55 protein-coding genes and 2 tRNA genes (2 of these 57 cut by a window edge) are annotated in these 57,671 nt (G+C 33.1%); 26 read left to right on the top strand and 31 right to left on the bottom strand.

Features of this window, described 5'->3' with window-relative positions:
• Positions 1 to 248, bottom strand: the start of a protein-coding gene (rsmG, locus tag AC4FQ3_RS12845; protein ID WP_463462212.1) for a 16S rRNA (guanine(527)-N(7))-methyltransferase RsmG. It extends 382 nt beyond the left edge of the window; only the first 248 of its 630 coding nucleotides appear in the window; the start codon lies at positions 246 to 248; its stop codon lies off the left edge, out of view.
• 107 nt (positions 249 to 355) lie between these two features.
• Between rsmG and AC4FQ3_RS12840 the strand changes: the two genes are divergently transcribed.
• Positions 356 to 1,450, top strand: coding sequence for a fatty acid desaturase family protein (locus AC4FQ3_RS12840; RefSeq protein ID WP_491182096.1), 1,095 nt, complete (start codon positions 356 to 358; stop codon positions 1,448 to 1,450).
• 70 nt (positions 1,451 to 1,520) lie between these two features.
• The gene (locus tag AC4FQ3_RS12835) at positions 1,521 to 2,711 is read left to right on the top strand and encodes a pyridoxal phosphate-dependent aminotransferase (protein ID WP_491182095.1); all 1,191 of its coding nucleotides are present in this window, start codon (positions 1,521 to 1,523) and stop codon (positions 2,709 to 2,711) included.
• Positions 2,712 to 2,720: 9 nt separating this feature from the next.
• Here the strand turns inward: AC4FQ3_RS12835 and AC4FQ3_RS12830 are convergent, their stop codons facing one another.
• Positions 2,721 to 3,827 carry a serine hydrolase domain-containing protein gene (locus AC4FQ3_RS12830; RefSeq protein ID WP_491182094.1) on the bottom strand — a complete coding sequence of 369 codons (1,107 nt, stop codon included), beginning with the start codon at positions 3,825 to 3,827 and terminating at the stop codon, positions 2,721 to 2,723.
• A 371-nt stretch (positions 3,828 to 4,198) separates the two neighbouring features.
• On the opposite strand from AC4FQ3_RS12830, the gene AC4FQ3_RS12825 reads away from it, so the two are divergent.
• The 7 genes from AC4FQ3_RS12825 (at position 4,199) to AC4FQ3_RS12795 (ending at position 10,295) form a co-directional block, all read left to right on the top strand.
• Positions 4,199 to 4,654: a ferritin-like domain-containing protein gene (locus AC4FQ3_RS12825; protein WP_491182093.1), complete on the top strand. Its 456-nt coding sequence runs from the start codon at positions 4,199 to 4,201 to the stop codon at positions 4,652 to 4,654.
• A gap of 127 nt (positions 4,655 to 4,781) precedes the next feature.
• On the top strand, positions 4,782 to 5,294 hold the full coding sequence (locus tag AC4FQ3_RS12820) for a hypothetical protein (RefSeq protein WP_491182092.1): 513 nt from the start codon (positions 4,782 to 4,784) through the stop codon (positions 5,292 to 5,294).
• On the top strand, positions 5,294 to 6,004 hold the full coding sequence (locus AC4FQ3_RS12815; protein WP_491182091.1) for a nucleotidyl transferase AbiEii/AbiGii toxin family protein: 711 nt from the start codon (positions 5,294 to 5,296) through the stop codon (positions 6,002 to 6,004). Before AC4FQ3_RS12820 ends, AC4FQ3_RS12815 begins: the two co-directional genes overlap by 1 nt.
• A gap of 152 nt (positions 6,005 to 6,156) precedes the next feature.
• Positions 6,157 to 8,031 (top strand): peptidase U32 family protein, encoded by a 1,875-nt coding sequence (locus AC4FQ3_RS12810; protein WP_491182090.1) that lies wholly within the window; start codon positions 6,157 to 6,159, stop codon positions 8,029 to 8,031.
• A gap of 210 nt (positions 8,032 to 8,241) precedes the next feature.
• Positions 8,242 to 9,402, top strand: a complete 1,161-nt coding sequence (purT, locus tag AC4FQ3_RS12805; protein ID WP_491182089.1) for a formate-dependent phosphoribosylglycinamide formyltransferase — start codon at positions 8,242 to 8,244, stop codon at positions 9,400 to 9,402.
• A gap of 3 nt (positions 9,403 to 9,405) precedes the next feature.
• Positions 9,406 to 9,720, top strand: coding sequence for a DUF6370 family protein (locus tag AC4FQ3_RS12800; protein WP_491182088.1), 315 nt, complete (start codon positions 9,406 to 9,408; stop codon positions 9,718 to 9,720).
• A complete protein-coding gene (locus AC4FQ3_RS12795) occupies positions 9,720 to 10,295 on the top strand; it encodes a Crp/Fnr family transcriptional regulator (protein WP_042565721.1) in 576 nt (191 codons plus the stop codon). The genes AC4FQ3_RS12800 and AC4FQ3_RS12795 overlap by 1 nt, the downstream gene beginning before the upstream one ends.
• 142 nt (positions 10,296 to 10,437) lie before the next feature.
• Here AC4FQ3_RS12795 and aceA read toward each other — a convergent pair whose 3' ends face one another.
• The gene (gene aceA, locus AC4FQ3_RS12790) at positions 10,438 to 11,718 is read right to left on the bottom strand and encodes an isocitrate lyase (RefSeq protein WP_491182087.1); all 1,281 of its coding nucleotides are present in this window, start codon (positions 11,716 to 11,718) and stop codon (positions 10,438 to 10,440) included.
• Between the two features lie 130 nt (positions 11,719 to 11,848).
• Positions 11,849 to 13,450 (bottom strand): malate synthase A, encoded by a 1,602-nt coding sequence (gene aceB, locus AC4FQ3_RS12785; RefSeq protein ID WP_491182086.1) that lies wholly within the window; start codon positions 13,448 to 13,450, stop codon positions 11,849 to 11,851.
• 206 nt (positions 13,451 to 13,656) lie between these two features.
• On the opposite strand from aceB, the gene AC4FQ3_RS12780 reads away from it, so the two are divergent.
• From AC4FQ3_RS12780 to AC4FQ3_RS12770, 3 genes are all read left to right on the top strand, one after another.
• Complete coding sequence (locus AC4FQ3_RS12780) at positions 13,657 to 15,138, top strand: helix-turn-helix domain-containing protein (protein ID WP_491182085.1); 1,482 nt, start codon at positions 13,657 to 13,659, stop codon at positions 15,136 to 15,138.
• Positions 15,139 to 15,501: 363 nt separating this feature from the next.
• Positions 15,502 to 16,218, top strand: a complete 717-nt coding sequence (locus tag AC4FQ3_RS12775; protein ID WP_073396961.1) for a pirin family protein — start codon at positions 15,502 to 15,504, stop codon at positions 16,216 to 16,218.
• Positions 16,219 to 16,369: 151 nt separating this feature from the next.
• Positions 16,370 to 16,903, top strand: coding sequence for a YceI family protein (locus tag AC4FQ3_RS12770; protein ID WP_073397347.1), 534 nt, complete (start codon positions 16,370 to 16,372; stop codon positions 16,901 to 16,903).
• A 164-nt stretch (positions 16,904 to 17,067) separates the two neighbouring features.
• Here AC4FQ3_RS12770 and AC4FQ3_RS12765 read toward each other — a convergent pair whose 3' ends face one another.
• A complete protein-coding gene (locus tag AC4FQ3_RS12765) occupies positions 17,068 to 17,955 on the bottom strand; it encodes an AraC family transcriptional regulator (protein WP_491182084.1) in 888 nt (295 codons plus the stop codon).
• 151 nt (positions 17,956 to 18,106) lie between these two features.
• On the opposite strand from AC4FQ3_RS12765, the gene AC4FQ3_RS12760 reads away from it, so the two are divergent.
• Together AC4FQ3_RS12760 and fabD are read left to right on the top strand one after the other, a co-directional pair.
• On the top strand, positions 18,107 to 18,469 hold the full coding sequence (locus AC4FQ3_RS12760; protein ID WP_042565714.1) for a DUF983 domain-containing protein: 363 nt from the start codon (positions 18,107 to 18,109) through the stop codon (positions 18,467 to 18,469).
• A 73-nt stretch (positions 18,470 to 18,542) separates the two neighbouring features.
• On the top strand, positions 18,543 to 19,418 hold the full coding sequence (fabD, locus tag AC4FQ3_RS12755; RefSeq protein ID WP_035651657.1) for an ACP S-malonyltransferase: 876 nt from the start codon (positions 18,543 to 18,545) through the stop codon (positions 19,416 to 19,418).
• A gap of 74 nt (positions 19,419 to 19,492) precedes the next feature.
• Here fabD and AC4FQ3_RS12750 read toward each other — a convergent pair whose 3' ends face one another.
• The 4 genes from AC4FQ3_RS12750 to AC4FQ3_RS12735 all read right to left on the bottom strand — a co-directional run bounded on the left by AC4FQ3_RS12750 (position 19,493) and on the right by AC4FQ3_RS12735 (position 22,428).
• Entirely contained in the window at positions 19,493 to 19,819 is a 327-nt protein-coding gene (locus AC4FQ3_RS12750; RefSeq protein ID WP_491182083.1) for a hypothetical protein, read from the bottom strand.
• Entirely contained in the window at positions 19,804 to 19,998 is a 195-nt protein-coding gene (locus AC4FQ3_RS12745) for a hypothetical protein (protein WP_491182082.1), read from the bottom strand. The genes AC4FQ3_RS12750 and AC4FQ3_RS12745 overlap by 16 nt, the downstream gene beginning before the upstream one ends.
• A 169-nt stretch (positions 19,999 to 20,167) precedes the next feature.
• The gene (galE, locus tag AC4FQ3_RS12740; RefSeq protein WP_491182081.1) at positions 20,168 to 21,181 is read right to left on the bottom strand and encodes a UDP-glucose 4-epimerase GalE; all 1,014 of its coding nucleotides are present in this window, start codon (positions 21,179 to 21,181) and stop codon (positions 20,168 to 20,170) included.
• Positions 21,182 to 21,297: 116 nt separating this feature from the next.
• On the bottom strand, positions 21,298 to 22,428 hold the full coding sequence (locus AC4FQ3_RS12735) for a DegT/DnrJ/EryC1/StrS family aminotransferase (RefSeq protein ID WP_471733014.1): 1,131 nt from the start codon (positions 22,426 to 22,428) through the stop codon (positions 21,298 to 21,300).
• A 137-nt stretch (positions 22,429 to 22,565) separates the two neighbouring features.
• On the opposite strand from AC4FQ3_RS12735, the gene AC4FQ3_RS12730 reads away from it, so the two are divergent.
• Together AC4FQ3_RS12730 and AC4FQ3_RS12725 are read left to right on the top strand one after the other, a co-directional pair.
• Positions 22,566 to 23,795, top strand: a complete 1,230-nt coding sequence (locus tag AC4FQ3_RS12730) for a 3-deoxy-D-manno-octulosonic acid transferase (protein ID WP_491182080.1) — start codon at positions 22,566 to 22,568, stop codon at positions 23,793 to 23,795.
• A 348-nt stretch (positions 23,796 to 24,143) separates the two neighbouring features.
• The gene (locus AC4FQ3_RS12725) at positions 24,144 to 24,368 is read left to right on the top strand and encodes a PG1828 family lipoprotein (RefSeq protein ID WP_042565709.1); all 225 of its coding nucleotides are present in this window, start codon (positions 24,144 to 24,146) and stop codon (positions 24,366 to 24,368) included.
• Between the two features lie 211 nt (positions 24,369 to 24,579).
• Here AC4FQ3_RS12725 and AC4FQ3_RS12720 read toward each other — a convergent pair whose 3' ends face one another.
• From AC4FQ3_RS12720 to mutS, 4 genes are all read right to left on the bottom strand, one after another.
• Entirely contained in the window at positions 24,580 to 24,957 is a 378-nt protein-coding gene (locus AC4FQ3_RS12720) for a DUF1508 domain-containing protein (RefSeq protein WP_491182079.1), read from the bottom strand.
• 151 nt (positions 24,958 to 25,108) lie between these two features.
• Positions 25,109 to 25,194 (bottom strand) — tRNA-Leu (locus tag AC4FQ3_RS12715).
• A gap of 14 nt (positions 25,195 to 25,208) precedes the next feature.
• Positions 25,209 to 25,281, bottom strand: a tRNA-Gly gene (locus AC4FQ3_RS12710).
• 148 nt (positions 25,282 to 25,429) lie between these two features.
• A complete protein-coding gene (gene mutS, locus AC4FQ3_RS12705) occupies positions 25,430 to 28,036 on the bottom strand; it encodes a DNA mismatch repair protein MutS (protein WP_471733012.1) in 2,607 nt (868 codons plus the stop codon).
• A gap of 155 nt (positions 28,037 to 28,191) precedes the next feature.
• Between mutS and AC4FQ3_RS12700 the strand changes: the two genes are divergently transcribed.
• Together AC4FQ3_RS12700 and AC4FQ3_RS12695 are read left to right on the top strand one after the other, a co-directional pair.
• Entirely contained in the window at positions 28,192 to 28,623 is a 432-nt protein-coding gene (locus tag AC4FQ3_RS12700; RefSeq protein ID WP_042565706.1) for a DUF1573 domain-containing protein, read from the top strand.
• Positions 28,624 to 28,699: 76 nt separating this feature from the next.
• Complete coding sequence (locus AC4FQ3_RS12695; RefSeq protein WP_042565705.1) at positions 28,700 to 29,230, top strand: RNA methyltransferase; 531 nt, start codon at positions 28,700 to 28,702, stop codon at positions 29,228 to 29,230.
• A gap of 83 nt (positions 29,231 to 29,313) precedes the next feature.
• On the opposite strand, the gene folK is transcribed toward AC4FQ3_RS12695, so the two are convergent.
• Positions 29,314 to 30,447: a 2-amino-4-hydroxy-6-hydroxymethyldihydropteridine diphosphokinase gene (gene folK, locus AC4FQ3_RS12690; RefSeq protein ID WP_491182078.1), complete on the bottom strand. Its 1,134-nt coding sequence runs from the start codon at positions 30,445 to 30,447 to the stop codon at positions 29,314 to 29,316.
• Between the two features lie 136 nt (positions 30,448 to 30,583).
• On the opposite strand from folK, the gene sppA reads away from it, so the two are divergent.
• The 3 genes from sppA (at position 30,584) to AC4FQ3_RS12675 (ending at position 36,312) form a co-directional block, all read left to right on the top strand.
• Entirely contained in the window at positions 30,584 to 32,341 is a 1,758-nt protein-coding gene (gene sppA / locus AC4FQ3_RS12685; RefSeq protein WP_491182077.1) for a signal peptide peptidase SppA, read from the top strand.
• Between the two features lie 7 nt (positions 32,342 to 32,348).
• On the top strand, positions 32,349 to 33,296 hold the full coding sequence (locus tag AC4FQ3_RS12680; RefSeq protein WP_491182076.1) for an alpha/beta hydrolase: 948 nt from the start codon (positions 32,349 to 32,351) through the stop codon (positions 33,294 to 33,296).
• Between the two features lie 385 nt (positions 33,297 to 33,681).
• A complete protein-coding gene (locus AC4FQ3_RS12675; protein ID WP_491182075.1) occupies positions 33,682 to 36,312 on the top strand; it encodes an AsmA family protein in 2,631 nt (876 codons plus the stop codon).
• A 74-nt stretch (positions 36,313 to 36,386) separates the two neighbouring features.
• On the opposite strand, the gene AC4FQ3_RS12670 is transcribed toward AC4FQ3_RS12675, so the two are convergent.
• Together AC4FQ3_RS12670 and AC4FQ3_RS12665 are read right to left on the bottom strand one after the other, a co-directional pair.
• Complete coding sequence (locus tag AC4FQ3_RS12670; protein WP_491182074.1) at positions 36,387 to 37,469, bottom strand: glycosyltransferase family 9 protein; 1,083 nt, start codon at positions 37,467 to 37,469, stop codon at positions 36,387 to 36,389.
• Positions 37,470 to 37,712: 243 nt separating this feature from the next.
• Complete coding sequence (locus AC4FQ3_RS12665) at positions 37,713 to 38,507, bottom strand: DUF2797 domain-containing protein (protein WP_073396920.1); 795 nt, start codon at positions 38,505 to 38,507, stop codon at positions 37,713 to 37,715.
• Between the two features lie 229 nt (positions 38,508 to 38,736).
• Between AC4FQ3_RS12665 and AC4FQ3_RS12660 the strand changes: the two genes are divergently transcribed.
• Positions 38,737 to 40,260 (top strand): GH3 auxin-responsive promoter family protein, encoded by a 1,524-nt coding sequence (locus AC4FQ3_RS12660; RefSeq protein ID WP_463462231.1) that lies wholly within the window; start codon positions 38,737 to 38,739, stop codon positions 40,258 to 40,260.
• A gap of 270 nt (positions 40,261 to 40,530) precedes the next feature.
• Here AC4FQ3_RS12660 and serB read toward each other — a convergent pair whose 3' ends face one another.
• The 7 genes from serB to AC4FQ3_RS12625 form a co-directional block, all read right to left on the bottom strand.
• Positions 40,531 to 41,760 carry a phosphoserine phosphatase SerB gene (gene serB, locus AC4FQ3_RS12655; RefSeq protein ID WP_491182073.1) on the bottom strand — a complete coding sequence of 410 codons (1,230 nt, stop codon included), beginning with the start codon at positions 41,758 to 41,760 and terminating at the stop codon, positions 40,531 to 40,533.
• A 227-nt stretch (positions 41,761 to 41,987) separates the two neighbouring features.
• On the bottom strand, positions 41,988 to 42,434 hold the full coding sequence (locus AC4FQ3_RS12650) for a VOC family protein (RefSeq protein ID WP_042565696.1): 447 nt from the start codon (positions 42,432 to 42,434) through the stop codon (positions 41,988 to 41,990).
• 63 nt (positions 42,435 to 42,497) lie between these two features.
• Positions 42,498 to 42,935 carry an SRPBCC domain-containing protein gene (locus AC4FQ3_RS12645; protein WP_073396908.1) on the bottom strand — a complete coding sequence of 146 codons (438 nt, stop codon included), beginning with the start codon at positions 42,933 to 42,935 and terminating at the stop codon, positions 42,498 to 42,500.
• A 7-nt stretch (positions 42,936 to 42,942) separates the two neighbouring features.
• A complete protein-coding gene (locus AC4FQ3_RS12640; protein WP_073396904.1) occupies positions 42,943 to 43,353 on the bottom strand; it encodes a VOC family protein in 411 nt (136 codons plus the stop codon).
• Between the two features lie 73 nt (positions 43,354 to 43,426).
• On the bottom strand, positions 43,427 to 43,849 hold the full coding sequence (locus tag AC4FQ3_RS12635; protein ID WP_491182072.1) for an SRPBCC family protein: 423 nt from the start codon (positions 43,847 to 43,849) through the stop codon (positions 43,427 to 43,429).
• A gap of 26 nt (positions 43,850 to 43,875) precedes the next feature.
• Positions 43,876 to 44,286, bottom strand: a complete 411-nt coding sequence (locus tag AC4FQ3_RS12630) for an SRPBCC domain-containing protein (protein WP_491182071.1) — start codon at positions 44,284 to 44,286, stop codon at positions 43,876 to 43,878.
• A gap of 16 nt (positions 44,287 to 44,302) precedes the next feature.
• Positions 44,303 to 44,713 carry a VOC family protein gene (locus AC4FQ3_RS12625; RefSeq protein WP_491182070.1) on the bottom strand — a complete coding sequence of 137 codons (411 nt, stop codon included), beginning with the start codon at positions 44,711 to 44,713 and terminating at the stop codon, positions 44,303 to 44,305.
• 130 nt (positions 44,714 to 44,843) lie between these two features.
• Here AC4FQ3_RS12625 and AC4FQ3_RS12620 point away from each other — a divergent pair, with 130 nt between their 5' ends.
• Entirely contained in the window at positions 44,844 to 45,809 is a 966-nt protein-coding gene (locus AC4FQ3_RS12620) for a GlxA family transcriptional regulator (protein ID WP_491182069.1), read from the top strand.
• Between the two features lie 222 nt (positions 45,810 to 46,031).
• Here the strand turns inward: AC4FQ3_RS12620 and clpX are convergent, their stop codons facing one another.
• The 5 genes from clpX to AC4FQ3_RS12595 all read right to left on the bottom strand — a co-directional run bounded on the left by clpX (position 46,032) and on the right by AC4FQ3_RS12595 (position 51,046).
• Complete coding sequence (gene clpX / locus AC4FQ3_RS12615) at positions 46,032 to 47,264, bottom strand: ATP-dependent Clp protease ATP-binding subunit ClpX (RefSeq protein WP_073396894.1); 1,233 nt, start codon at positions 47,262 to 47,264, stop codon at positions 46,032 to 46,034.
• 182 nt (positions 47,265 to 47,446) lie between these two features.
• Positions 47,447 to 48,121, bottom strand: coding sequence for an ATP-dependent Clp endopeptidase proteolytic subunit ClpP (gene clpP / locus AC4FQ3_RS12610; RefSeq protein ID WP_073396892.1), 675 nt, complete (start codon positions 48,119 to 48,121; stop codon positions 47,447 to 47,449).
• Positions 48,122 to 48,444: 323 nt separating this feature from the next.
• On the bottom strand, positions 48,445 to 49,767 hold the full coding sequence (locus AC4FQ3_RS12605) for a trigger factor (RefSeq protein WP_491182068.1): 1,323 nt from the start codon (positions 49,765 to 49,767) through the stop codon (positions 48,445 to 48,447).
• Between the two features lie 113 nt (positions 49,768 to 49,880).
• Entirely contained in the window at positions 49,881 to 50,228 is a 348-nt protein-coding gene (locus AC4FQ3_RS12600; RefSeq protein ID WP_042565688.1) for a phage holin family protein, read from the bottom strand.
• A 53-nt stretch (positions 50,229 to 50,281) separates the two neighbouring features.
• On the bottom strand, positions 50,282 to 51,046 hold the full coding sequence (locus tag AC4FQ3_RS12595; protein ID WP_073396888.1) for an alpha/beta fold hydrolase: 765 nt from the start codon (positions 51,044 to 51,046) through the stop codon (positions 50,282 to 50,284).
• A gap of 202 nt (positions 51,047 to 51,248) precedes the next feature.
• On the opposite strand from AC4FQ3_RS12595, the gene AC4FQ3_RS12590 reads away from it, so the two are divergent.
• Complete coding sequence (locus AC4FQ3_RS12590; protein ID WP_491182067.1) at positions 51,249 to 52,595, top strand: hypothetical protein; 1,347 nt, start codon at positions 51,249 to 51,251, stop codon at positions 52,593 to 52,595.
• 53 nt (positions 52,596 to 52,648) lie between these two features.
• Here AC4FQ3_RS12590 and AC4FQ3_RS12585 read toward each other — a convergent pair whose 3' ends face one another.
• The 3 genes from AC4FQ3_RS12585 to AC4FQ3_RS12575 form a co-directional block, all read right to left on the bottom strand.
• On the bottom strand, positions 52,649 to 53,500 hold the full coding sequence (locus AC4FQ3_RS12585; RefSeq protein WP_491182066.1) for a DUF4249 domain-containing protein: 852 nt from the start codon (positions 53,498 to 53,500) through the stop codon (positions 52,649 to 52,651).
• 3 nt (positions 53,501 to 53,503) lie between these two features.
• Positions 53,504 to 55,783, bottom strand: coding sequence for a TonB-dependent receptor plug domain-containing protein (locus AC4FQ3_RS12580; RefSeq protein WP_491182065.1), 2,280 nt, complete (start codon positions 55,781 to 55,783; stop codon positions 53,504 to 53,506).
• A gap of 77 nt (positions 55,784 to 55,860) precedes the next feature.
• Entirely contained in the window at positions 55,861 to 56,574 is a 714-nt protein-coding gene (locus AC4FQ3_RS12575) for a pyridoxine 5'-phosphate synthase (protein ID WP_073396876.1), read from the bottom strand.
• A gap of 117 nt (positions 56,575 to 56,691) precedes the next feature.
• Between AC4FQ3_RS12575 and AC4FQ3_RS12570 the strand changes: the two genes are divergently transcribed.
• Together AC4FQ3_RS12570 and AC4FQ3_RS12565 are read left to right on the top strand one after the other, a co-directional pair.
• Entirely contained in the window at positions 56,692 to 57,351 is a 660-nt protein-coding gene (locus AC4FQ3_RS12570) for a CBS domain-containing protein (protein ID WP_491182064.1), read from the top strand.
• Positions 57,352 to 57,445: 94 nt separating this feature from the next.
• Positions 57,446 to 57,671 carry the beginning of an NAD kinase gene (locus AC4FQ3_RS12565; RefSeq protein ID WP_042565681.1) on the top strand. It continues 662 nt past the right edge of the window, so only the first 226 of its 888 coding nucleotides appear in the window; it begins with the start codon at positions 57,446 to 57,448; the stop codon falls past the right edge of the window.

The raw sequence follows: 57,671 nt of genomic DNA, 5'->3' as shown, positions 1-57,671 counted from the left end.
ATCGCTAACGGAATCCCGGGAAATCCTCCTCCGGTTCCAACATCAAGAACAGTTGCTCCAGGTTCAAACTTCATTATTTTTGCAATTCCAAGTGAGTGCAAAATGTGTTTTGTATATAAGGCATCAATGTCTTTTCGCGAAATAACATTGATTTTTTCATTCCAATCGTGGTATAAAAAGTCTAATTTTTGAAATTGTTCGATTTGAATGTCGGTCAAATCAGGAAAATATTTCAATATCTCATCCATTGCTCTAATTTTTTAACAAAAGTACTACTTTACGATTGAAATATTTAACTCAATTTTGCAAATTGAAAATTTATAATAATTACCTTTGAAAACTATTTAAATTAATTATGAATAACACTGCGCCTACATTTGCTAAGCAAGACAATCTGAAGTTCTTCAGAACACTTAACTCACGAGTAAACAATTACTTCAAAGAGAACAACATTCAGAAAACCGGAAACTGGAAGCTGCACTTAAAAGCCATTATTCTGTTTGCCGTTTTTTTAACGCCATACTTTTTGATATTAACTCTTGACATGCCTTTTTGGGCACAATTGTTATTAAACATTCTTATGGGAGTTGGAATGGCTGGAATAGGTATGAACGTAATGCACGATGGAAACCATGGGTCTTACTCTTCTAAATCCTGGATCAATAAAATTATGGGTGGAAGCATTTATGTTTTGGCCGGAAATGTACACAATTGGCAAGTACAACACAATGTACTTCATCATACGTATACTAATATTCACGGTCATGATGAAGATCTTGATGCCGGAAGAATTATTCGTTTTACAAAAAATGCTGAATGGCACAAATTTCATAAATTTCAACATTATTATTCTTTTTTCTTATACGGACTTTTGACTTTTAATTGGGCTTTAACGACTGATTTTAAACAAATGAAAAACTATCTGAAGAGAAAATTATCATACGGAACACCACAAAGTCCGGCTAAATTATGGACCGTTTTAGTAATAACAAAAATAATTTATGTTTTAATCTGGATGGTTTTACCAATGGTTTTAGGTGTACCATGGTGGAAAGTTGTTATTGGCTTTTTCGTAATGCATTATGTTGCGGGATTAATTTTAAGTGTCGTTTTTCAATTAGCACACGTAATTGAGGAAACTTCAAATCCGGTTCCAAATGAAAACGGCGAAATGGAAAATACATGGGCCATTCACCAATTATATACAACGGCTAATTTTGCTCCAAAAAACAAAATAATCAACTGGTTTACCGGTGGTTTAAATCACCAGATAGAGCATCATATTTTTCCAAATATCAGTCACATTCACTACGGAAAAATTGCTGAAATTGTAAAACAAACTGCAAAAGAATGCAACTTGCCTTATCATGAATTCAGAACCATGAGAGGAGCTGTTATAGCACATTACAAGCACTTAAAAGATCTTGGAATGAAACCGGAACTAGCATAAAAATCAAAAATCTATTAATAATTAACCTTCCTTAATTAAGTTGAAATTAAGGACATTCAAAATTTTTATAATGAATCATATTCTTTCAGACAGAATTAACAACTTAGCGACATCACAAACCTTAGCAATGGCTGCTTTAGCACGTGAATTAAAATCGCAGGGAAAAGACATTATCAGTTTAAGTTTAGGTGAGCCAGACTTTAATACACCAGATTTTATTAAAGAAGCCGTTAAAAAAGCAGTTGACGAAAATTACAGCACCTATTCTCCGGTAGAAGGTTATTTAGAATTGAGAGAAGCTATTTGCAGAAAATTCAAAAGAGATAATAATTTAGAGTACAAACCAACTCAAATTGTAGTTTCTACAGGAGCAAAACAATCTTTATATAATATTGCACAAGTAATGTTAAATGATGGTGACGAGGTTATCTTACCAGCACCTTACTGGGTTTCTTATTTCGAAATTGTAAAATTGTCTGGCGGAGTTCCTGTTGAGGTTCCAACGTCTGTAGATACTGATTTTAAAATTACACCAGCACAATTAGAAGCTGCCATTACACCAAAAACAAAAATGATGTGGTTCAGTTCTCCTTGTAACCCATCTGGATCTGTGTACAGCAGAGAAGAATTAACAGCTCTTGCAAAAGTTTTAGAAAAACACCCAAATATATATGTAGTTGCCGATGAAATTTATGAGCACATTAATTTCTCAGGAACTTTCTGCAGTATCGGTTCAATTCCTGGAATGTTTGAAAGAACAATTACGGTAAACGGAGTGGCAAAAGCATTTGCTATGACAGGATACAGAATTGGTTATATTGGTGCGCCGGAATTCATTGCAAAAGCATGTACAAAAATTCAGGGGCAAGTAACTTCAGGAGCAAACTCTGTGGCGCAACGTGCTACAATTACTGCTGTTGATGCAGATCCTAGCGTATTAAACCACATGGTTAAGGCTTTCCACGAACGCAGAGATTTGGTTGTTGATTTATTAAAAGAAATTCCGGGAGTAAAAATCAACGTTCCAGAAGGAGCATTTTATGTTTTCCCAGACGTTTCTTCTTTCTTCGGAAAAACATTAAAAGGAACAGAAATTAAAGATGCAAATGATTTATCAATGTATCTTTTAGGTGAAGCAAACGTTGCAACTGTAACAGGAGACGCTTTTGGAAATCCAAACTGTATCCGTTTCTCTTACGCAACAAGTAACGATATATTAAAAGAAGCTTTACGCAGAATCAAAGAAGCTTTGGCTGTGTAATCTTTATAATTAATTATACAAAAAGGGTGTTTCACAGCACCCTTTTTTATTACCCGTTATTGCAAATACTAAAGCAGCAATATCTCTCGTAAGCGCGGTTGGCGAATTACAATCGCAATTGCTCAATCCTATTACATAAACCTGTTCACTAGGTTCATAAACTCCCATTGATTTAAAACCGAAAATACTGCCTCCATGCTCACGTACCAATTTCCCGTTTAAATCTTTTATATGCCAGCCATATCCATAATCAATTTTACTGCCATCCTTTAAAGTATAATTCGTAAACGCTTTTTCGGCAATTTTTGAGCTAATTAATTGATTAGAATCAATTGCATTTTGCCATTTTAGCATATCATCTACATTAGACATAATTGAACCAGAAGCATATGGTATTGAAAAACTAATATAATTTGCATTCACAACTCCGTCTCTGTTACGATAACCAGAAACCCTGTTTTTTATTATTTTATCATGACTTGCATAATAACTGTTGTTCATCCCGATTTTTTCGAAAATATGATTCCGTATAAAATCTTCATAAGTTTGACCAGACACAATTTCAAGAATATATCCTAAAACAACATATCCTGAATTACAATACTTAAACTGTTCTCCCGGTTTAAAATCTATTGGTTCATTTTTAAAAAAATCAACTAATTCTTTTGGAGACAAATCCTCTCTGGCAATATTTTTTATAGCTTTCATACTCGTAAAATCTTTAATTCCAGAAGTGTGTGTCAATAAATGATGTATCGTAATAACATTTCCGTTGGTTGGATAATTAGGAATAAATTTCGTGATATCATCATCCAGTTTAATCTTGCCTTGTTCTACCAGCATTAGGATTGAAACAGCCGTGAATTGTTTGGTCATAGATCCAATTTCAAAAACAAACTCAGACTGCATTTTAATATTCATTTCCAAATTCGCCATTCCAAACGCTTTTCTGTAAACCACTTTTCCTTTCTTAGCAACTAAAAAAACTGCTCCCGGACCATCGGGTTTAAATTTCTCGTTTACCAGCTTATCTATTTTTGATTCTAAATTTTGACTAAAAGCAGCCGAATAGAATATTAGAAAAAACACCATGTACACTTTAAAAATTGATTTCATTTTTACTATTAATTAATGATTTGATCTACTTTTGACGACATCATGATCAGCTTGGTTACAAAAACAAATAGCACTTAAATATTTTGGGCGTGTTTCGCCGCGGCGGGTCGGGCTATTCGCTACAAGTCCTCGCACTTCCTTCGTCAGGCTGTGGACTTTCCGCTGCTATCCCTCACGCAAACGGTAACAACCAATTTTCGTTTTAAAAAATCAAATTAAATCTGTCTAATCTGCTAAATCTGCGTGAGAAATAAATTTTCCTTTCAAAATTCCCATTCCACAATCTTATAAACACACATTGTAATTCTATAAGAATTAAGGCGTTATAAAATCCCAACTTTGTATTATACATTAATTTAAAAATTAAAGTCATGACACATACAGATGAAACAACAACAGAAGCAGTAAGTACATTAAACGGATTAATTTCTATTTTAGAAGATGGAAAACTGGGTTATACAAACGCCGCAGAACATGTAGAAAATCACGCAATCAAAGCTGAATTTTTGGATTATGCCCGTGAAAGAGCCTTATTTATTGTTGAATTACAAGATGAAATCAACAAACTAGGAAAATCAACAGATACTTCCGGAGGCGGACCATTAGGAGCTTTACACCGCGCATGGATTGATATTAAATCATCCTTTACAAGCGGAGATACAGAAGCGATTGTAAATGCCTGCGTAACAGGAGAAGAAGCTGCTGTTGAAAAATATAAAATGGCTTTAGAGAAAAACGAATTAGATGGAAATCAAATCGCAATTGTTTCTAAACAATTAAACAGTATTCAAAGCACATTGGATAGAATTAAAATGAAATCGAATTAATATCTAAGATATTTGTTCTTTCAAAGAAAACCTTCTCAGTTTAATATAATCGAGAAGGTTTTTTTGTTTTCAATAGATATTTTTAATTAAATTTGCGAATCGCGAATCGCGAATTAAAAATATGGTTATGAAAAAACATAATGGAATGCGACCTCATGATATAGTTATATTATTAAAAATAATTAGCTATGGTCACGAAAATTGGCTGATGAAAGATTTAGGTTATGATCTGTATATTAGCTTAAGTGAAATTAGCGAATCACTAAATAGAAGTGTGCTTAGTGGCTTAATTTCTAGCAATAAAAAGAGAATTATGAAATCTTCCTTATTGGATTTTCTTATTTTTGGATTAAAATATGTTTTTCCTCAAAAGCCAGGTCCCTTGGTCAGAGGCATTAAAACCTCGCATAGTTCATTACCATTATCAAATATAATTTTAAGCGAAGAAATTTATGTTTGGCCTTATTCGGAAGGAAACAGCAGAGGGTTTTCTATAGAACCTCTACATCCTAATGTTCCTAAAGCCTGCATTAAAGATCCTAATCTACACGAATTATTATCATTGGTTGATGCAATAAGGTTAGGCAATAAAAGAGAATTTAATATTGCGGTGGAAGAATTAAAACAAAGAATTTCGTAATGAAAAATACAATTATAAATAAACAAATTATCAATAAGATTTCTAACGCTTTAGGTGAATTAAACAATGAAGTCATTTTTGTAGGAGGAGCAACTGTAAGTTTATACATTAATGATGAAGCTGCCGAAGATGTAAGACCAACTAAAGATATAGACATCAGTGTAAGTGTAGCAACCATTAATGAGCTTGAAGATATAAGAGAAAGATTGGCTTCTAAAGGATTTTTACAATCCGCAGAATTAGATGTAATTTGCAGATTTAAATTTGAAGACATATTAGTCGATGTTATGAATACAAACCCAATTTCATGGGCACCAGCAAATAAATGGTTCAAAAAAGGATTTGAAAATATGGAGGGAATTAAAATTGAACAAAACACAATTCAAATTATGCCCTTCAATTATTTTTTAGCAAGTAAATTTACTGCATACGAAGATCGAGGTGGTAATGATCCCCGATTTAGTCACGATATAGAAGACATTACTTATATTTTGGACAATAGAAAAGATTGGGAAAATTTATTAATAAACGAAAAGGACGAAGAAGTTAAAATCTATATTATTAAAAATCTAAAATTGATAAAAGAAAACTCAAAATTTCAAGAAGCCTTTTTAGGTAATTTATTCTATGAATCAGCAGAAGAACGTTTCAAATTAATTTTAAATAAAATTGATTCTGTATTAAATTATTTTTCTACTACTTTAAAATAATCTATTACCTTTTTTGCTAAATCAAAATACAATCATTCCATATAACCTAACTATTTCAAAAAAAGTCCTTTCAGCATTAGTTAACTTGGAATATTTATAAGAACTTTGCAAACTTTTTTCCGTGAATACCACAAAAGCCTAAAGTTCTAAAAATGAAGAAGAAAATTGAAATATTAGCTCCTGCTAAAGATTTAATTGGAGGAATGTCCGCCATCAATAGTGGCGCCGATGCAGTTTATATTGGTGCACCGCAATTTGGCGCGCGCTCAAATGCCAACAATTCTATTGAAGATGTTGCCGCATTAGTACAATATGCACACTTATTTAACGCTCAGGTTTTTGTGGTAATGAATACCATTTTGTACGACAACGAACTAGAAACGTGTCGCCAAATGATTTGGGAATTATACGAAATTGGTGTTGATGCACTGATTATTCAGGATATGGCGATTATGGAAATGGAGCTTCCTCCTATCGTACTTCACGCCAGCACACAAGCCAACAATCGTGATGCCGATAAAATTAAATTCCTTAAAGATGCGGGAATCAAACGTGTGGTTTTAGCACGTGAATTAAACCTGCATCAAATTAAAACAATATACGACGAGGCAGATGTTGAACTAGAATTTTTCGTAACCGGAGCATTATGTGTTTCGTTTAGTGGAAACTGCTATATGAGTGTGGCCAACGGAGAACGCAGCGCCAACCGTGGTTCTTGCGCTCAAAACTGTCGTTTGCCTTATAACTTAATAGATGGAAATGGAGAAACTTTAATCAAAAACAGTCACTTACTTTCTATTAAAGATTTAGATATTTCAGATCAGATTCCAAATTTAATTGAAGCCGGAATTGTTTCTTTTAAAATTGAAGGAAGATTAAAAGATGTTGTTTATGTAAAAAACAACGTGTCGTTTTTACGTCAAAAATTAGACAGTTTCTTAGAAGGCGAAGGAAGCGATAAATACATGAAAGCTTCATCAGGAACTTGTACCTATACTTTCGATTCTTCTCTGAGCAGAACTTTCAACCGCGGTTATACTGACTATTTTGTAAATGATAGAAATCATAGTATCGGATCTTGGGAAAGCCCGAAATCAAAAGGACAATATATTGGTAAATTAATCCGAACTATTGGAAACGCTTACGAAATCGAAAACGGTGAATTTTTAAACAACGGTGACGGACTTTGTTTCATCAACGAAAATAACGAAGCTGACGGAATTTATGTAAACAAAGCCGAAAACGGAAAAATATATCCAAACGTTTTAAAAGAAATAAAAGACGGAACTTTTATTTACCGAAATAACGACGCTGCTTTCATTAAAATTGTAGAAAGAGAAGATAGTGCTGTTCGAAAAATCAGTACAACTTTATTGCTTACAGAAAATGAAAACGGTTTTGAATTAATCGCAACCGATGAAGATGGAAACGTAAGTATCGTAAATTTAGATCATTCAAAAGAGCAGACTAAAACGGGCGAATCAATCGAAGAAAACATCAAAACGCAATTGGCAAAAACAGGTTTTACACCTTATACAGCTAATGAAATTAATGTAATGTTTTCTCAAAACTGGTTCCTTCCTATTTCAAAAATCAACGAAATGAGAAGAACTGTTTACGATCAGTTAACCGAAATTCGTTTGAAAAATTACAAACGCGAAGAACATCAATTGGTAAAAACGTCACATCCATATCCTGAAACCAAACTAGATTTCATGTACAACGTTTCGAACAAAACGGCTCGTAAATTCTACGAACGTCACGGCGTAACAGAAATCGAAAAAGCATTCGAATTGCAATGGGATCCTGGAAAATCTCGTGTAATGACAACAAAATATTGCATTAAATACGAATTAAAAAAATGCCCAATACATCAAAAAGACATAATGGGTGTTAAAGTAAAAGAACCATTGGTTTTAAAACAAGGCGAGCTTGAATACAAACTAAAATTCAACTGTAAACCTTGTGAAATGGAAATCTGGGAAAAAGATGCCGAATTCGAAATTGAAGAAGATCATTTTCATTAAGAATATTTAACCGCAAGGTTCGCAAGGAATTACGCAAGGTTCACAAAGGTTTATTTTAAATCTTTGCGAGCCTTTTATTATTTAGTTACACACAAAATAAGGACTTTGCGCTCTTCGCGTAGGCCTTAGCGAACTTTGCGGTTAAAATTAATTAGAACAAAAAAACATTTTTCCCTACTTTTACTATTCCAAAATTCAAACTTTCCCCCTATGAAAATACTACTCCTCGGTTCAGGTGAGTTAGGCAAAGAATTTGTCATTGCCGCGCAACGAATCGGTCAAACCATAATTGCAGTTGATAGTTACGAAAATGCTCCCGCAATGCAGGTTGCACACGGTTTTGAAGTCATCAACATGCTCGATGGCGAAGCTTTAGACAAAATAGTAGCCAAACACAAACCCGATTTTATAGTTCCGGAAATAGAAGCTATTCGTACCGAACGTTTTTACGATTACGAGAAACAAGGAATTACAGTTATTCCTTCAGCGAAAGCAGCCAACTTTACAATGAATCGTAAAGCTATTCGTGATTTAGCAGCCAAAGAATTAGGTTTAAAAACAGCCAAATATCAATACGCTACTTCGGCAGAAGAACTGCAAAAAGCCGTTCAGGAAGTTGGAATCCCGTGTGTTGTAAAACCATTAATGTCTTCATCAGGAAAAGGACAATCGACTATAAAAACCGAAAGTGATATCGAAAAAGCATGGCAATATGCCGTTGCGGGTTCACGTGGAGATGTTATCGAAGTTATTGTTGAAGCTTTTGTTGATTTTCATTCTGAAATTACGCTTTTGACTATTACTCAAAATAATAACCCAACCTTATTTTGTGCGCCAATTGGTCACCGACAAGAACGCGGCGATTATCAGGAAAGCTGGCAACCTGCTTTAGTTTCAGAAAAAGACTTGTACGAAGCGCAGGATATGGCTGAAAAAATTACCGAAGCACTTGGTGGAGCAGGGCTTTTTGGCGTTGAATTTTTCCTGACCAATGAAGGCGTTTATTTCTCAGAACTTTCTCCTCGCCCACACGATACAGGAATGGTAACTTTGGCCGGAACACAAAATTTCAATGAATTCGAATTGCACTTGCGTGCGATTTTAAGTTTACCTATTTCCGAAATTACACTAGAAAAAGCCGGAGCAAGCGCTGTAATTTTAGCTTCAGAAGATTCTGCAAATCCAACCTTTACCGGAATTGAAAAAGTAGCGGCTTTACCAAAAACTGATTTTAGGATTTTTGGCAAACCAACATCAAGACCATACCGCAGAATGGGAGTTGTTTTAAGCAACGATTCATTAGCAACACCAATTGAAGAAATCATAGAAAGAGCAAAAAAAACAGCAACACTTATAACTGTAAATTCTTAAAAAATGAAAAAAATACTATTTATGATTTTCCTGTTTATCGGAATTTCAATTCAGGCACAAACTAAAGTAATTGATAAACCTCAAATTGTTGAAGCATCTTGCGGAGAATGCCAGTTTGGAATGAAAGGCAAGAGCTGCGATTTAGCTGTTAGAATTGACGGAAAAACATATTTCGTTGACGGAACAACTATTCACGATCACGGCGACGCACATGCTGAAGACGGATTTTGTAATGCTATTAGAAAAGCTTCTGTAACGGGAACAATCGAAAAAAACCGTTTTAAAGCAACTTCATTCACTTTGATAAAAGAAAAATAATGGAGTTGATTCTTGAAAACATTGCTAAGCATGTTTCTTTAACAGCAGAGGAACAAGCGCTTTTTTTATCCAAATTAGAAACAAACATTTACAAACCTAAAACTATCTTATTGAATGCCGGCGAAATCTGCAAACATTCGTATTTTGTAAATTCCGGAATTTTAAGAAGTTTCAATATTAATGACAATATTGTTGAACATGTTTTATCGTTTGCCTGCGAAGGCTGGTGGATGAGCGATATGTACAGCTTTTTTTCTCAAAAACCGGGGCAGCTTTTTATTGAAGTTTTAGAAGAAGCTGAAGTGGTTTCTTTATCCAAGGAAAATCAGGAACAATTGTATCTGGAGATTCCAAAACTGGAACGTTTTTTCAGGATTTTAATTGAAAACTCATTAGTTGCCAATCAGCAAAGATTAATGGATAACTTAAGTTTACCAGCCGAAGAAAGGTTTGAAAAGTTTTGTACCAAATACGGAACATTGGTTCACAAAGTTCCGCAAAAACAAATTGCTTCTTTCATTGGTGTAACGCCCGAATTTTTCAGCAAAATGAAAGCCAGGCTTTTGAAAAAATAAAAATAATTTCACCATTAAGATATATTAAGTTTCATTAAGAGAAAAGCTTAATATTCTTAATTAAACCTAAAACTTAATTTTCTTAATATCTTAATGGTAAAAAAAATAAAAACCAGTTCAAATGAACTGGTTTTTTATTGAATTAAAATTGCTCAACCTCTGTAGAATGCTTCATTGCTGTTGTTGTTGATTTTCCAATTGTTACAGTGTTTTGAACCGCATCAAAATAAGAAGTTCCCACAAAAGCCTGATGTTTTACAGCTCTAAATCCGTTTTTCTGCAAAGCAAATTCGCGTTCCTGTAATTCAGAATAACCAGCCATTCCGCGTTCTTTGTAGGCTTTAGACAATTCAAACATACTTGTATTCAAAGCATGGAAGCCCGCCAAAGTAATGAACTGGAATTTATATCCCATTGCCGCCAAGTCTTCTCTAAAAGTTTCCATTTCGGCAACAGATAATTTTGCAGCCCAATTAAATGAAGGCGAACAATTATATGCCAACATTTTATCTGGAAATTCTTTTCGCATTGCATCGGCAAATTTCTTCGCATAAACCAAATCTGGGTTACTCGTTTCCATCCAAATTAAATCGGCGTAAGGAGCGTAACTTAATCCTCTTGCAATTCCCTGATCGATTCCGTTTTTTACATAAAAGAAACCTTCGTTTGTTTTTTCTCCTGTAATAAATTTAGCATCTCTTGGGTCGGCATCGCTGGTTAATAAATTAGCTGCGTCAGCATCTGTTCTGGCAACTATTAAAGTCGAAACTCCCATAACATCCGAAGCTAAACGTGCCGCAATCAGTTTATTAATAGCTTCTTGTGTTGGTACCAAAACTTTTCCGCCTAAATGACCGCATTTTTTAGCAGAACTTAATTGGTCTTCAAAATGAACTCCAGATGCTCCGGCTTCAATCATTGATTTCATCAATTCAAAAGCATTCAGATTTCCGCCAAAACCAGCTTCGGCGTCGGCCACAATCGGAACCAGATAATCTTTTTTATCTTGAACCTCATTTACAACCTGAATCTGATCAGCGCGCAATAAGGCGTTATTAATTTTTTTAACTACAATCGGCACACTATTTACCGGATAAAGCGATTGATCCGGGTACATTTCTCCTGCCAAATTTGCATCTGCCGCAACCTGCCAGCCACTTAAATAAATGGCCTCTAAACCAGCATCGACTTCCTGAATCGCCTGATTTCCTGTCAATGCGCCCAACCCAGCTACATAATCCTGACTTTTTAACTTTTTCCATAATTTTTGCGCTCCCATTTTGGCAATAGAATGCTCAATTTGATAAGAACCCTGAAGCGTCACTACTTCTGTGGCAGTATAGGGGCGTTCAACACCTTTCCATCTCGGGTTCGTAATCCAATCGTTAATCAATTCCTGAATTCTGTCTTCTGTTGTTTTCATAAATAATATAGTTAAGTTGGTTAGTAAAGCATTTCATTCAAATTAAAAATTGAGAATTAAAAATATTTTTTTCACGCAGATTTAGCAGATAGTGCAGATTTTTAATTTTTAATTCCAAATTTTTAATTATCTAAAGGTATTTGTAACACGGAATCGTCAAAAAGTCAACAAAATCAGTATTTACAACTAATCTTTCTAAAACTTTTTCGGCTAAAGGAAATTGACGTTTTTCGTAATTTTCTTCTCCTAATTCCGATTTAATTTTCTGATATTCATCTAAAGCCAATTCGTGATAATAAGCCAGATTCAAAATTTTGCCATTATCCAAAGTCACTTTATTCTGGAGCCATTGCCACAATTGCGATCTCGAAATTTCTGCCGTTGCTGCATCTTCCATCAAGTTATGCAAAGCCGCTGCACCTTGACCGTTCAGCCATGAAGCCAAATACAAAACACCTACATTGATATTTTTTCGAACACCGTTTTCTGTAATGATCCCAATTGGCGGTTCCAGCAAATCTTCTTCCGTAATTTTTCGATATTCTCTTTTAATATGAATTTGATTCGGAGTTGGCATTCCGGCATCAAAAACTGATTTTGCTAAAGAAACTAAATCCGGATGCGCCACCCAGGTTCCGTCGTGACCATTTTTTACCTCGCGTTCTTTATCTGTTTTTACTTTTGCGAAAGCGATGGCATTCGCTTCTTCATCATTTTTAATCGGAATTTGAGCTGCCATTCCGCCAATTGCGTGAATTCCACGTTTGTGACATCTCTGGATTACCAGATTTGAATACGCATTCATAAAAGGCGAAGTCATGTTTACCTGATCGCGATCCGGAACAATGAATTTTGGGTTCTTACCGAATTTCTTTATGTAAGAGAAAATATAATCCCAACGACCGCAATTCAAGCCAACAATATGTTCTTTCAATTCGTAGATAATTTCATCTAATTGAAAACTGGCTGTTATCGTTTCAATTAAAACCGTCACTTTTATAGTTCCTCTTTTCAGTCTTAAATAATTTTCGGTAAAATCAATTACGTTATTCCACCAGCGTGCTTCCAGATAATGCTCCAATTTTGGAATATAGAAATACGGTCCGGAATTGTTCTCCAATAATTTTTTATGATTATGGAAAACGTACAGCCCAAAATCTACCAAAGAACCCGAAACTTCTTTTCCATCAATTAAAAGATGTTTTTCAGGCAAATGCAATCCTCTTGGACGAACGATCAGCGTTGCGATTTTTTCATTTAACTGATACGATTTATTTTTAACCGAATCTGTATAAGAAATCGTTTTATTGACAGCATCAATTAAATTCATTTGACCTTCCATCAAATTTTGCCAGGTTGGCGAAGTACTATCTTCAAAATCAGCCATAAAAGTCTTTGCTCCTGAATTCAGCGCGTTGATAATCATTTTACGATCAACCGGACCGGTAATTTCTACTCTTCTGTCCAACAAATCCTTCGGAATTTCTCCAGCCACCCAATTACTTTCTCTGACGGTTTTGGTATCTGAAGGAAAAGAAGGCATAATACCCAGATTCAAAGCGACTTGTTTTTGGTCACGTTGTAATAACAACAATTTGCGTTGCGCTTCAAATTTTCGATGCAATTCTGTTATAAAAACAATTGCTTCTTCTGTCCAAATTGCTGGATAAGAAAACTTTTTTTCGGCTAAAAATTCCATTGCCGTCTCGGTAATTTCTAATTGGTTTTTCATAGCTGTGGATTTTATTTTATTAGTGAAAATCAAAATCGTTATTCAAATTATATTCTCTTCAAAAAAACATTCACGATAACAATCTGATATCTAATAATTTCTACACCACAATATTAGAAAAAAGTTTTTTACAAAACAAGCGAACGTTCGCTAAATATTAAAAATAATTTTTTGGCGATTATTTTTTAAATGGTTATATTTGATTCATGGATATCGAAAAAGACTATATAAAGCTGATATTTGGGCTCAAACTAAAACAAGTTCGAACCCAAAAAAATCTTTCGCTTTTTGGCTTAGCCAAATTGACAAATCTTTCAAAATCGTACTTAAACGAAATTGAAAAGGGGAAAAAATATCCGAAAACAGATAAAATTTTACTGCTTTGTAAACATCTGGACGTTTCATACGATCAAATGATATCCTTAAAACTCGATAACAACCTCGCTCCTATTGGCGAAATCTTAAAATCCGGAATTTTAAAAGAAATTCCGCTCGAACTTTTCGGAATTCAGGAAGCCGATTTAATTGATATTATCGCCAATGCGCCCGCAAAAGTCAATGCGTTTATAAGCACCATTATCGAAATTGCACAGCATTATAATTTAAGCAGAGAAAGTTTTTTTCTGGCGGCATTACGCTCTTATCAGGAAGCGCACAGTAATTATTTTGAAGATTTAGAAGAAAAGGTAATTGCCTTTTCAAAATCTTTTCAAATTAATTTAGATTCGAAAATTACTATCGAAGAATTAGAAGCGATTCTTAAAGAAGAATACGAATATACTATAGAAGAAATTGCTTTTACCGATCAGGAAGCTTTAGAGGATTTGCGTTCTATTTATGTTCCAAAAAGTAAAACTCTATTGCTTTCAACAGAAATTGACAATCCACAAAAAGCCTTTATTTTAGCCAAAGAAATCGCCTACAATTACCTAAAAATATCAGATCGATTATTGACTTTCAGCTGGATTAAATTCGAAAACTTTGATCAGGTTTTGCATAATTTTTATGCTTCTTATTTTGCCGGAGCTTTATTATTACCAAGACAATTGATTGTAGGTAAAATCAATGATTTTCTTTTAAACGAAAAACCAAATCCGGAAGAATTCGTTGCTTTGATCGAAAGTTTTGAAGTTTCTCCGGAGTCTTTTTATCAAAGATTAACCAATTTATTGCCGAAAGATTTTCATTTGAAGAACTTATTCTTTTTAAGAATGTCTCATAAAATTGGTTCTGATGTCTATCAAATCAAAAAAGAATTACACATTACCAATCAGCAGGAACCGCACGCGAACGAAACCAACGAACATTATTGCAGAAGATGGGTTTCAGTAAAAACTATCGATGAAGCTATCAAACAAAACAAACCTCATTTTTTTGATGCGCAGATTTCAAGCTACGTTCATAGCGGAAATGAATATCTGGTTTTTTCATCAGCCACAAAAGATCCTTTTATAAAAGACAACATTCGCAGTATTTCTGTTGGAATTTTGATAAATCCGACAATGAAAAAGAAATTCAAATTCATTGAAGGAAAACCACTTGTAAAAAGAATTGTAGGCGTAACCTGCGAAACCTGCGATGTAAAAAATTGTCTTGAACGCGCTGCGCCGCCAATAGCTTTGGAGAAGAAAAAACGTCATGAGAATACTGATGTTGTTGTGCAGCAGTTTATTTCTCAGTATAGCTAATTGTAGATTTTAGATCGCAGATTTTAGATTTTTATCAATTTAGCTAAAGCTCCTGCGGAGCATCATATTTATAGCAAAATATACAATCCAGCACCAAAGCTCCAGCGGAGCGAAATATTAGTACTAAATAAAATATATCGCTCCGCTGGAGCTTTGATAATTCGTTTCAATAATTCCTATAAATATTCTGTCCCTCTGGGACTTCTCTTGTTTCGATCATATTTTCGATCAAGATAAAAACCTTAGAATCTTAGTGCCTTAGAAACTCAGAACCTTCAAAAAACTTTCTTAATCTACATTAAGTGCCTTTCATTGAGCTTGGTGGTATCTTTGTACTATAAAAATAACAAAACAGATAAGGTCATGGAAAATATAGTATTACATAAAGCAGAAACAAGAGGAAATGCAAATCACGGATGGTTAAACGCTTATCACAGTTTTAGTTTTGCAAGCTGGTACAATCCCGATAGAATTCAGTTTGGAGCGCTTCGTGTTTTGAATGACGACACAATTGCAGGCGGAATGGGTTTTGGTACACATCCTCACGATAATATGGAAATTATTACCATTCCGTTAGAAGGAGATTTAGCACATAAAGACAGTATGGGAAATACTGAAATCATCAAAAATGGTGATATTCAGGTTATGAGTGCCGGAACTGGTGTTCAACACAGTGAGTTTAACCCAAATGAAGATCAGCAAACTAAATTGTTGCAAATCTGGTTGTTTCCAAATAAAAGAAATGTAACACCTCGTTACCAACAAATAACTTTGGATGTTGCTGACAGACACAATAAATTGTCTCAAATTTTATCTCCAAATGCAGATGATGAAGGAGTTTGGATTCACCAGGATGCCTGGTTTAATATGGGTAATTTTGACTCAGGTGTATCTACTGAATACACAATCAAAAAAGAAGGAAACGGAGTTTACGCTTTCATCTTAAAAGGAAATGTAACTATTAACGGTCAGGAATTAAACACTCGTGATGCCATTGGTATTTCAGGAACTGATGTTTTGAATATAAAAGCAAATACTGATGCTGAATTTTTATTAATGGATATTCCGATGAACTATTAATTCAGGACTTCTTTTCAAACAATAAACAAAACAAATTGGATTCAAAAATACTTCGTTATTTATTTCTTAATCTAGGTTAAGTGCTTAATGAAGACGCTCGAAGTAACTTTGTCCTATCAAAATGAAATTAATATTTTAAAAAATAAAAATTATGGCAACTACAAAATGGTCAATTGACCCAACTCACTCAGAAATTGGTTTTAAAGTTAAACACATGATGTTTACAAATGTTTCAGGAAAATTTGGAACTTACGATGCTTCAATCACTACAGAAGGAAATGATTTTGAAAACGCAGCAATCGAATTTTCAGGCGATATTGCTTCTATCGATACTGCAAATGCAGACAGAGACGGTCACTTAAGAAGCGCTGATTTCTTTGATGCTGAAAACAATCCAAAATTAACTTTTAAAGCTTCTTCATTCAAAAAAATTGATGATGGAGATTATGAAATTACTGGAGACCTAAACATCAAAGGTATTTCTAAATCAGTAACTTTTCCTGTAGATTTTAGCGGAATCATGACTGATCCTTGGGGAAATACTAAAGTTGGTTTAAGCATTGAAGGAAAAATTAATCGTAAAGATTGGGGTTTAAACTGGAACTCTGCTCTAGAAACTGGGGGAGTTTTGGTTGGAGAAGAAGTTCGTTTAAACATTGAATTACAATTTGTAAAACAAGCTTAATCTTGTAATAAATAGGTTTTAATTTGGTTGGTTAAAAACCCTGTACTTTTTAGAAAGTGCAGGGTTTTTTCTTTTTGAAATAAAGGAAAAATCGCCACGAATTCACGAATTATATTTTTCCAAACTTTGCGCTATAAAAATTCGTGAATTCGTGGCGGAAAAAATTATCGAACTGTATTTCTAAATTCAGTTGGAGACATTCCTGTTTGTTTTTTGAAAAATCTCGAGAAATACGAGTAATCTTCGTAGCCAACAGCAAATGCAATTTCATTTATAGACAATTGTTTATCGATTAACATCCGTTTGATTTCGAGAATGACGCGATCTGTAATAACTTCGGTTGCTGTTTTCTGAAGGATTTCATTGCAAATTCTGTTTAAATGTTTTAAGGTGATATTTAATTTCTCTGCATAAAAAGAAGGCAGCTTTTCTTGTCTGAAATATTGTTCCAAAAGCCTTTCAAACATATTAATTTTAATATTATATGAATGTGCCTGATGTGAATAAGTTTCACTATATTTTCTGGAAATTTCAATATGAATGCAATCTAATAAATTCAGCAATTTATCTAATTGGAATTTGTTTTCCTGATTGTTTTCTTGATTGTTTTCTTGATTGTTTTCCTGAATTAATAAATCAAAATAAAGCTGTATTTTAAGCATTTCTGTTTCTTCAAAAACCATTTCCGGCCTGTTGTGAATGGAATGATAAAAATTATAATCGTTTATGTTTTTTTGTCCGAAATACAAATTATAAAGTTCCTGCGAAAAGATAATCACAAAGCCTTCTATGTCTTCTGATAAACTCCAATGATGCATTTGCCCGGGCTGCAGTACAAATAAACTTCCTCTTTTTATTTCGAACTGATCAAAATCGACTTCGTGCAATCCTGAACCATTTGTAAAAAAAACCATCAAATAGGAATCGTGACGATGTGGTTCTTCGACAAAACTGTGACTTTTTAAATGTTCTGTAAAAGTATTGACGTAAAAATCGCGATGAACATCATTACAACTAAAATTCTGAACACTATAAATTGGATACTTTTTCATACGCGATTAGATTGTAGATTTTAGATTTTGGAATTTAAAATTTGGAATTTCCAGAACAAAATGTCTTTATTGTGCTATAAGTAGCGAAGATATAAAAAAGACTTTTATCCTACTCTGAATTACCTTTGTATAAATAAAAAACATCAAGATCATGTCACATGCATTAACTCATATTTTAAGTAACGAATGTCCTGTTTGTCATAAAGGAAAAGTATTTAAAGATAAAAGTATTTTTTTGACTTTTGGTCTTCCAAAAATGAACGAATACTGCAGTCACTGCAATTATAAATTCCAAAAAGAGCCTGGCTATTTTTTTGGCGCAATGTATGTAAATTACGGATTAACTGTTGCGCAAGGCATTGCTACTTATTGTATTGCACAGTTTTTCTTTGATCAAACATTTGATTTAAGAATCATTCCCATCATTGCTGTTGTAATTACTTTACTCACTTCTTTCAATCTTCGATTTTCAAGATTAGCATGGATTTATATGTTTAAGGATTATACGAGCTAAAAAAATACTACTTTTGCCTTTCAATTGAAACTAATTTTCAATTCTAAAAAAAAATAAAAATTAAATTAGACAAATGAAAGCATACGTATTTCCAGGTCAGGGCGCACAGTTTACAGGAATGGGCAAAGACTTATATGAATCATCGGCTTTAGCCAAAGAATTATTCGAAAAAGCTAATGAAATCTTAGGTTTTAGAATTACAGATATTATGTTCGAAGGTACTGCCGAAGAACTAAAAGAAACTAAAGTTACACAGCCGGCCGTATTTTTACACTCTGTTATTTTAGCCAAAACTTTAGGCGAAGATTTTAAACCTGAAATGGTTGCGGGACATTCTTTAGGAGAATTTTCAGCATTGGTTGCCAACGGAACTTTATCCTTTGAAGATGGTTTGAAATTAGTTTCTCAACGTGCTTTGGCAATGCAAAAAGCTTGCGAAATCACACCATCTACAATGGCTGCAGTTTTAGGTCTTGCTGATAATATTGTTGAAGAAGTTTGCGCTTCTATCGACGGAATCGTGGTTGCTGCAAACTACAACTGCCCGGGACAATTAGTAATTTCAGGAGAAACTTCTGCTGTCGAAAAAGCTTGTGAAGCCATGAAAGCTGCCGGAGCAAAACGCGCCTTAATTTTACCTGTTGGAGGAGCATTTCACTCACCAATGATGGAACCTGCAAGAGAAGAATTGGCTGCTGCAATTGAAGCAACTACTTTCTCTACTCCTATTTGTCCGGTTTACCAAAACGTAACGGCAAATGCAGTTTCTGATGCAAACGAAATCAAAAAGAATTTAATTATACAATTGACTGCTCCTGTAAAATGGACACAATCTGTACAGCAAATGATCGCTGACGGCGCTACTTTATTTACAGAAGTTGGTCCAGGAAAAGTATTAGCAGGTTTGATCAATAAAATTGATAAAGAAGCGGTTACGGCGAATGCTTAATTAGTATTCAGTTCAGTTGAAAACTATGCACATAAAAAATCCTCATAAACTAAATGTTAATGAGGATTTATTCTTTATAGCTGTTTTACTTCTTCACAATAATTATTTAGAATTCCAGTAACCAGATAATTTTGATTTCTTTTTTCAAAAAATGCATACCAATTAGTTCTAGCATTTGTTTTATAAAAAATATAACTTGAACCTAAATATTCGAGAGATTTTGGGGTTTTCTTGTGGGGAGATTTTTTAATTCTTTCCGGAACGGCATCATAAATATTGTCAACATATTCTTCTGCAGATTCTATAAAACCAAAGTATTGTTTTTTATATAAGATTACAACCAACTCATCAAGATAACTAATTACTGCTGGTGTGAAAATAACTTCTATTTTCCCCACCATTCTCTTATTCTTCTTTTCGCTTCAGCTTTTGCTTCCTCCGGCGTTAGACCTTTTGCAAATTCAGCATCAAAATCAAAAGTTTCGCGATCTATTCCTTTAAATTTAGGTTTTTGAACTTCATATTCTACTCGGGGCTCTTCGACCTTATTATTTTTTTTATTCTCGTCTTTTGAGTCCATAATTCCTACAATTTTATCTTACAAAATTACAAAATAAATCGAATCAAAATAAAAAATCCCAAATAATCAATCTAGATTATTTGGGATTTCAATTATTTCATATTCCGAAATGTCAGACGCACTGCTGTGCGTCTCTACCTGAAAACTGTGACCGAGACTGAATACTAAATCAAGAACGAACCTTCTGTTCCCATTTCCAGGCGCTTGCCATTGCTTCGTCAAGACTTAATTCTGCCTTCCAGCCTAAAACATTGTTTGCTTTATCTGTATTGGCGTAGGCTTCGGTGATATCACCTTCACGGCGCGGCTTAATTATGTATGGCAATTTTTTATTACTTACTTTTTCGAAACTATGAATGACTTCAAGAACAGAACTTCCTGTTCCTGTTCCTAAATTAAAAGTTTCTACTTTTTGTACATTCTTTTTATTCAATAAACGCTGTAATGCAATTACGTGTGCCTTTGCTAAATCTACAACGTGAATGTAATCACGAACAGCCGTACCGTCAGGCGTTGGGTAATCATTACCAAAAACAGATAATTCCTGACGCAATCCCATTCCTGTTTGTGTGATAAACGGAACCAGATTTTGAGGAACCCCTAAAGGTAATTCTCCAATTTCTGCACTTGGATGCGCTCCAACCGGATTAAAATAACGTAACAAAACAGCACTTATATTGGTGACTTTTGCGGTATCATTGATGATTTCTTCTCCTATTTGTTTGGTATTCCCATAAGGAGACATTGCTGCCTGAACAGGCGCATCTTCTGTAATTGGCATTTTTTCGGCTTGACCGTAAACCGTACAAGACGAACTAAAAATAAAACTTGCCTCAGGTTTTTCTTTTAATTCCTGCAACAAATAAACTAAACTACTAATATTGTTCTCGTAGTATAATAACGGATTTTCAACACTTTCGCCAACTGCTTTTGAAGCTGCAAAATGAATTACGCCCGCAACGTCATTATATTTTTTAAAGAAATCCTTTACTGCGGCTTTTTCTCTTAAATCTATTTTTTCAAACAGAGGTTTTTTTCCGGTAATATTTACGATTCCCTGTATAACATCTTCTGAAGCATTAGAAAGATCATCAATTATCACAACTTCAAAGCCTTCATTTTGCAATTCGACTACGGTATGCGAACCTATAAATCCTAATCCTCCGGTTACTAATATTTTCATTTTTTTTTAGATTACAGAAAATAGAATAAAGAAGATAGATTATATAAGTTTTTCTATTCTCTTTTTCTATTGTCTTTTATGTTCTTTTTTCTATTCTCTTTACTCTATATTCTTTCTTATTTCAAAAATTCAATTACGCTATCAGTAATAAATTTAATCTGCTCATCATCTAATTCTGTATGCATCGGCAAAGCAATCACTTCTTTTACTAATTGATTGGTAACCGGAAATTGCTCTTCTTTATAACGAACATCAACATAAGCTTTTTGAGAATGCAAAGGAATTGGATAATAAATTGCACACGGAATTCCTTTGTCTAATAAATGCTGCATTAAGGCGTTACGATCTGCATCGATAATTCTCAATACATATTGATGAAAAACGTGATCATTTTCGTTTGCATCAAACTCAGGCGTAATAATATTTTTGTGACCTGCAAAAGCTGCATTATATTTTGTAGCTGCACGACGGCGCGCTTTATTATATTCATCTAACAAAGGTAATTTTGCATTTAAAACCCCTGCCTGAATACTATCCAAACGAGAATTAACTCCTACAACATCATGATGATAACGCTCGTACATTCCGTGATTTACAATTCCTCGAATAACATGTGCTAATTTATCATCATTTGTAAAAATTGCTCCACCATCTCCATAACAACCTAAGTTTTTTGAAGGAAAAAATGATGTTGCAGCAACATGTCCAATAACACCAACCTTAGTTTTTTCGCCAGATTTAGAAACATAATCGGCTCCAATAGCTTGTGCGTTATCTTCTATTACATACAAATTATGTTCGGCAGCGATTTCCATAATAGCATCCATATTTGCAGCGCGGCCAAATAAATGTACCGGAACAATTGCTTTTGTTTTTGGAGTAATCGCTTTTTTAATGGCATCGATATCAATATTCATATTTGTGATATCAACATCAACCAAAACCGGAGTAAGCTGCAATAAAGCGATAACCTCAACAGTAGCTGCAAAAGTAAAATCGGCAGTAATCACCTCATCACCAGGTTTCAAATCCAATCCCATCATGGCAATTTGCAAAGCATCTGTACCATTTGCACATGGAATCACGTGTTTTGCTCCTAAATAATCTTCAAGATTTTTTTGAAATTGATGAACCAATGGCCCGTTTATATAAGTATTTGTATCTAAAACTTCTTGAATTGAAGCATCAACAGTGGCTTTTATCTTTTCATATTGACTCTTTAAGTCAACCATTTGAATTTTTTTCATTTATCTTTTTATTTATTTAAAACTTAAGATTTGATTTTGAAACCAAATCTCTAAACGAAGCACAAAAATAGTTATTTAATACCTTTGAACAATGAAAATAATCGAAAGAAGCGTAATTTAGCGCCAAAATTATATCTATGCTTTTTCTGTACAATTTAGTTATTTCCATTGCCGGTTTTTTTCTTAAAATTGTGGCGCTTTTTAGTCCTAAAATCAAACTTTTTATTGACGGAAGGAAAAACGTTTTTTCCATTTTAGAAGAAAAAATAAAAGCCACAGACAAAACTATCTGGTTTCATTCGGCCTCACTTGGCGAATACGAACAAGGCTTACCTGTAATCGAAAAAATAAAAGAAAAATATCCTTTACACAAAATTGTTGTTACTTTTTTTTCCCCTTCCGGATACGAAGTGCGTAAAAATAACACAGTTGCAGATGTTACCATATACCTGCCATTGGATACCAAAAAAAATGCAAAACGATTTTTAAAACTGGTACATCCTGAAAAAGCATTTTTTATCAAATATGAATTTTGGCTAAACTATTTAAAAGAATTAGAAACAAGCAAAACACCAACCTATTTGATTTCGGGAATTTTTAGAGACAGCCAAATGTTTTTTAAATGGTATGGCGGTTTTTACAGAAAAGCATTAAAAGCCTTTACTTATTTTTTTGTTCAGAATGAAAGTTCGAAACAAAAAATTGAAGCCATTGGATTTAACAATGTAATTGTCTCTGGCGATACTCGTTTTGATCGTGTAAATGCTATTTTAGAAAGAGACAATTCCCTTGATTATGTTGAAAAATTCAAAAACAACCAAATCACTATTATTATTGGAAGTTCCTGGCCAAAAGACGAAGCTCTGATCGCAGAATATATAAATCAGGCTCCGGATAATGTGAAGTTTATTATTGCCCCGCATAATATTAAGACAGAACAAATTTCAAATCTTAAATCGCAGATAACAAAATCAAGTGTTTTATTTTCAGAGAAGAACAATCTTGATTTGTCAAATTATTCCGTTTTTATAATTGATACAATTGGCTTGTTAACTAAAATCTATAGCTACGGAACAATCGCTTATGTGGGCGGAGGTTTTGGAAATCCTGGTATTCACAATATTCTGGAACCAGCCACGTTTGGAATTCCGATCATAATTGGACCCAATTTCTCCAATTTTGCCGAAGCTGTTGAACTGGTTAAACTTAAAGGATGCACTGTAATATCGAATAGCGATGAATTAAAAAACAGTTTTGATCAATTGATTAATGATGAAAATTTTCTAAAAGAAAAAGGGCAAATTTGCAAGTCTTATATCCAGGATAATACAGGAGCAACAAACAGCATTATGAAAATCGTTTCTTAAGCTTTTTAACACAGTTAAAGCTGGTTTCGTATCATTGTCATGAAAAAGAAGGCTTAAAAGCGTTCTTTTTGGCTTTTAGAGCTTGCAGAATAATTAGTCAAAAGCAAAATAAACTGCAATGAAGTGAATCAAAATAGCCAATTCTATTATTGAATATTTAATGAAAAATAATTTATACAAAAAATACAATAATATAATAAATTTTTACTAATTTGGCACTATCTTTGATAAATAAGATAATCGTGAGCAATGAAAATATTTTAAAAAAAAAATAAAAAAATATTTTACATATTAAAAAATTTATATCTTTGCCACGAATTAATAATTAACCTTTTATAATAAAGTAAGATGAAAAAAGTATTTTTAAGTTTAGCTGTTGTTGCTGTTTTAACTGTTGTTTCTTGTAAAAAAGCTGATGCTGCTGCAACTGAGTCTGTTGACTCTACTGCTGTTGCTGTTGATTCTGCTGCTGCTGTAGTTGATTCTGCTGCTGCAACTGTTGATTCTGCTGCTGCAAAAGTTGACTCTGCTGCTACTGAAGCTACTAAAGCTGCTGAAGAAGTAAAAAAATAATTAGAACCTAAGTTCTAAAGATTTTAAAACCATCCATTGTGATGGTTTTTTTTATGCTAAATTTTTAGTGTAAAATCCCAATATCAAAAATCCCAAATTCCAAAACACTCTGTTTCTGAAATTTGGGATTTTTATATTATTACACTTTATTTACAAACCAAACACCAAACCATTGGTATTTTGAATCTTCAAAATATTGAGACTTTATTCATTATTCCACTTCTTCTTCCTCAACAACTTCCTCATCTTCAAAAATCGACTCATTCGACGAGAAATCTAAAATTTCAGATCTTGAAGAGTAAGTCACAATTTCTTTTATTCCTTTCTGCAAAAGCAATTCTGTAGTGTATTTTCGGCTTGTTGCAAAATGAACCTCACCCAACATTAATTTAAAAAAATACTTTCCTCCAGAACCTTTAAATTTTAAAAATCTAGCCTGATCTACATTTAGTTTAAATTTCTCAATATCTTCTTCACATTCAAATTTCAACTCATAACTTAAACTTGTAAATATCACTTTCCCTTTTCGGGAAGTAAATACAAATTTATATTCATCGTTAAATCTTCTACTAATTACAAAAGCACCCATTTAGAAATTTTAGATTTTACTGATTTAGATTGATGATTCGGATCTTAGACTAATAACTCCAGAATCCTGATAAGCTTACTGCGTAAATTTATCATTTTAAACTTTGACTTTACACAATAAAAAAAGCCTCTTCAAAAAGAAGAGGCTTTAGTACTCAGAGCGGGACTTGAACCCGCACGAACATTGCTGTTCACTGGATTTTAAGTCCAGCGTGTCTACCAATTTCACCATCCGAGCATTATATGGTTTTGAGCGAAAAACGGGGCTCGAACCCGCGACCTCGACCTTGGCAAGGTCGCGCTCTACCAACTGAGCTATTTTCGCGTTTCAAATTTTTATAAGAACTACAATACTCAACTTGTTCCGTATTGCGAGTGCAAATTTAGGACATTTATTCAATTACACAAGCGTTTTTTGAAAAAAAATTACACTTATTTTATAACTTTCTGATAACCTAAACTTTAAATCTGAATTATTTTCCAACCAGCATTCTTTTAATTTCATTAAGCTTCATTAATGCTTCAACAGGTGTGATCGCATTTATATCAAGACTCATGATCTCTTGTTTTATTTCTTCCAGCAAAGGATCATCCAAATTAAAGAAACTCATTTGCATTTCATCATTCGCAGATTTGATTCCGTTTAAGGCATCGCTGGAATGATTTTTTTCTAACTTTTTTAATAGTTTCTGAGCTTTCAAAATTACAAGTTGAGGCATTCCGGCCATCTTTGCAACATGAATTCCAAAACTATGCGCACTTCCTCCTTTTACTAATTTACGAATAAACAGAACTGTATCTTTTAACTCTTTTACCGCAACATTATAATTCTGGATTCTTGGCAACGATTCTGTCATTTCATTTAATTCATGATAATGCGTTGCAAATAAAGTTTTTGCTTTTGATGGATGTTCGTGCAGAAATTCGGCAATAGCCCAGGCAATCGAAATTCCGTCATAGGTACTGGTTCCTCTTCCAATTTCATCTAATAAAACCAAACTACGGTCTGAGATATTATTCAAAATTGAAGCTGTTTCATTCATCTCGACCATAAAAGTAGATTCTCCCATCGAAATATTATCCGACGCTCCTACTCTGGTAAATATTTTATCTACAATTCCCATTCTTACACTATCCGCAGGAACAAAACTTCCCATTTGAGCCAGCAATACAATTAGTGCCGTTTGTCTCAAAATAGCCGATTTACCAGACATATTGGGACCTGTAATCATAATAATCTGCTGTGTTTCTCTGTCTAAATAAACATCATTAGCGATGTAAGGAGTTCCAACAGGCAATTGTTTTTCGATAACAGGATGTCTTCCGTTTTTAATTTCAAGTTCGAAAGTTTCATCAATTTCCGGACACACATATTGGTTTTCGACAGCCAATTGTGTAAATGAACATAAACAGTCTAATTGTGCTACTAAATTGGCATTCATTTGAACCGGTTTGATATACGTCGCAATCCAGACCACTAATTGCTCGAAAAGATCAGATTCTATCTTATAGATTTTTTCTTCAGCACCTAAAATCTTTGTTTCGTATTCTTTTAATTCTTCCGTAATATAACGCTCAGCGTTTACCAAAGTTTGTTTACGAATCCATTCTTCCGGAACTTTATCTTTATGTGTATTTCGAACTTCGATATAATATCCAAAAACATTATTGAATGATATTTTTAAAGAGGAGATTCCGGTTCGTTCAGATTCTCTTTTTTCAATACCTTCCAGATATTCTTTTCCAGAAGTTGAAATGGCGCGTAAATCATCCAGTTCTTCGCTAATTCCTTTTGCAATCGCATTTCCTTTTGCAATCGCAACTGGCGCATCCTGATTTAAGGTTGTTTTTATTTTTTCTCTTAATAAATCGCAGGCATGCAAACTGTCTCCAATAACTTTTACTGCCTCTTGCGGACTTTGAAGTGCTAATGTTTTTATTGGAATAATAGCATCCAGAGATTCTTTTAAATAAACAATTTCACGCGGAGAAACTTTTCCCGCAGCGATTTTAGAAATCAAACGTTCTAAATCTGAAATTTGCTTGATTTGGTATTGAATATTATGTAAAACTTCATTGTTTGATTTCAGATACGAAACCACATCATGACGCCCTTTTATTTTATTACTGTCTTTTAATGGAAGTGCCAGCCAACGTTTTAACAAGCGCCCTCCCATTGGCGAAAGCGTTCTGTCAATTACATCTAAAAGCGTTACTGCATTTGGATTATAACTGTGATATAATTCTAAATTTCTAATGGTAAAACGGTCCATCCATACATACGCATCTTCTGCGATACGCTGAATTGCTGTAATGTGCTGCACACGATTATGTTGTGTTTCAGACAAATAATATAAAATTGCTCCTGAAGCAATAATTCCTTCTGTTAATTCTTCAATTCCAAAACCTTTTAAAGAAACGGTTTGAAAATGTTTTGTCAGGGTTTCTAAAGCATAATCTTCTTTATAGATCCAGTCTTCCAGATAAAAACTATGAAAATCTTCTCCAAAAGCATCTTTAAAATTACCTTTATTATTCTTTGGAACCAAAACCTCACTTGGGTTAAAATTCTGCAATAATTTATCTATATATTCGGCATTTCCCTGAGCAGTTAAAAACTCTCCGGTCGAAACATCCAGAAAAGAAATTCCGATACTTTTATTAGCAAAATAAACAGACGCTAAAAAGTTATTTGATTTAGACTGTAAAACTTCATCATTTAAGGAAACTCCCGGAGTTACAAGTTCTGTAACGCCACGCTTCACAATAGTTTTAGTCATTTTAGGATCTTCAAGCTGATCGCAGATTGCAACACGAAGCCCGGCTTTTACCAATTTTGGCAAATAGGTATTTATAGAATGATGCGGAAAACCGGCCAAAGCTGTTTCAGTTTCAGATCCCGCCCCTCTTTTGGTCAATGTAATTCCAAGAATTTTAGAAGCTCTGATGGCGTCTTCTCCAAAGGTTTCATAAAAATCTCCTACTCTGAAAAGCAGACATGCATCAGGATATTTTCTCTTGATTTCGTTGTACTGTTTCATCAAAGGTGTTTCTTTCACCACTTTCTCTTTAGTTGCCAAATTATTGTTTTTTTAAATGAAAATTAAGACAGCGAATTTATAATATTTTGAAGGAATATCGAAGTGCTATAAAAATTAAAATATTTTAAGAATATTTTAAGTTCAGATATAAGAATTTTATATAGATTTGTCATAATTAAAAAGACTCTTAAAAGATGAAAAAAATAATTTTATTCGCTATGTTGGCTGTAGTTGGAATTACTGCTTCTAACGCTCAAAGTACTAAGAAAGCTAAAGCTGCAAAAGTTGCTAAAATTGAAGGAGCCGGAATGGCTTTTGAAACTGAAACTATTGATTACGGAACTATCGCTCACAATGCTGATGGAAAACGTGAGTTTGTTTTCGTAAACAACGGAACTAAACCATTAATCATTACAAATACACAAGGATCTTGTGGTTGTACTGTACCAACTACACCAAAAGAGCCAATTGCTCCGGGTGCTAAAGGTATTATTGGTGTAAAATATGCTACTGACAGAGTTGGTGCTTTTACAAAAACTGTAACTGTTACTTCAAATGCAGAAGGACAACCAACAAAAGTGCTTACTATTAAAGGTACTGTTTTACCAGATCCAGTAAAAAGCTAATCTGAAAAACAAATAAAATAAATCGAAAAAGCTTCCTTATCTTTGGAAGCTTTTTTTATGACCAGAATTCAATACAATGAGAAAACTTGAAAATAGTGAGCTAGACCGTAAATCTATCGAAGATTTTAAAAAATCAGACAAAACCCCTTTAATTTTAGTTTTGGATGATATTCGCAGCTTACACAATATTGGTTCTGTATTTAGAACCGCCGATGCTTTTTTGATCGAAAAAATAATTTTGTGCGGTATTACAGCAACGCCTCCAAATAAAGAAATTCATAAAACCGCTCTTGGCGCAACCGAAACCGTTGCCTGGGAACATCATGAAAATGTTTTGGAAGTAATTGAAAATCTAAAAAAAGAAAACGTTATGACTCTTGCTATCGAACAAGTTGAAAGCGCTATTTTTCTTCAGGATTTTAAAGTCGAAAAAAATCAAAAATATGCTCTAGTTTTTGGTAATGAAGTTTATGGGGTTTCTCAGGAAGCAGTTGCTATTTGTGATGGCTGTATTGAAATTCCGCAGTTAGGCACCAAACATTCCTTAAATATTTCTGTAAGTGCCGGAATTGTTGTTTGGGATTTGTTTCAAAAACTAAATTTTTAATTAGATAATGTGTCAATTAGATAATTTATTTTTACGCGTAGAATTATCTAATTATCTAATTCCCAAATTGGCACATTACCACATTAATTCAATTTCTTCTGAATTTCGTTTAAAATAAAAAGGTAATCTTCGTGGTTTTTTACAAAATCACGATTAGAGACATCAATAATTAAAACATTCAAATCCGTTTGAGATTTGATGTATTCCAGATATCCGTTATTGATTTTATCCAGATAATCTCCTTCTATATTTTGTTCGTAAGTACGTCCGCGTTTTTTGATGTTTTCCAATAAACGTCCGGTGTTTTGGTACAAATAAATATACAAATCCGGTTTTGGCATTTCCTTATAGATAATGTCGAATAAATTTCGGTACAAACGATATTCATCTTCCTGCAAGGTAATTTTAGCAAAAATCAATGATTTAAAAATATGATAATCGGCTACGATAAAATCTTTGAATAAATCAAATTGCGCCAAATCATCTGATAATTGCTGATATCTGTCGGCTAAAAAAGACATTTCGAGCGGAAAAGCGTACCTGTTTTGATCTTTATAAAATTTAGGCAAAAACGGATTATCTGCAAAACGCTCTAAAATGGTTTTAGCATTAAAATCTTCAGCAATTTTGTGTACCAAAGTTGTTTTCCCCGCTCCGATATTTCCTTCAAAAGCGATATAATTATAGTGCTCTAAGGGAATTTCCTGTAAAGGATTTTTCAAATCCTGAACCACAGTACAAGAGCTGTCATCTGGAGTACTGGCAATTAATTCATTTATAGTTTTATGTAAAACGGGATGTTTCCAGTCTAATTTTAAATCACGCATTGGCAGTAATACAAAATTTCGGTTTTGCATTAAAGGATGCGGAATGGTAAGTTTTTCAGATTCGATAATTTCATTATCAAAAACAATCAAATCAATATCAATAATTCTTGACTGATATCCTTCTTGATTTAAACGGATTCTGCCTAATTGTTTTTCGACTTTTAAAACCTGATTTAATATTTTTTGTGCCGATAAGTTACTGTGTAAAAGCAAGGCACAATTGTAAAAAGCATCACTTTCAAATCCCCAGGCGGGTGTTTCATATAGTTTTGAAACCTCGATTACGGTTCCCACTTCCTGATGTATTAACGCAATACAACTTTCGATGTTTGCCAACCGGTTTCCCTGATTACTGCCTATAGATAAAACGACCTGATGCTGTGATTTCATAATTAATGCAAATTAACTAAATCTATTTTAGAATTAACAATATATTTGTGAAACGAGTTCTGAATTTAATTGTGAATTTTGCATTAAAATTTGTAACTTCTTACTCTTTTTTGCTACATATTAAAAAATATATTTTATGAAATTTCTAGGAAATGTAATTGCCACTGTAATTGGTATTTTTGTTTTTATCATGTTATTCTTTTTTGGGGTAATTCTTATTGGTGCCATTTTTGGAGGAGAAGATACCGTTTCAGTCAAAGCTGATTCTGTTATAGAATTAGATTTAAAAAAAATCAATAATGACTACGCCGGAAAATATAAAGATCCCTGGGTAACGGTTTTCTCTGATAAAAAGGAAGTTGGTTTAAGCGATGTAATCAATGCTATTGAGGCTGCAAAAACAGACGACAACATTAAAGGAATTTCTATTTTAAATGATGAATCTTCGTTAGGATTGGCTCAATATAAAGATTTACGAAATGCATTGGAAAGCTTTAAAAAATCAGGAAAATTTGTTTGGGCTTATGCCAATTCATTTTCTCAAAAAGAGTATTATTTAAATTCTGTTGCCAATACTATTTATCTAAATCCTGCAGGAGATCTTGATTTTAAAGGGCTTTCATCTGAAGTGATGTTTTTTAAGGATTTTCAGGACAAATCGGGCATTCATATGGAAGTAATTCGTCACGGAAAATACAAAAGTGCCGTTGAGCCGTTTTTAGAGAATAAAATGAGCGACGCCAACAGAGAACAAATAACTGCGCTTTTAAATTCTATCTGGACAAATGTATCTGAAGATATTTCGAAAAGCCGAAATATTCCTGTTGCCAAATTAAATGAAATTGCAAACGATTTATTGGCCAGAACACCTGAAATGGCAAAAAGAGAAAATCTAGTAGATATTGTAGCTTATGAAGATGTTTATCATAATGCCATTAAAAAACAATTGAAAGTAACCGGAGATGACGATTATAACAAAATTTCGATTTTAGATTATACACAAAATAATATCACAACTGCTTTAACCAACACATCAAGTGATCAAATTGCCATTATTTATGCTCAGGGAGAAATCGAAAGTGGTGAAGGCGATGTAACCGTAATTGGCGAAGGCGCTATGCGTCGTTCTTTGCAGGAAGCACGCAAAGATGAAGATGTAAAAGCAATTGTGCTTCGAATTGACAGTCCGGGCGGAAGCGCTTTGACTTCTGATTTGATTTGGAGAGAAATTGAAATTACTAAAAAAGTAAAACCTGTTGTGGTTTCTATGGGTAATTATGCTGCTTCCGGTGGTTATTACATTGCTTGTAATGCCAATAAAATTTTTGCAGAAAAAAATACGATTACCGGTTCTATTGGCGTTTTCGGAATTCTGCCAAACTTTAGTCCGTTAGCCAATAAACTCGGAATTAATACTGAGCAAGTAAAAACACACGAAAACTCAGCAAATTACAGCCCGTTTGTTCCTGTGGATGAAAAGTTTAAAGCTTTTACATTAGAAGGAGTAGAAAAAATTTACAACACTTTTGTAACTCATGTGGCGCAAGGCCGAAAAATGACTTTTGCACAGGTAGATTCTATTGCACAAGGAAGAGTATGGTCTGGATCTCAGGCAATAAAAATTGGTTTAGTAGATAAAATTGGTGGTTTGGATGATGCTGTTGCCGAAGCTGCAAGAATTTCCAAAACAAAATCTTACAGCACACAAAACTATCCTGAATACGAAAAAACATTCAACGATGTATTATCTGGTTTGCCTTTTGCAAAATCTAAAGAAGCTTTTATAAAAGAAGAGATTGGTGCCGAAAACTATATGCTGATCGAACAGGTAAAAAGACTTCAAAAACAAAAAGGAGTTCAGGCAATGATGCCTTTTGGATTAAATATTAAATAATTCAACAATGAAAAAAATAGTCGCCGTTTTATTTGTTGTTTTTGTAAATTTCATAAATGCCCAAAGCAAAAGTGAAATAAAATTTAAGGAAAGCAATCTTGTTTTAAAAATCAATAAAGATGAGATTTACGGAACTTTAACCACGCCGGATTTAACTAAAAAATATCCTGTCGCCTTAATTATTTCAGGTTCGGGACCAACGGACAGAAACGGAAATAATCCGATGATGAAAAACAATTCCTTAAAAATGCTGGCAGAAGCGCTGGCAAAAAACGGAATTGCATCATTACGATTTGATAAACGCGGAATTGGCGAAAGCAAAGCAGCTGCCGGTCCTGAATCAAGTTTGGTATTTGAGCATTATACAGAAGATGCAAAAAGCTGGATTAATTTATTAAAACAAGACAAACGTTTCTCAAAATTAACTGTCATTGGGCATAGTGAAGGCTCGTTAATTGGAATGATAGCAGGCGCAAAAGCTGATAAATTCATCTCTATTGCTGGCTCTGGAGAATCTGCAGACAAACTTATCAAAACGCAAATTGCATCTAAATCAAATAAGCAAATTGAAGAAATGACCTTTCCGATTATTGATAGTTTGAAAAACGGAAATAAAGTAAAAAAGGTTGATCCCATGCTAAATTCTCTTTTCAGACCAAGCATTCAGCCTTACATAATTTCATGGTTTAAATATGATCCTTCGGTAGAAATTAAAAAATTAAACGTTCCTGTTTTAATTCTGCAGGGAAATAAGGATTTACAAGTAACAGTAAAAGATGCCGAAAATTTATCGCAGGCCAGCAAAAATTCAGAACTTTTGATAATTGACAAAATGAATCATATCATGAAAATTATCGAAGGTGACCAACAGGAAAATTTTGCAAGCTACAGCAACGAAACCTTGCCAATTGCAGAAGAAATGGTGAATAAAATTGTTTCTTTTATTCAAAAATAAATCAACGATCTCCATACAAAAATCCGTTTGAATAACTTCAAACGGATTTTTTCTTTTTATCAAAACAATTTCTTAGCATACATAACACTAAATTCTGTTTTAATTAACTCAAAGTTAATTTCTACTTAACAGCTTTTGCGGGCTGTACCGATTATTTTAGCAAAAAATTACAGGATCAGATAAATCAGAATACATATCATAAAGTTTTAAAAATATTTAAGAATAATTTATTTTTTTTTGATAGCTTGCCCATAATCGAAATTCGATTACGGCAGGCTATTGTTTTTTATGATAAATTTGAAATATATTTTACATTAAAAGTTTATTTTTGCAAGAATAATATGTATAAATTAAGAACCCTAAAACCTCAAATCTATAATTAATTATGTTAAAGAAAATTTTAAAAATCACCGCGATTGTTTTTGTGGTCATCATTGCCGCACTATTTGCTATTCCTTATCTTTTTAAAGATCAGATCAAAGCAAAAATTACAGATGCAATTAATGAAAGTGTAGATGCAAAAGTGAGTTTTGCTGACGCTGATTTAAGTTTGTTTAAAAACTTCCCAAATGCTACTGTTGGAATCGAGAAATTGGTCATCATCAACAAAGCTCCTTTTGAAGGCGATACTTTAGTTTCGTTAGGAGAATTGAACTTAAAGATGAGTATTAAAGAACTTTTTAAAGGAAAAGATGAACCTATGAGCATTGAGGGAATCAGTTCTACAAATGGTTTAATCAATATCATTTTTAATAAAGATGGTGTTGGAAACTTCGATATCGCTTTAAAAGATAAAAAAGACGAAACAAAAACAGACGAAGCAAGCAAACCGCTTTCTTTAAAGATCCAGAACTACAAAATCGAGAATTTTACTTTTAGATATATTGATCAGGGTTCTAAAATAAAAATGGTAATTGACAGTTTAAATCACGAAGGAACGGGAGACTTTACCAATTCTAAGCTTGATCTAACAACAAAATCTACAGCCAATGTTTCTTTGGATATGGATAAGATGAATTACATGAAAAATGTAAAACTGACTTTAGATGCTGTTTTAGGGATCGATCTGGAAAAAAGCAAATATACATTTAAAGAAAACAAAGCTTTAATTAATCAATTGCCTTTAGAATTTGACGGATTTATTCAGATGGTAGAAAAAGGTCAGATTTATGATTTGAAATTTAAAACGCCAACTTCGTCGTTTACTAACTTCCTGGGCTTAATTCCTTCGGCTTATTCTTCAAGCTTAGAAGGTGTTAAAACTACCGGAGATTTTACTGTTGTTGGTTTTGCAAAAGGAGAATTAACAGATACAACTGTACCAAAATTCAATATTGCAATTGCTTCTAACAATTCTTCTTTTCAATATCCGAATCTGCCAAAATCAGTTCAGAATATTGTAATTGATACTAAAATCATTAACGAAACAGGAATTTTGAATGATACTTACGTTAATCTGGATAAACTTTCGTTTAAAATTGATCAGGATGTTTTTAGCGCTAAAGCAAATGTGAGAAACATAACTGTTAATCCGTTGGTAAAAGCGGCATTAAAAGGAACAATTAATTTAGCAAACCTTTCAAAAGCATATCCTGTAAAATTGGATAAACCTTTGGCGGGTATTTTAAAAGCTGATGTTACAACAGAATTTGATATGGCTTCTGTAGAAAAAAGTCAGTATCAAAACATCAAAAATGCCGGAACTATGAGTTTATCAGGATTTAAATATACTGATGAAAACAATAAATCGATGAATATCAGTACGGCTTTGGTTGAATTCAATACGAGTACAATCAATCTGAAAAAATTTGATGCTACTACAGGAAAAAGTGATATTAGCATTAATGGAGTTTTAGAAAATTTCTATGGTTTTATGTTTAAAAAACAAGAGCTAAAAGGAAATTTCAACATGAGCTCAAATCAATTAGCTGTTGATGATTTTATGACTTCCGGAGAACCTGCTAAACCTGCCACTACAGGCGGAACAGAAACTGAAACAAAAGCTACATCGGCAAAACCTGCTGAAGCAATGAAGATTCCTGCGTTTTTAAACTGTACTTTGAATGCAAAAGCAAATACTGTTTTGTATGACAATTTAAAATTAAAAGATGTTTCAGGAAAGTTGATTATCAAAGACGAAAAAGCACTTTTAGAGAACTTTAAAACCTCAATTTTTGGCGGAACAATTGGTTTAACCGGAGCTGTTTCGACAAAAGCAAAAGTACCAACATTTGATATGAATTTAGGTTTCAATCAGGTTGATATTGCGCAGACTTTTACACAATTAGACATGATGAAAAAAATTGCTCCTTTGGCAGGAATCATCAATGGAAAATTGAATTCGACTATCAAATTAAACGGAAATCTTGATGCAAATGAGTTAACTCCTGATTTAAAATCGCTTTCGGGAGATTTAATAGGTCAATTGCTTTCGACTACGGTTAATGCTAAAAACTCGACTGTATTAAATTCATTAACATCAAACATTAAGTTTCTTGATATGAGCAAACTGAATTTGAATGATGTAAAAATGGCTTTGACTTTTGATGATGGAAAAGTTAACGTAAAACCATTTGATATTAAATATCAAGATATTAAAGTGACAGTTGGTGGAACACACGGTTTTGACCAAACGATGAGTTACAACTTAAAATTAGATGTTCCGGCTAAATATTTAGGAACTGAAGCAAATGCATTCCTGGCTAAATTGTCTCCTGCAGATGCTGCAAAACTGGATAACATTCCTATTAATGCATTGGTTACAGGTAATTTCTCAAATCCAAAAGTATCAACAGATATGAAAAGCGCTGTTAGCAGTTTAGCTTCTCAGGTTGCTAATCAGCAAAAAGAGAAATTAACTCAAAAAGGAGCATCAGCACTTTCTGATTTGATTAATAAAAACACAAAAGCAAAAGACACTACGCAAGCCGCAGCAACTGAGAAAGAAAAAAATACTCAGGAAGCTACTAAAAAAGCCAGTGACTTACTAAATGGTTTATTTAAAAAGAAAAAATAAGGACTTAAAAAAGGACTTAAAATAAGAAGGCCAATCATTACGATTGGCCTTTTTTATGTTGTAAATTTTAGAATTTAAACAGCTCTTGAATATGTTTTTAATCTTCCGTTATTCAGGATACCGTTTACTATTTTAAAATAATCATTTTTCGAACAATTTTCAACCTCAACTCCAATGCTGCAATTATCGTAAGGCTCATATTTTTTAAGGTTTGAAACTGAAAATAACCCTACAGTTGGTGTTTGAACTGAACTTGCCAAATGCATCATTCCGCTATCGGCTCCTATAAAAATTTCTGTGTTGGCTATTAGCGAACCAATTTCCCTAATATCCTTACTATAAAAAGTTGGTGCTTTAAAAGCTATTTGAGATACATTTTCTATAGGTAATATTTCAATAATATTGTAATCTGTATATTGATTTTTTAGTGAAGCATAAAAATTCTCCCACCAATCTTCAGACAAACATTTTGTTCCTGTCGCAAATGTAAATATGCAAATCGTTTTTTTAGAATTATTGCTATTTAATGTGCTTAATATCTTTTTACCTTCTGACAACTCAAAAGGAGTTAATTTAAGATCTATAGGCTCCACTATTTTATTGCTTTCCTTTAATCCTAATTTTGTTAAATAGTGTCTGAAATTATAAACAGGGTATTTTGCAATATGCTCATAATCAGATTTAGTTTGTTGACGGTCATTTTCTAAATCTCCGTAGAATTTATATTTTGCTTTAGAAAAACGTACAGCCAAACGGCCTGATGAAGAATTTTGATCGACATTTATTGCCATATCGTAAGGCTGTTTTGTTATCGAAATCCAAACTTTTATATATTCTAATAAATTTTTAAAAGGTTTTTTGGGTAAATGAATTGTTTTGTAAACAACATCATAATTTTCAAAAATAATAGGCGCAAGCGGTCCTTTAACAAATAAATCAATTTTACAATTTGGAAATGTTTCAGCAACTTCTTTTACGAGTGGTGAAATCAATAAAAGATTTCCTAATCTTGCATTTGGTCTACAAATTAAGACTCTTTTAATTTCAGTTTTATCCACTAAAATTATTCCTGATTCGCTTTTTGGTTTTCCAATGTTCTTTGTCAGATTACGCATTAAGCCTCTTCTGAAAACATTAATTTTGTTTAAAACACCCATTTATTAAATAATTTAAAAATTATAAAACTTACTTAAATTTTAAAAAGAACCTGTTAACTTGAATTACTTCAAATCTAGTCTCTTTTTTTTTCTAAAAGTAATTTCTTTCAATAAGCAATTATTACAAAATTGTAACCAAATGTATCATTTTTCACACATGGTATCTTATTAAAATATAATTTAAAATTACAAAACTTTTATGTAAAGACAAATGAATCAGACGAATAGATAAAAACCATCGACCTACACGTCGATTGTCACGACGTATCCTTCGGAACCACGGATGTTAAAAACAGTACCGTCTTCAAAAATTAAATATTGCCCTTTTATCCCAATAAGTTTTCCTTGAAAAGAAGGTGTTTTGTCTAAATTTAAGCTTGCGACTTTTGCAGGATAATTTAAAACGGGATAATTTAATTCGAATAAATCATTCTTTTGAGCGTAAAAATATTCTCGTGCTTCAGCGGGAATCAATTCTTCAATTTTTACTTTTTCGGCAATCAAATCAAAAACCGCAGTTGGATTTTGAAGCATTTTTCTCCAATTGGTTTTATCTGTATAATGACTTTTTAAAGCGACTTCGGTAATTCCGGCCAAATATCGGTTAGGAACCTCAACTACGGCAATTGCCTGACTGGCTCCCTGATCAATCCATCTGGTTGGGACTTGTGTTTTGCGTGTTACGCCCACTTTTATTTCGCTTGCCACAGCCAAATACACAACATGAGGCTGCAATTGCACTTTTTGTTCGTATTCTAAATCACGATCTGCGATTCCTAAATGCGCCGTACTCAATTCTGGCCTCATAATCCAATCTCCTACGGCAGGGCTTGAGTAAAAACAATCATAACAAAAACCTTGTCTGAATATCTTTTTCTTTTTACAGCAATTCAAGCATTGAAAACCTGCAAAATTAATTTCAATTTCTTTATCTAATAATTGATTCATACTGAGAAAGCTATCTTCAAAAACCAAATAATACTGAATTGGATTTCCGATTTCTGTTTGCATTTTTGTAAGTACGCCTTGATATGTCATTATATTTTAGATTGTTAATTTTAGATTTTAGATTGCTTCTCCAGCGCAGAATTTTAATTTTTAAAATTCATTTTTAGTAAAAAATAGAATGTTTTTATTACAAAAAAAACAGTATTTTTGATACAACGACAAAGTTAATGTTTGTCCGGTGATATTTCAAATCTTATATTTTGACTTTTTGCAAAAAGTATAAAATCAGAAATCTAAAATCTAAAATCTAAAATTTCTCATGCCCTTATCAATTATCAACTCGTTCGCCTCCTGGGTTCTGAAACAAAGAATTCACCAAATAGAACTCTTTCTGAAATACCCCAATGAAGTTCAGGAAGAACTGTTGCACAATTTATTAATGGCATCTGAAAATACTGTTGTAGGAAAACAGTATGATTTTGCTTCAATCAACTCTTACCAGACTTTTGCGGAAAGAGTTCCGATTGCGAGCTATGAAGAATTACAACCTTTGATTGAACGCACACGTCAGGGCGAACAAGGCGTTTTTTGGGAAACTCCTATCAAATGGTTTGCAAAATCGAGCGGAACAACCAATGCTAAAAGCAAATTTATTCCGGTTAGTAACGAAGCTCTCGAAGATTGTCATTATAAAGGAAGTAAAGATTTACTTTGTTTGTATTTGAATAATAATGAAGATTCTGAATTGTTTTTGGGAAAAAGTCTTCGCTTAGGCGGAAGTTCTCAGATTTACGAAAACAACAATACTTATTTTGGAGATTTATCGGCTATATTGATTGAAAACATGCCAATTTGGGCTGAATTTAGCAGTACGCCAAGTAATAAAACTTCGTTGATGAGCGAATGGGAATCTAAAATCGCTGCTATTATAAACGAAACCAAAGTCGAAAATGTAACCAGTTTTGCCGGAGTTCCGTCCTGGATGTTGGTTTTAATGAATAAAGTTTTAGAGAATACCGGTAAGGAAAGTCTATTGGAAATCTGGCCAAATCTTGAGGTTTATTTTCATGGCGGCGTGAGTTTTTCTCCATACAAAGAACAATACAAAAAAATCTTGCCTAGCAAAGATTTTAAATATTACGAAATATACAATGCTTCTGAAGGCTTTTTTGCGATTCAGGATCTAAATAATTCCAGTGATTTATTGCTGATGCTGGATTACGGCATTTTCTACGAATTTATTCCGATGGATACTTTTGGGACTTCAAACCAAAAAGTTATTTGTTTGGCCGATGTCGAACTGAATAAAAATTACGCGCTCGTTATTACGACCAATTCAGGTTTATGGCGTTATTTAATTGGCGATACAGTTCGTTTTACTTCATTAAATCCGTACAGAATTAGAGTTACAGGAAGAACAAAACATCATATTAATGTTTTTGGCGAAGAATTAATGGTCGAAAATACAGATCAGGCCATTGCCAAAGCTTGTCAGATTACCCAAACTGAAGTTATAGATTATACGGTTGCTCCTATTTTTATGCAGGACAAAGAAAAAGGCGCACACGAATGGATGATCGAATTCAAAAAAAAACCGGCTGATGTTGGGCTTTTCCAGAAAGTTCTTGATGAAACTTTACAGACTTTAAACTCTGATTACGAAGCTAAACGCTACAATAATATGACGCTGAATCCTTTGGTGATTAATGTAGCCCGTGAAAACTTATTCTACGATTGGCTGAAAGAAAGAGATAAACTTGGCGGACAACATAAAATCCCGAGACTTTCGAATGAGAGAGATTATTTGGAGCAATTGAAGGAGATGTGTGTGCTTAAACACTAATTTCACGAATTTTCACGAATTGATTTGTTGCTAAAATGCAATTAAAAAACGCTAATTCCACTAAATTGCATGAGGGATAGAAGTGGAAATCCTTTTTGTCCGCCGCGGCGGACAAAAAGATTGAAACGGATAGCCCGACCCGGAGGGACATGCCCATAAAAAAACCTTAATTCTGATTTGAACTAAGGTTTTCTGTTTATTTTGATTGTCGAGTTACTTGCGGAGATTCTTCGTTCCTCAGAATGACAAACTTTGTGTTTATTCGATTTATTACATCATATCAATATAACGGTCGTGATATCCTAAAAGGTACAAAACACCATCAAGACCTAAACTTGAAATTGAATTTGAAGCACTTTCTTTTACTTTTGGTTTGGCGTGAAAAGCGATTCCCAGACCAGCTAAATTGATCATTGGTAAATCATTAGCTCCATCTCCTACGGCAATTGTTTGGTTGATGTGAATTCCTTCTTTAGCTGCAATAGCTGTAAGGTATTCGGCTTTCTTTAAACCATCTACAATATCACCTATATATTTACCAGTTAATTTTCCGTCTTTTATTTCAAGTTGATTGGCGTGAACGTAATCTATACCTAATTCTTTTTGCAGGTATTCTCCAAAATAAGTGAATCCTCCGGATAAAATTGCGGTTTTGTAACCGTAATATTTTAAGGCTTTCATTAAACGATGTGCTCCTTTTGTTATAGGTAGATTTTCGGCTACTTTTTGTAAAACGTCTTCGCTTAAACCTTCTAACAAAGCCATTCGTTGTTTAAAACTTTCGTTAAAATCGATTTCTCCATTCATCGCAGATTCTGTGATGGCTTTTACTTGTGCGCCCACTCCGTTTAGTTCTGCTAATTCGTCTATAACTTCGGCCTGAATTAAAGTCGAATCCATATCGAAACAAACCAAACGCCGGTTTCTTCTGTAAATATTGTCTTCCTGAAAAGAAATATCGACATTTAAAGTTCTTGAAATTGCCATAAAATTGGCCGTCATTTCAATCTTATTTACTATTTCGCCGGTTACAGATAATTGTATGCAAGAACGCGGATATTCTTCTTTTTCGACAACAGAAGTTCTTCCGGTTAATCTTATAATGGAATCAATATTTAAATTTTGATCTGATAATATTTTGGTTACTGCTGCAAGCTGTGTAGCAGTTAGTTTTTCGCCCAAAACATTTATAATATAGCGTTGTCTGGATTGAGATTTAACCCAAGTTTCGTAATCATCTATAGAAATGGGAATGAATTTTACCTTAACTTCTAATTCGTAAGCTTTAAAAAGCAAATCCTTAAGCACTGGGCCTGAACTTGAGCCTGCTTCTATTTCGAACAAAATTCCTAAAGACAATGTATCGTGAATATCCGCCTGGCCTATGTCAAGGATAATAGCATCGTAAGCAGCTAATACCGATGTTAATCCGGCTGTTACACCCGGTTTGTCATGCCCTGAAACTTTAAGTAAAATAATTTCTTTGTCTTCTGTTGCCATTTTATGCTTATTGATTTTAGAAGCGACAAAAATCGGCAATCTATTTATGATAAAAAAGTATATTCTTTGTTTTTTTGTAGAGAAAAAACACAAATCAACATGTAAGTTTTAAGTAATTTAACATTTAACAAAAGTTAATTGTAATGTTTTTTCCGCCACGAATTCACGAATCATTTTTAGAATTTTATTTGAATAAAATTTCGTGAATTCGTGGCGGAAAAAACTAATTATTTATTTGGTTCGTTTACATCGAAATTTACCATCCAGCCTACGCCGAATTTATCTGTAAACATTCCGAAATAAGCGCCCCAGAAAGTATTATCCATAGGCATAAAAGCATTTCCTCCTGCTGAAAGTCCGTTGAATATTCTGTCTGCTTCTTCTTTGCTTTCTACATTGATTGAAACCGAAAAGTTTCCGCCAAATGTTACATCTCCCGATTGTTCGTTACTGTCGCTTCCCATTAAAATGGTGTTTCCAATTGGCAAAGACACGTGCATTATTCTGTTAGCATCTTTTTCTGAAAATTCTGCACAGCCTCCGTCTTCGGCAGCCGGCATATCTTTAAATTTTCCGATATACGGAAATTCACCTCCAAAAACTGATTTGTAAAATAGAAATGCTTCTTCACAATTTCCATTAAATATTAAATAAGGGTTTACTGATGTTGCCATGATATTTTTATTTTTTTGTTTGTTTGTTATTGTAATCTATTTCTTTCTTCTATTTTCTTGTCTCTATTTTTCAGAAAGTTCTTTTACTGTTTCTAATCCTTTCGGAAACGCTTCTTTAAAATAATCGATATATTTCTCTACTACGTCAACTTGAGCTGTCAAATCTGTAAACTCGTCATCTTGCGTTAAACGATATGTTTCCATTGCGCCGCTCCATTTTTTCGTCTCTTCATCAATAGGCAGTTCTTTAAAGTCTTTTATTTCTCCTATATGTTTGAAAGCCATATATTCATTTGGAATTTTCTTTTCGATAATACTATTCATTCCTTCTCCGTTTGGAGACATAAAATGAATTTTATCACCTTCGTTCCAATCACTTACTGCATACGAGCCTTCGCAAAAAGCTCCTGTCCATTTTTTATAGGTTTCTTCATTCCATAAAACAGCCCAAACGGTTTCTACCGGAGCTTTAATTCTGATTTTAAATTCTAATGTTTCCATATCTAATTTATTTAGGCATTTTACTAAAATCCATATACAAGATATTCCAGCGATGACCATCTAAATCTGCAAAAGCGCTGCCATACATCCAGCCTTGGCTTTCTGCAGGTTTACTAAAAACGGTTCCGCCGGCTTCTTTTACTTTTTCTGTGAACTGATCAACTTCTTCTTTGCTTTCAGCATCAATCGAAATCAATATTTCCGAGCTTGATTTTGTATCTGTCAACTTATTTTGAGAAAAACTGGCAAACAAAGATTCTTCAAAAAGCATTACTGCAAATTTTCCTTCGCCAACAATCATACAGGTTGAGCTTGGCGTATCGTGTTTTTCATTAAAAGAGAAACCTATTTTTGAGAAAAAAGCTTTCGATTTTGCCACCTCTTTTACCGGCAAATTCAGCCAAATTTGTTTCGTCATCTTTTCTGTTTTTGTGTTTAAACGTTTTTTTGCCACGAAGGCACTAAGACACAAAGTTTTTTTATTCGTTTTCTTAGTGACTTTGCGACTTTGTGGCAACTTCTGCGTAACTTTTAAAATTATCTAAAATTGCCTGCCAGCCGCCGCGTTGTATTTCTTCGGGGTTTTGTGTCTCAGGATCAAAACTTTCCGTTACTTCTACTCCATTTGAAGTTGCTGCAAAACTAATTTCAACCTTTCTTCCATCAGCCATTACATATTCAATGGCTTTGTTTTTTTCTACCAATGTATATTCGCCTTCAAAATCAAAACTCATACTGCCGTCTTTTGCGGCCATCGTCGATTTAAATTTTCCGCCTTCTCTTAAATCGTTTTCCGCATAAGGTGTATGCCAATCCGGTGAGGCGAAACTCCATTTTGTAATGTGTTCAGGTAATGTCCAGAATTTCCAAACCTTGTCTATTGATGCATTTATTGTACTTTTTACTGTTATCATTATTATTTTATAATTTATTAATTGGTTTACTCTTTAAAATCTTCAACGTACTTTTTAAAATTTTGAATAATTGCAGTACAAAATTGTTCTTCCATATCTGCTGAATCTTTTGTTGTGGGTTCAAATGTTTCGGTAAGTTTTACATGACCATTACCATTTTCAAAACGAACATTTGCAGTTCTGTTATCAAAAAGTATATATTCTATTACTGAAAACTTTTCGACATTTGTATAAACTCCTTCAAAATCAAACCCATCGCTTCCATCTTTAAGAGCCATTGTAAATTTGAATTTTCCGCCTGCTTTCAAATCATTTTCTGCATATGGTGTATGCCAGTCTGCAGAAGCATTATTCCAATTCATAATATGTTCTGGCAATGTCCACAGATCCCAAACTTTTTCTATTGAGGCATTTATTTTATTTTGAACTTGTATCATATTTACAGGCTTTTATTTATACTTCGCTCGGTATTTTACTTTCATCCATATAGAAAATCTCCCAATGATGCCCGTCTATATCCAGGAAAGTGCGCTGGTACATCCACCCATAATCCTTCGTTTCCACATATTCTGTTCCTCCTGATTGAATCGCTTTTTCCATTATTTCATCTACTTTTTCACGAGTTTCAAAAGATACAGCAATAAGAACTTCGCTTGTTGTCTCTGCATTGCAAATTTTTTTATTGGTAAATGTTGCATAAAACTCTTCAACTAAAAGCATTGCATTTATATTTTCGCCAATAATTAAACAAGTTCCTTTTTCATTAGTAAACTTTGGATTGAATGAAAAACCCAACTCAGTAAAAAATGAAATGGATCGATTTAAATCTTTTACCGGAAGATTTATGAAAATTTTTGTTGCCATGATATATAAAATTACAAATTATCAAAACAAATTTAAAGTTAAATAACAAGGCTTGCATTACAAAAAAAGTCATCTTTAGGGGCATTTAAGACAATTTTTCTATTTTTGTAATAACCATAAATGAAATACCATGACTAAGAAAACAGCTTTAATTGTACCTCACTACTATAAATTATTAAGTATAGCAGCTATTTTAGAAGTTTTTGAAACTGCTAATAAATTAAGTAACGGTCCGGAAAAGCCTTTTGAAATTATGGTTTTTCAATCGGCAGAACAAATCGAAGAAAAGTTTTTATTTGGTTATGAAGTAAATTCCATCGAAGATTCTGATAAGCTTTTAGACCTCATTTTAATTCCGGCTTTTACTACGGATGATATGAGTGAGATGATCGCAAAAAATAAAAATTTTATTCCGTGGCTGCAAAAACAGCATCAGGCTGGAGCTGAATTAGCCAGTTTTTGTACGGGTGCTTTTTTGTTTGCAGCTTCGGGTTTACTTAACGAAAAACTGGCAACAACACATGTCGATGCCTGCAGTGCTTTTACTAAAGCATTTCCGTTGGTAAAATTAAAATCTGAAGAAACCTTAACCGCCGATGGAAGTTTATATACCAGTGGAGGTTCGACCTCAACTTTTCATTTATTGATTCTTTTGGTTCAGAAATATTGCGGAAACGAAATTGCTGTTCAAATCGCCAAGATTTTCTCTATTGATTTAAACCGATACAAACAAAGTTATTTTAGCACCTTCAGACCCAATCATTTACACAATGATAGTTTGGTCGCAATGTTACAGCAAAAAATAGAAAGCCAATATCATTCTATTGAAAAGTTGGAAGAGATTACAAAAGACATTCCAACAAGTGCCAGAAACATGACACGCCGATTTAAACAAGTAACCGGAATTCCGCCAATTGAATATTTGCAAAATATACGTGTAGAAAGTTCTAAGAAATATTTGGAACAAACGCAGCTTTCAATTTCTGAGATTATCGAAAAAACAGGTTATAATGATCCAAAAGCTTTTAGAAAAGTGTTTTTTAAAATGGTGGGCATGAAACCAATTGAATATCGAGAGAAGTTTAGGGTTCAGTAATTTTTGCAGAAGCAGAAAATTTTAAACACGAATTTCACGAATTTGCACAAATTTCAATCGTTAATTAACTTTGTGAAATTAATTTCACAAACGAATTAGTGACAATTAGTGAAATTCGTGTTTGTTTTTATAATTTTCAAAAAAAAACCTGCTCAAATAAATGAACAGGTTTTGTGTTAATCTTTGTCTAAGTTTAAAACTTGACAAAGCTGTATTTAGAATTTACGAAGCAATTTCCATTCTCTTCAATAAATTTTTACTTAAAGTATGTTCTGCGTAATCTTTATCAATTGTCAAAACTTTATCGTCTGAACTTGGTAATTCGTACATAGCATCTGTTAAGATGGCTTCGCATAACGAACGCAATCCACGAGCTCCTAATTTGTATTCTAAAGCTTTATCAACAATAAAATCTAAAGCTTCATCAGAAATACTGAATTCTACTTCGTCCATCATAAACAATTTTTGATATTGTTTGATTAACGCATTTTTTGGCTGAGTCAGAATGGCACGCAATGTTTCTCTGTCTAAAGGATCCATGTGTGTTAAAACTGGTAAACGACCAATAATCTCCGGAATCAATCCAAAATCTTTAATGTCTTTTGGAATTATATATTGCAACAAATTGTCTTTGTCGATATTGTCTACATTTTTGGATGTTGAATATCCAACTGCCTGACGATTTAAACGTTTTGAAATAATACGCTCTACTCCATCAAAGGCACCACCTGCAATAAACAGGATGTTTTGGGTATTTACCTCAACAAATTTCTGGTCCGGATGTTTACGTCCTCCTTTTGGTGGCACGTTTACAACTGTTCCTTCTAATAATTTCAATAATGCCTGTTGAACTCCTTCTCCAGAAACGTCACGTGTTATAGATGGATTATCGCTTTTACGGGCGATTTTATCAATTTCATCAATAAATACGATTCCTCTTTCTGCTTTGGTTACATCATAATCAGCGGCTTGAAGTAAACGTGTCAAAATACTTTCGACATCTTCACCTACATAACCTGCTTCTGTAAGTACTGTCGCATCTACGATTGCCAAAGGAACGTCTAACATTTTTGCGATAGTTTTTGCTACCAATGTTTTTCCTGTTCCGGTTTGACCAACCATAATGATGTTACTTTTTTCAATCTCTACTTCGTCGTCTAATTGCTGTTGCATTAAACGTTTGTAGTGATTGTAAACAGCAACTGACATTACTTTTTTAGTCTGATCCTGTCCAATAACATATTGATCTAAGAAAGCTCTGATCTCTTTTGGTTTCTTTAAAATTAAGTCACCAACAAGTTTTGCACTTCCGCTTGATTTTAATTCTTCTATTACAATTCCGTGTGCCTGTTCAATACACTTATCACAAATGTGTGCATTAATACCTGCAATCAATAAATTGGTTTCTGGCTTTTTTCTTCCACAAAACGAACATTCTAATACTACTTTAGCCATTCTTTTTTTATTACTAAGCTGCAAAGTTACTAAGTTTCTGAGAGTTTTCAATAAAACCTTTAAAACTTAGTAACTTATTAACTTATATTTTTGTTTCAAGTTTTAAAAAGGTTTCAAATTTCAGGTTTCAAGTTGCTATTGTTAACTTGAAACCTGAAACTTGAAACATAATAAACTAATTTTTAGCTTCTTCTTAAAACTTCATCAATCATTCCGTATTCTTTTGCTTCGTCAGCTTTCATCCAGTAATCGCGCTCACTGTCTTTGTGCACTTTATCAAAAGTTTGTCCTGAATGTTGAGAGATAATATGATATAATTCATCTTTTAGTTTCAACATTTCGCGTAAGTTGATTTCCATGTCTGTTGCAACACCTTGTGCTCCTCCAGATGGCTGGTGAATCATAACTCTTGAATGTGGTAAAGCAGAACGTTTTCCTTCAGCTCCTGCACATAATAAAACGGCTCCCATTGAAGCTGCCATACCTGTACAAATTGTAGCTACGTCTGGTTTGATGTATTGCATGGTGTCATAAATTCCCAAACCTGCGTAAACGCTTCCTCCTGGAGAATTTAGATAAATTTGAATATCTTTTGAAGCATCAGCACTTTCTAAAAATAATAATTGTGCCTGAACGATATTTGCGATTTGATCGTCGATACCAGTTCCTAAAAAGATAATTCTATCCATCATTAATCTTGAAAATACATCTAATTGAGAAACATTCAACTGGCGCTCTTCGATGATGTATGGAGTCATGTTTGTTGGGTTCATTGCCGCTACGATTTTATCGTAGTACATTGCGTTTACTCCCTGGTGCTTTGTAGCAAATTTTTTAAATTCTTTACCGTAGTTCATATTTTATGTGTCTAAGTTTTACTTAATTTTTGGTATTATATTTTTATTTCCCACAAAGGTCATACCCTTTTATAAAGAATGTCAATATGTCTTATTTCTAGCCCAGATAGCAGTGAAAAGCTTTTTGAAATGACAACTATTTTTTGTTGGTAAAAAAAAGCGACCAGCGGAAGCTCTTTTTTTACCTTACAAAAAAAGGCAGGCATGAAAAAACTTGTAACGGATAGCTGGATTAGCTCCTGAAAAGTAATCAAAAAATAAATTAAAACAAAAGAGCGTCAGGAAAAAACTTCCTGACGCTCCAATATAATTTAATTTAGAAATTATTCGCCGTAAGACGCAGCAATAAATTCTTCGTAAGTTACTTCTTTAGTTGTTGGATTTGCTTTTTCTTTAAACACTTCTAACAATTTTTCAGCAACAACCTGCTCAGAAAGTCTTTTCACTTCTTCCTGGTTAGATAAAACTCTAGCCACGATTCCTTGTACTTCTTCGTCAGTTGGGTTTGTTTGTCCAAATTGAGCCATTTGTTGTCTGATTGCTTTTGTTGTAAAAGCTTTCAAGTCTTCAAATGTAATTTGGATATTGCTTTGTGCCATTGCTTTTCCTTCAATTAATTGAAAACGTAATCCTTTTTCAGATCTTGCGTATTCAACTTCAGCTTCTTCTGCAGAAAGTTTTTTCTCTCCAACAGTTTGTAACCATTTTTTAAGGAATTCAGCCGGTAAATCAAATTTTGTGTTTTCGATCAGGAAATCCTGAACGTCTAACAATAATTTTTGATCTGCCTGCTGTGCGAATTGAGCTTCAGCATCTTCTTTAATTTTAGCTTTTAAATCTTCAAGAGAAGCTACTTTTCCTTCACCGAAAAGTTTATCAAATAACTCTTGGTTTAATTCTGCCAATTCTGCTCCGTTGATAGCTTCGATAGTAAAGTTTACTTCAACATCTAAACCGTGAACATCATCATGAGATACTTTTAAGTAATCCATTAATTGGTGGTCATCTTCAAATAAACCTTTTGTGCTTACAGTAACAACATCTCCCACTTTTTTACCGATGAATTTATCACCTGCTTTTTTGTTGAATGTAGAAACTGAAATTGTAGTTGTATTATTGATACCTTTTTCTTCGTTTGTGAAAGTTCCGGTTAAATCAGAATCAGCATCAACTTTATCTTGTGGAATTGCTTTTCCGAATTGTTTTTGGATACGCTCAACTTGTCCGTCGATTAATTTATCATCAGCTGTAACGATATATTTTACGATATTGTTTTTAGCTTCTAAATCAATTTCAAAGTTTGGTACTAAACCAATTTCGTATTCGAAAGTTAGTTCTTCAGCATCCCAATCAAAGTTTTCGTTTTCTTTAGCAAGAGGAGTTCCTAAAAGATTTAATCTTTCAGATTGAACAAAACGCTCTAAAGCCAAATCAACTACTTTTTTAACTTCTTCCTGCTTAATTGCTTTTCCGTATTGTTTTTCAACAAGGTCTTTAGGAACTTGTCCTTTTCTAAAACCTTTAACGGTAGCCAAAGGCATTTTTTCGTTTATTCTTTTTGCTACTTGACCTTTGTAATCCATGTGAACAACTGTCATTACAATTGTTTCATTCACAGCGTCTGTTGCTACTCTTTTAATATCCATCTTCTTCTTTAATTTACGTAATAAAATTGGGTTGCAAAATTATAAAATTTTTGCAACCCAGCCAAGTTTTTAATCTATTGTATTTGAAGACGTTTTAAACGTCATTTCTATTTTTATTTTTTATCGTCTCCTAGAATTTTGTAAGTAATAGACTGAAGAATAGACAATATGACACTAAAGATTAATGCTGTCCAAAAAGAATCTACCGCAAAACCTCCAACTATATTGGTACACAATAAAATAATAATCGCATTTATAACCAGTAAAAACAAACCTAAAGTAATTACCGTTACCGGCAAAGTCAGGATAACTAAAATTGGTTTTATAAAAAGATTAAGCAATCCTAAAACCACTGCAACAATTACAGCTGTCCCAAAACTTGCCACATGTACGCCTGTCAAAAGATTAGCAAGTAATAGAACCAAGGCTGCAGTAACTAGAAGTCTAAGTAATAATTTCATATTTATTTTAATTTAAAATTTTAATAAAAGTAATAAAATATTTGCCAAAATGACTATTCCTTTAAAAAGGCAGTTGTTAATTCAAAAAACATTTTAGGGTTTTCGGCATGAAGCCAATGACCGGCATTTGGAATTGTTTCTACTTTTAAATCAGGGAAGTGTGTACGAATCTGATCAAGATCGGCATCCTGAACATAACCTGAGTTTCCTCCACGTATAAATAATGTTGGTTTTTCGAAAACTAAATCATCCGGCAAAGCTTTTCCGATTGCATCAAGATTGTTATTGAAAACTTCGAGATTAAATCTAAACGCCAATTGTCCAGGTTCTTTCCAGTATAAATTTTTCAATAAAAACTGACGTGTTCCAAAATCAGAAACATATTGCGCAACAATTTCCTCAACATCGTTTCGACTTGGTTTTACGGAAAAATCAACTGCATTTAATCCTGCTAAAATATCCTGATGATGTTGTTTATAAAACTTCGGACCAATATCTGCCACAATCAATTTATCTACAATTTCAGAATGTGTTGTTGCAAAAAGCATCGCTACTTTCCCTCCCATCGAATGTCCTAAAATATCTATTTTACTTAATTGATTGGCCTGGCAATATTCAAAAACATCCTGAACCATAGCTTCGTAACTCCATTCATCTGAATGAAAACTGCGTCCGTGGTTTCTTAAATCTAAAATATGAACCTGAAATCCGGCTTCTACATATTGCCCGGCAAGTGTTTTCCAGTTATCAGACATTCCTAGAAATCCGTGCATGATGATGAAAGGTTTTCCTTCGCCTTCTATTTTTGAGTATAACATTTATATATTTTTAAGCTTATTACAAATGTAAAAAACTTATTTATCAATATAAGTGGAAAAATTTTGAAGAAATCATTTTATTGTAAAAAAAGCGTATCGTTTTACGGTTTCCCGTAAACAAAGAACAATCTGAAAGTGTATATTCGCGCTCAGAAATCAAACCCAAAATTTGATTCAAATCATTTAATTAAATACCACTCCTATGATTAAAAAATTCCTTTTATTATCATTAGTTGCTTCTCAACTTATGATTTCATGTTCTAGTGATGACAGTCCGGAAACTGACCCTGTTGTAATTGACCCTGTTGTACCTGAGCAAACTTTGGCAGAACAAATTGCTAACATTATCAAACAGCCTTATTCTAAATTGACTCCTACAGAGCAAAAAGTAAAATTAGAGGCAGAAGCTAATGAGATGTTGGTTCAGCTAGACAAAACTAAAAAATTAAGTGCAATTGAAACAATTGAAAACTTAAACAGATTATTAGACGTTAGTCCTGTTGATATTTTTAACGGAAAAAACGATAATGAAGTAGAAGATATTATCAATGTTGCTGGAGTTTACGGAATTTACACTTGGGATAATACCGGTAAAGTTTGGGTAAAAACAGCTTCGACTTCAGAATTAAAATTTGTTTTTCCTGCTAAAGAAACTCAAACTACAAATAATGCAACATTCACCAGCAAAAGTGTTTCTTCAGATATTAAAGTTGAAATTGAAGATACTTATGATTGGCAATCTGGAGTAAAAACAAACGATTATGTTTTCTTACCAACTTCAGCAGATGCAACTTTAACAATCGACAATACTGCTGTAGCTTCATTTACACAAACTGCAAAATATTCTAACGGAAAAGAAGTTCCTAATGAGTTTGCTTACAAAATGACTCTAAGTGATGGTTATACATGGGAAATGAGTGGTGTTAAAGCTACAGAAAACACTTCAAAAGGTGCTCTTACTTATAACGGTAAAACTTTACTTTCATTTAACTCAGGAAGCAATGCGAGTATTGATGCTTTAATGACTAACGACGAATTAGTACAATATAGAGGTAAAGCAAACGGATTAGTGCAACTTTTAGACAATTTTCTAATTATTGCTGATATGGACTTAGCTACAGCTGCAGCTGACGAAATTGCTTTAGAAAAAACAATGGTATATTCTGATTACGGAACTAAAAACCATTATGCAGATGAAAATTCAAACAACCTTAAATATTCTCAAGGTACTGTTGCAAGCTTCAATAAAAACTCTAAGTTAATTTTAGTATCTAAAAAAGACGGAACTAAAATAGCTGATATTGTTCAGCACTCTGAAAAAGCAGACACTTATACATATAATATAAAATGGGTAGCTGATGCAACTGCAAGCAATGGAGGTTACTGGGCATCTGATGACAATTCGACTGTAACTGTTAATTATTACAACGAAGTATATTACTTAAAATTCGGAGATAATACAGAAGTAGAAATGGGAGCTTATTTCTCAACAGGATTTAGCAGCTTCGAAGCTAAATTTGAAGAATTCATCAAAGCTTTTGAGAACTAATTATTCTTTAAAATTATAACGTAAATCCGGTTTGAAACAATTTCAAACCGGATTTATTTTTTTGGAGGCGTTTTAACAATTATAGTACTTTGCCCATATCCTGCCCAAATACCAATACCTCCTTTTATATTGGATTTTAAACTTGTATTTGATGGATAAATTGGATTTTTACTATTAACGATTTCATTTTGCCAACTGTTCCAAAAATCCAAAGCTTCTTTGTTTTGCGTTCTTAGTTTCACATAAATTAAATCTCCATCAACAAAATATGGCGTAAACTTTGTTTTTGGAAAAAGCAGAATTCCTCTGTTTACCTGTATAGAGACATTTGATGACGTGAAATTTTTATCATCTAAATTCCCATAGAACGCCGGAACAAAAATCGGTTCTTCTGTATCAATTTTTGTAGCAACTTGATAATAGTTTTTATCTTCTAAAGGATCATCAAATTTTACAAAAACATAACCTGTTGTATCTGTAACATTCTTTTTTACATACTCGGCACTTTTAAGCTCCACTGTTTTAGGTATAGTGGTTACAGCTTCGACAACACGATTTAAATATTCTATCTTTAGCGAATACTCTTTTCCAGCTTCACCTTTCAAAGTTGTTCCGTAGTATACAAAGGGCGGAACTCTGTTTTTATCATTTTTTACTCTTAAAACTTCTGAAGTCTGACCATCAGAAATTGTAATTTTTGCCGACCGAATGACATGATTCAAAACATTTGTAGAGTCAATTACATCTGTAACGGGAATACTGCTTGAAAGCAAAACCTGAGCGTAATCTCCTTCTTCTATCCAGCCTTCTACAACAATTTTAGATTCGATACTTTGTTCGCTAAAATCATCTTTAGAGCAGCTCATTATTATTAAAGCAAAAAGAAATAATAAATATTTTTTCATCTTTTAAAATTTAAATCTCCAGCTTATTGAAGGCAATATTCGATACAAAACTTTTTTATCCTGTTTTACAACAACACTACTTTTATCATCAGCAACTTTAACATCTAAAACAACATAAATTGGATTATCAATATTGAACGTATTATAAATTGAAAAATTTAAAGCGCTTTCTTTTTTATTTGTTTTAAAGAAGAAATAATTTGCAGAAAGATCGGTACGAATATAATTTGGCATTTGTGCATTATTGTATTCTGAATATTCTTTGACCGGATTATTATTGATAAAATACCAGGAAGTTGGCATTGTAAATCGATTTCCAGAGCTAAATATTTGGGTAACACCAAAACTCCATTTTGAATTTAAATCGTACATTCCAACTAACGACAGATTATGACGTCTGTCATATTTGGCAAAATACGTTTTTCCATTATTGAGTTCATCAAAATTTCTATCAGACCAGCTTAAAGTATAACTTAACCAGCCGGTAAATTTTCCGTTATTTTTTCGCAGCATAAATTCAAGACCATACGCTTTTCCCTTACCCACCAATAAATCATTTTTTAGAGTTGTGGTTTCATTAAACTGAGTTATACCATAAGGATATTCCAGTAAATCTTTCATAGAGCGATAAAATCCTCCTAAAGAAGAAACCAAATTCTTTGAAATATTTTGATTTGAACCAATTGCAAACTCATCTGATGATTGCGGTTTAATTCCGTCTGAACTGGCAATCCAGAAATCTGTCGGAATTCCAACACTTGAAGTGGTAATCAAACTCAAATATTGGTATTGTTTATTATAAGATCCGTAAAAAGAAAGTTTTTCATTTGCAATATAATTCAACAATACACGAGGCTGAAAATGCAAATAAGAACTTTGTGATCCTGAGGTATAATAATTTATCCTCAAGCCCAGTTCTGCGTTTAATTTGTCTGTCAGTTTTGGTTTGAGTGTAGTAAAAACAGCTGCTTCATTGGCAGTAATCATACTATTTTGAGAGGTATTATTTGAACTGCTGAAGTTTTCAACATTTACTTTTTGAGGCTGTAAATCATGATAAACATATTGCAATCCAGACTCGACTGGAATATTTTTTATCCAATAACGAAATGAATTTGTAAAACCAAAATCTTTAACATACGAAGAAACACCAAACTGAATTGTTGCCTGTTCCATATTCAAATCGTTAGAATATTGGGTAAAATAAACAGCATTTGACATACTTGTTTTTGAAGAAAGTGCAGTAGTTACAGAAGGAGAAACCGTAAAATTACTCCATTTAAGACTGGTTTTTAAAGATAAATTATCATCATTAATTTTTAATTTATCACCACTTACAAAAGCATCAACTGCAAATAGATTATTTTTAGAAATTTGAGATATAAAAGTCATATTTCCGTCTGAAAACCCATATTTCATATCCTGAACATCGTTATTTTGGGATGAAGAATTCACCAATGGTGCAATAATTTCATCTATATATGTTTTTCTTCCTGATAAATAAATTCCTGATTTTTCAGTTATTGGCAAAGCCAAAGTTAATTGAGAAGCTAAAATCCCGACATTTCCCTGAATCGAAAACTCAGAAGGTATTTTTTTATTTGGAATCAATAATGTTGTCGAACTTAAACGGCCGCCATATTTTGCATTTGAACTCGATTTATCAAATTCAACTTCTTTAATGTGATCTGTATTATAAAAAGGAAAAACGCCTAATAAATGCGACATTCCATAAACAGGAGTTCCATTATATAATATTGCATTATGTCCAGGATCACCACCTCTTACGTATAAATATCCATTAGCATCGCCAGAATTTTGAACTCCGGGCGTTAATTGCAAAATCTTGATAATATCAGTTGTTCCTAAAACGGTCGGTAACGAAGACAATTCTTTTAAGTTGAAAGATAATTTGCCTCCTGATAAAGTTGAAATACCATCTTTTTTATCATTTGTAATAATTACTTCTTTTAAAAGTGAAATATCTTTTTCTAAAATAATTGAGATTATGGTATCATTTACAAGATCAATATTGAGAGTTTTATTGAGATATCCTGCCTGATTAATTGTAATTGCAACTTTTCCCAGAGGAAGATTTTCAGAAAAATTGCCAAACGCATCACTTAATGCGGAAAGTTTTTTGTTGTTTGAATCAAAAAAAATACTGGCCCCAATTAAATTTTCGTTTTCAGAAGATTTTACATTTCCTGTTATATTGGCTTGAGATTGCGCAAATAAACCGGAAAAACAGAATAAACAAAAAATAATAATTGATTTCGACACTAGCTTTTAATATGAAAAGTGCGAAAGTAAACAATTATAACCCAATTACATCAGGTTATAATTGTTTAATTTTAAACTTATTTCAATTTATTTAGATACATATTCACGACGTTATCCAGCCCTAGATAAAGTGCTTCAGAAATCAAAGCATGCCCAATAGAAACCTCTAATAAACCGGGAATATTTTGTTTAAAAAACTGAATATTATCTAAACTTAAATCATGACCTGCATTGATTCCCAAACCTAATTCGTTTGCTAATTCTGCAGCTTTTACATAAGGATCAATTCCGTTTTTATTTCCTAAACTATATTGATGTGCAAATGCTTCGGTATATAATTCAATTCTGTCTGCTCCTGTTTTTTTTGCTCCTTCAATCATTTCATTAATGGGATCAACAAAAATCGAAGTTCTGATTCCGTTACGTTGAAATTCCTGAATAACTTCTATTAAATAAGCCTGATTTTTTACGGTATCCCAACCTGCCGAAGATGTTATAGCTCCAATCGCATCGGGAACCAAGGTAACCTGAGTTGGTTTGCATTCTAAAACCAAATCAATAAAATTATGCTGCGGATTTCCTTCAATATTATATTCGGTATAAACAATTGGTTTTAAATCCCTCGCATCCTGATAACGAATATGACGCTCATCCGGACGTGGATGAATGGTAATTCCCTGACCTCCAAAATTCTGAATATCGGTAGCTACTTTTAGTAAATCAGGAACATTTCCGCCTCTTGCATTACGTAAGGTTGCAATTTTATTGATATTTACACTTAACTTTGTCATATAAAATAGATAATTAATTCTAGTAACACTATATTTGTTACGACAAAAATACAAAGTAAAACGTAGCAGTTTTTGCTATTTTTTGATTATTTTGCATCAAATATCTTCAATTGATTTATGACAGAAATTACAAACTATATCACAAACGATTTTCGAGCAATTGATAGCCAGGAAACGATAGCATCGGTTCAGGACTTTTTTGCCGACTTGAATTTTTCTCATTTTCCAATTTTGGAAAACGGTATTTTCATTGGAAGTATTGCTTCTGACGATGTTGAAACTTTTGACACTGACAAAAAAGCAATTGATTATAAATATACTTTAGAACGCTTTTTTGCCAGAAAATCAATGATGTGGCTCGATGTTTTAGAAGTATTTGCAAAAAATCACACTAATACTGTTCCGGTTATTGATGAAAATAATATCTACATAGGTTATTATGAAATGGAAGACATCATGAAGTTTTTTCAGGAAACTCCATTTTTAAAAGAACAAGGCGGTATTATTATTGTTCAAAAAGGGCTTTTAGACTATTCTATGGGTCAGGTAGCACAAATAGTTGAAAGTAATAATGGAAAAATTTTAGGTTGTTTTGTTTCTGAAGCTGATTTAGAAAATGTTCAGATTACAGTAAAAATTGGTGTGGGACCAATGAATGAAATTATTCAGACATTTAGACGATATAATTATGAAATCATTTCAGAACATCAGGAAGACGCTTATATAAACAGCTTAAAAGAACGTTCTGATTATTTAGACAAATACCTTAATATATAATTAGACAATGAAGTTAATATGTCAATTAGATAATTTCTTAACTAGCTGGCCCATTATCTAATTTTCTAATTGACAAATTATCTAATTAAAAAAAATGAAAGTAGCTATTTACGGACAGTATTACCAAAACAGTACCGAACCTATTATAAAAGATATTTTTTTGTTTTTCAATACCAATAATGTTGAAATGGTAATAGAGGAGAACTTTCTAAAAATGCTTCATGAAAAGGAACTCGTAAAAAAAGAATATAAAACTTTTTCATTAAGCACTTCATTAGATAATAGTTTTGAAATGTTAATAAGTATTGGTGGCGATGGAA

Source organism: Flavobacterium sp. AK-345, from assembly GCF_058310175.1.
This window is presented reverse-complemented; position numbering and strand designations above follow the sequence as displayed.

Bases quoted from the DNA above. Each gene is read 5' to 3' on its own strand.
- AC4FQ3_RS12760 (WP_042565714.1), top strand. From the start codon at position 18,107: ATGTCACATGCATTAACTCATATTTTAAGTAACGAATGTCCTGTTTGT.
- AC4FQ3_RS12650 (WP_042565696.1), bottom strand. From the start codon at position 42,434: ATGGCAACATCAGTAAACCCTTATTTAATATTTAATGGAAATTGTGAA.
- AC4FQ3_RS12640 (WP_073396904.1), bottom strand. From the start codon at position 43,353: ATGACGAAACAAATTTGGCTGAATTTGCCGGTAAAAGAGGTGGCAAAA.
- AC4FQ3_RS12745 (WP_491182082.1), bottom strand. From the start codon at position 19,998: ATGGACTCAAAAGACGAGAATAAAAAAAATAATAAGGTCGAAGAGCCC.
- folK (WP_491182078.1), bottom strand. From the start codon at position 30,447: ATGAAATCACAGCATCAGGTCGTTTTATCTATAGGCAGTAATCAGGGA.
- AC4FQ3_RS12575 (WP_073396876.1), bottom strand. From the start codon at position 56,574: ATGACAAAGTTAAGTGTAAATATCAATAAAATTGCAACCTTACGTAAT.
- AC4FQ3_RS12825 (WP_491182093.1), top strand. From the start codon at position 4,199: ATGACACATACAGATGAAACAACAACAGAAGCAGTAAGTACATTAAAC.
- AC4FQ3_RS12775 (WP_073396961.1), top strand. From the start codon at position 15,502: ATGGAAAATATAGTATTACATAAAGCAGAAACAAGAGGAAATGCAAAT.
- AC4FQ3_RS12735 (WP_471733014.1), bottom strand. From the start codon at position 22,428: ATGAAAAAAATTCAAATGGTTGACTTAAAGAGTCAATATGAAAAGATA.
- AC4FQ3_RS12720 (WP_491182079.1), bottom strand. From the start codon at position 24,957: ATGGGTGCTTTTGTAATTAGTAGAAGATTTAACGATGAATATAAATTT.
- purT (WP_491182089.1), top strand. From the start codon at position 8,242: ATGAAAATACTACTCCTCGGTTCAGGTGAGTTAGGCAAAGAATTTGTC.
- AC4FQ3_RS12765 (WP_491182084.1), bottom strand. From the start codon at position 17,955: ATGAAAAAGTATCCAATTTATAGTGTTCAGAATTTTAGTTGTAATGAT.
- fabD (WP_035651657.1), top strand. From the start codon at position 18,543: ATGAAAGCATACGTATTTCCAGGTCAGGGCGCACAGTTTACAGGAATG.
- AC4FQ3_RS12630 (WP_491182071.1), bottom strand. From the start codon at position 44,286: ATGATACAAGTTCAAAATAAAATAAATGCCTCAATAGAAAAAGTTTGG.
- AC4FQ3_RS12585 (WP_491182066.1), bottom strand. From the start codon at position 53,500: ATGAAAAAATATTTATTATTTCTTTTTGCTTTAATAATAATGAGCTGC.
- clpX (WP_073396894.1), bottom strand. From the start codon at position 47,264: ATGGCTAAAGTAGTATTAGAATGTTCGTTTTGTGGAAGAAAAAAGCCA.
- AC4FQ3_RS12730 (WP_491182080.1), top strand. From the start codon at position 22,566: ATGCTTTTTCTGTACAATTTAGTTATTTCCATTGCCGGTTTTTTTCTT.
- AC4FQ3_RS12675 (WP_491182075.1), top strand. From the start codon at position 33,682: ATGTTAAAGAAAATTTTAAAAATCACCGCGATTGTTTTTGTGGTCATC.
- AC4FQ3_RS12695 (WP_042565705.1), top strand. From the start codon at position 28,700: ATGAGAAAACTTGAAAATAGTGAGCTAGACCGTAAATCTATCGAAGAT.
- clpP (WP_073396892.1), bottom strand. From the start codon at position 48,121: ATGAACTACGGTAAAGAATTTAAAAAATTTGCTACAAAGCACCAGGGA.
- AC4FQ3_RS12605 (WP_491182068.1), bottom strand. From the start codon at position 49,767: ATGGATATTAAAAGAGTAGCAACAGACGCTGTGAATGAAACAATTGTA.
- AC4FQ3_RS12770 (WP_073397347.1), top strand. From the start codon at position 16,370: ATGGCAACTACAAAATGGTCAATTGACCCAACTCACTCAGAAATTGGT.
- AC4FQ3_RS12830 (WP_491182094.1), bottom strand. From the start codon at position 3,827: ATGAAATCAATTTTTAAAGTGTACATGGTGTTTTTTCTAATATTCTAT.
- galE (WP_491182081.1), bottom strand. From the start codon at position 21,181: ATGAAAATATTAGTAACCGGAGGATTAGGATTTATAGGTTCGCATACC.
- AC4FQ3_RS12680 (WP_491182076.1), top strand. From the start codon at position 32,349: ATGAAAAAAATAGTCGCCGTTTTATTTGTTGTTTTTGTAAATTTCATA.
- AC4FQ3_RS12820 (WP_491182092.1), top strand. From the start codon at position 4,782: ATGAAAAAACATAATGGAATGCGACCTCATGATATAGTTATATTATTA.
- AC4FQ3_RS12725 (WP_042565709.1), top strand. From the start codon at position 24,144: ATGAAAAAAGTATTTTTAAGTTTAGCTGTTGTTGCTGTTTTAACTGTT.
- AC4FQ3_RS12750 (WP_491182083.1), bottom strand. From the start codon at position 19,819: ATGGTGGGGAAAATAGAAGTTATTTTCACACCAGCAGTAATTAGTTAT.
- AC4FQ3_RS12595 (WP_073396888.1), bottom strand. From the start codon at position 51,046: ATGTTATACTCAAAAATAGAAGGCGAAGGAAAACCTTTCATCATCATG.
- AC4FQ3_RS12815 (WP_491182091.1), top strand. From the start codon at position 5,294: ATGAAAAATACAATTATAAATAAACAAATTATCAATAAGATTTCTAAC.
- AC4FQ3_RS12625 (WP_491182070.1), bottom strand. From the start codon at position 44,713: ATGGCAACAAAAATTTTCATAAATCTTCCGGTAAAAGATTTAAATCGA.
- serB (WP_491182073.1), bottom strand. From the start codon at position 41,760: ATGGCAACAGAAGACAAAGAAATTATTTTACTTAAAGTTTCAGGGCAT.
- AC4FQ3_RS12840 (WP_491182096.1), top strand. From the start codon at position 356: ATGAATAACACTGCGCCTACATTTGCTAAGCAAGACAATCTGAAGTTC.
- AC4FQ3_RS12670 (WP_491182074.1), bottom strand. From the start codon at position 37,469: ATGGGTGTTTTAAACAAAATTAATGTTTTCAGAAGAGGCTTAATGCGT.
- aceA (WP_491182087.1), bottom strand. From the start codon at position 11,718: ATGAAAACAACAGAAGACAGAATTCAGGAATTGATTAACGATTGGATT.
- AC4FQ3_RS12800 (WP_491182088.1), top strand. From the start codon at position 9,406: ATGAAAAAAATACTATTTATGATTTTCCTGTTTATCGGAATTTCAATT.
- sppA (WP_491182077.1), top strand. From the start codon at position 30,584: ATGAAATTTCTAGGAAATGTAATTGCCACTGTAATTGGTATTTTTGTT.
- AC4FQ3_RS12780 (WP_491182085.1), top strand. From the start codon at position 13,657: ATGGATATCGAAAAAGACTATATAAAGCTGATATTTGGGCTCAAACTA.
- AC4FQ3_RS12620 (WP_491182069.1), top strand. From the start codon at position 44,844: ATGACTAAGAAAACAGCTTTAATTGTACCTCACTACTATAAATTATTA.
- AC4FQ3_RS12660 (WP_463462231.1), top strand. From the start codon at position 38,737: ATGCCCTTATCAATTATCAACTCGTTCGCCTCCTGGGTTCTGAAACAA.
- AC4FQ3_RS12600 (WP_042565688.1), bottom strand. From the start codon at position 50,228: ATGAAATTATTACTTAGACTTCTAGTTACTGCAGCCTTGGTTCTATTA.
- AC4FQ3_RS12835 (WP_491182095.1), top strand. From the start codon at position 1,521: ATGAATCATATTCTTTCAGACAGAATTAACAACTTAGCGACATCACAA.
- AC4FQ3_RS12570 (WP_491182064.1), top strand. From the start codon at position 56,692: ATGACAGAAATTACAAACTATATCACAAACGATTTTCGAGCAATTGAT.
- AC4FQ3_RS12700 (WP_042565706.1), top strand. From the start codon at position 28,192: ATGAAAAAAATAATTTTATTCGCTATGTTGGCTGTAGTTGGAATTACT.
- AC4FQ3_RS12795 (WP_042565721.1), top strand. From the start codon at position 9,720: ATGGAGTTGATTCTTGAAAACATTGCTAAGCATGTTTCTTTAACAGCA.
- AC4FQ3_RS12810 (WP_491182090.1), top strand. From the start codon at position 6,157: ATGAAGAAGAAAATTGAAATATTAGCTCCTGCTAAAGATTTAATTGGA.
- AC4FQ3_RS12665 (WP_073396920.1), bottom strand. From the start codon at position 38,507: ATGACATATCAAGGCGTACTTACAAAAATGCAAACAGAAATCGGAAAT.
- aceB (WP_491182086.1), bottom strand. From the start codon at position 13,450: ATGAAAAACCAATTAGAAATTACCGAGACGGCAATGGAATTTTTAGCC.
- AC4FQ3_RS12645 (WP_073396908.1), bottom strand. From the start codon at position 42,935: ATGGAAACATTAGAATTTAAAATCAGAATTAAAGCTCCGGTAGAAACC.
- AC4FQ3_RS12635 (WP_491182072.1), bottom strand. From the start codon at position 43,849: ATGATAACAGTAAAAAGTACAATAAATGCATCAATAGACAAGGTTTGG.
- AC4FQ3_RS12590 (WP_491182067.1), top strand. From the start codon at position 51,249: ATGATTAAAAAATTCCTTTTATTATCATTAGTTGCTTCTCAACTTATG.